This is a genomic window from Pseudomonas sp. NPDC089530, from assembly GCF_050280705.1.
In the GTDB taxonomy this organism is placed as follows: Bacteria; Pseudomonadota; Gammaproteobacteria; order Pseudomonadales; family Pseudomonadaceae; genus Aquipseudomonas.
This window is the reverse complement of record NZ_JBNNVU010000021.1, coordinates 1-56,259: the sequence shown is the minus strand read 5'-3', so window position 1 is coordinate 56,259 and position 56,259 is coordinate 1. Positions and strand designations below refer to the sequence as shown.

General features: G+C 62.4%; 52 protein-coding genes and 1 tRNA gene (1 of these 53 only partly in view). 24 read left to right on the top strand and 29 right to left on the bottom strand.

Features of this window, described 5'->3' with window-relative positions; all coding sequences use genetic code 11:
• The 3 genes from ACQKQA_RS11220 to ACQKQA_RS11210 form a co-directional block, all read left to right on the top strand.
• Positions 1–610 carry the final stretch of a methyltransferase gene (locus ACQKQA_RS11220; protein WP_427556845.1) on the top strand. The gene continues 614 nt to the left of window position 1, outside the view, so 610 of the gene's 1,224 nt are visible here — the last part of the coding sequence; its start codon lies off the left edge, out of view; the stop codon is at positions 608–610.
• A 356-nt stretch (positions 611–966) separates the two neighbouring features.
• Positions 967–1,788 (top strand): FkbM family methyltransferase, encoded by an 822-nt coding sequence (locus ACQKQA_RS11215; RefSeq protein ID WP_427556843.1) that lies wholly within the window; start codon positions 967–969, stop codon positions 1,786–1,788.
• 79 nt (positions 1,789–1,867) lie between these two features.
• Positions 1,868–1,943 (top strand) — tRNA-Thr (locus ACQKQA_RS11210).
• A 1,071-nt stretch (positions 1,944–3,014) separates the two neighbouring features.
• Here ACQKQA_RS11210 and ACQKQA_RS11205 read toward each other — a convergent pair.
• Together ACQKQA_RS11205 and ACQKQA_RS11200 are read right to left on the bottom strand one after the other, a co-directional pair.
• Positions 3,015–4,898 carry an acyltransferase family protein gene (locus ACQKQA_RS11205; protein ID WP_427556841.1) on the bottom strand — a complete coding sequence of 628 codons (1,884 nt, stop codon included), beginning with the start codon at positions 4,896–4,898 and terminating at the stop codon, positions 3,015–3,017.
• Positions 4,899–5,445: 547 nt separating this feature from the next.
• Positions 5,446–5,787, bottom strand: a complete 342-nt coding sequence (locus ACQKQA_RS11200) for a hypothetical protein (RefSeq protein WP_427556839.1) — start codon at positions 5,785–5,787, stop codon at positions 5,446–5,448.
• Between the two features lie 240 nt (positions 5,788–6,027).
• Between ACQKQA_RS11200 and ACQKQA_RS11195 the strand changes: the two genes are divergently transcribed.
• Positions 6,028–6,582 carry a magnesium transporter gene (locus tag ACQKQA_RS11195; RefSeq protein WP_427556836.1) on the top strand — a complete coding sequence of 185 codons (555 nt, stop codon included), beginning with the start codon at positions 6,028–6,030 and terminating at the stop codon, positions 6,580–6,582.
• A 48-nt stretch (positions 6,583–6,630) separates the two neighbouring features.
• On the opposite strand, the gene ACQKQA_RS11190 is transcribed toward ACQKQA_RS11195, so the two are convergent.
• Genes ACQKQA_RS11190 through ACQKQA_RS11170 form a run of 5 tightly spaced genes read right to left on the bottom strand, consistent with a single transcriptional unit; the run spans position 6,631 to position 11,639 of the window.
• Entirely contained in the window at positions 6,631–6,948 is a 318-nt protein-coding gene (locus ACQKQA_RS11190; RefSeq protein ID WP_427556834.1) for a cytochrome C oxidase subunit IV family protein, read from the bottom strand.
• Between the two features lie 21 nt (positions 6,949–6,969).
• A complete protein-coding gene (locus ACQKQA_RS11185) occupies positions 6,970–7,680 on the bottom strand; it encodes a heme-copper oxidase subunit III family protein (protein ID WP_427556831.1) in 711 nt (236 codons plus the stop codon).
• Positions 7,681–7,684: 4 nt separating this feature from the next.
• Entirely contained in the window at positions 7,685–8,359 is a 675-nt protein-coding gene (locus ACQKQA_RS11180; RefSeq protein WP_427556829.1) for a cytochrome c oxidase subunit 3, read from the bottom strand.
• Complete coding sequence (locus tag ACQKQA_RS11175; RefSeq protein ID WP_427556826.1) at positions 8,356–10,131, bottom strand: cytochrome c oxidase subunit I; 1,776 nt, start codon at positions 10,129–10,131, stop codon at positions 8,356–8,358. Before ACQKQA_RS11175 ends, ACQKQA_RS11180 begins: the two co-directional genes overlap by 4 nt.
• A gap of 41 nt (positions 10,132–10,172) precedes the next feature.
• Positions 10,173–11,639: a c-type cytochrome gene (locus tag ACQKQA_RS11170; protein WP_427556823.1), complete on the bottom strand. Its 1,467-nt coding sequence runs from the start codon at positions 11,637–11,639 to the stop codon at positions 10,173–10,175.
• Positions 11,640–11,917: 278 nt separating this feature from the next.
• Between ACQKQA_RS11170 and ACQKQA_RS11165 the strand changes: the two genes are divergently transcribed.
• Positions 11,918–12,319, top strand: coding sequence for a c-type cytochrome (locus ACQKQA_RS11165; protein WP_427556821.1), 402 nt, complete (start codon positions 11,918–11,920; stop codon positions 12,317–12,319).
• A 99-nt stretch (positions 12,320–12,418) separates the two neighbouring features.
• Here the strand turns inward: ACQKQA_RS11165 and ACQKQA_RS11160 are convergent, their stop codons facing one another.
• The 3 genes from ACQKQA_RS11160 to ACQKQA_RS11150 form a co-directional block, all read right to left on the bottom strand.
• The gene (locus tag ACQKQA_RS11160) at positions 12,419–13,708 is read right to left on the bottom strand and encodes an OprD family porin (RefSeq protein ID WP_427556818.1); all 1,290 of its coding nucleotides are present in this window, start codon (positions 13,706–13,708) and stop codon (positions 12,419–12,421) included.
• A 236-nt stretch (positions 13,709–13,944) separates the two neighbouring features.
• Complete coding sequence (locus ACQKQA_RS11155; protein WP_427556816.1) at positions 13,945–14,340, bottom strand: nuclear transport factor 2 family protein; 396 nt, start codon at positions 14,338–14,340, stop codon at positions 13,945–13,947.
• A gap of 27 nt (positions 14,341–14,367) precedes the next feature.
• Positions 14,368–15,063, bottom strand: coding sequence for a DsbA family protein (locus ACQKQA_RS11150; protein WP_427556814.1), 696 nt, complete (start codon positions 15,061–15,063; stop codon positions 14,368–14,370).
• Positions 15,064–15,327: 264 nt separating this feature from the next.
• On the opposite strand from ACQKQA_RS11150, the gene ACQKQA_RS11145 reads away from it, so the two are divergent.
• Positions 15,328–17,412 (top strand): TonB-dependent receptor, encoded by a 2,085-nt coding sequence (locus tag ACQKQA_RS11145; RefSeq protein ID WP_427556811.1) that lies wholly within the window; start codon positions 15,328–15,330, stop codon positions 17,410–17,412.
• A 210-nt stretch (positions 17,413–17,622) separates the two neighbouring features.
• On the opposite strand, the gene ACQKQA_RS11140 is transcribed toward ACQKQA_RS11145, so the two are convergent.
• The 4 genes from ACQKQA_RS11140 to ACQKQA_RS11125 all read right to left on the bottom strand — a co-directional run bounded on the left by ACQKQA_RS11140 (position 17,623) and on the right by ACQKQA_RS11125 (position 23,275).
• The gene (locus ACQKQA_RS11140) at positions 17,623–17,823 is read right to left on the bottom strand and encodes a hypothetical protein (RefSeq protein WP_427556808.1); all 201 of its coding nucleotides are present in this window, start codon (positions 17,821–17,823) and stop codon (positions 17,623–17,625) included.
• 246 nt (positions 17,824–18,069) lie between these two features.
• Positions 18,070–19,176, bottom strand: a complete 1,107-nt coding sequence (gene aguA / locus ACQKQA_RS11135; RefSeq protein WP_427556807.1) for an agmatine deiminase — start codon at positions 19,174–19,176, stop codon at positions 18,070–18,072.
• 5 nt (positions 19,177–19,181) lie between these two features.
• The gene (gene aguB / locus ACQKQA_RS11130; protein WP_427556804.1) at positions 19,182–20,060 is read right to left on the bottom strand and encodes an N-carbamoylputrescine amidase; all 879 of its coding nucleotides are present in this window, start codon (positions 20,058–20,060) and stop codon (positions 19,182–19,184) included.
• Positions 20,061–20,362: 302 nt separating this feature from the next.
• Positions 20,363–23,275 (bottom strand): aminotransferase, encoded by a 2,913-nt coding sequence (locus tag ACQKQA_RS11125; RefSeq protein WP_427556802.1) that lies wholly within the window; start codon positions 23,273–23,275, stop codon positions 20,363–20,365.
• Between the two features lie 212 nt (positions 23,276–23,487).
• Between ACQKQA_RS11125 and rfbB the strand changes: the two genes are divergently transcribed.
• From rfbB to ACQKQA_RS11090, 7 genes are all read left to right on the top strand, one after another.
• Positions 23,488–24,570, top strand: coding sequence for a dTDP-glucose 4,6-dehydratase (gene rfbB, locus ACQKQA_RS11120; protein WP_427556799.1), 1,083 nt, complete (start codon positions 23,488–23,490; stop codon positions 24,568–24,570).
• Positions 24,567–25,442, top strand: coding sequence for a glucose-1-phosphate thymidylyltransferase RfbA (rfbA, locus tag ACQKQA_RS11115; RefSeq protein ID WP_427556797.1), 876 nt, complete (start codon positions 24,567–24,569; stop codon positions 25,440–25,442). Before rfbB ends, rfbA begins: the two co-directional genes overlap by 4 nt.
• Positions 25,439–25,984: a dTDP-4-dehydrorhamnose 3,5-epimerase gene (gene rfbC, locus ACQKQA_RS11110; RefSeq protein WP_427556795.1), complete on the top strand. Its 546-nt coding sequence runs from the start codon at positions 25,439–25,441 to the stop codon at positions 25,982–25,984. Before rfbA ends, rfbC begins: the two co-directional genes overlap by 4 nt.
• Positions 25,981–26,862 (top strand): dTDP-4-dehydrorhamnose reductase, encoded by an 882-nt coding sequence (gene rfbD, locus ACQKQA_RS11105; RefSeq protein ID WP_427556792.1) that lies wholly within the window; start codon positions 25,981–25,983, stop codon positions 26,860–26,862. The genes rfbC and rfbD overlap by 4 nt, the downstream gene beginning before the upstream one ends.
• Positions 26,863–26,948: 86 nt before the next feature.
• Positions 26,949–28,757: a sensor histidine kinase gene (locus tag ACQKQA_RS11100; RefSeq protein WP_427556790.1), complete on the top strand. Its 1,809-nt coding sequence runs from the start codon at positions 26,949–26,951 to the stop codon at positions 28,755–28,757.
• Positions 28,754–30,157: a sigma-54-dependent transcriptional regulator gene (locus ACQKQA_RS11095; RefSeq protein ID WP_427556787.1), complete on the top strand. Its 1,404-nt coding sequence runs from the start codon at positions 28,754–28,756 to the stop codon at positions 30,155–30,157. Before ACQKQA_RS11100 ends, ACQKQA_RS11095 begins: the two co-directional genes overlap by 4 nt.
• A gap of 51 nt (positions 30,158–30,208) precedes the next feature.
• Positions 30,209–30,664, top strand: coding sequence for a YiiD C-terminal domain-containing protein (locus ACQKQA_RS11090; RefSeq protein ID WP_427556784.1), 456 nt, complete (start codon positions 30,209–30,211; stop codon positions 30,662–30,664).
• Positions 30,665–30,695: 31 nt separating this feature from the next.
• On the opposite strand, the gene cysQ is transcribed toward ACQKQA_RS11090, so the two are convergent.
• Together cysQ and nudE are read right to left on the bottom strand one after the other, a co-directional pair.
• The gene (gene cysQ, locus ACQKQA_RS11085) at positions 30,696–31,523 is read right to left on the bottom strand and encodes a 3'(2'),5'-bisphosphate nucleotidase CysQ (protein ID WP_427556781.1); all 828 of its coding nucleotides are present in this window, start codon (positions 31,521–31,523) and stop codon (positions 30,696–30,698) included.
• Between the two features lie 11 nt (positions 31,524–31,534).
• Positions 31,535–32,098: an ADP compounds hydrolase NudE gene (nudE, locus tag ACQKQA_RS11080; RefSeq protein ID WP_427556779.1), complete on the bottom strand. Its 564-nt coding sequence runs from the start codon at positions 32,096–32,098 to the stop codon at positions 31,535–31,537.
• A gap of 89 nt (positions 32,099–32,187) precedes the next feature.
• On the opposite strand from nudE, the gene yrfG reads away from it, so the two are divergent.
• Positions 32,188–32,850 carry a GMP/IMP nucleotidase gene (gene yrfG, locus ACQKQA_RS11075; protein WP_427556777.1) on the top strand — a complete coding sequence of 221 codons (663 nt, stop codon included), beginning with the start codon at positions 32,188–32,190 and terminating at the stop codon, positions 32,848–32,850.
• A 62-nt stretch (positions 32,851–32,912) separates the two neighbouring features.
• On the opposite strand, the gene lysM is transcribed toward yrfG, so the two are convergent.
• Positions 32,913–33,353: a peptidoglycan-binding protein LysM gene (lysM, locus tag ACQKQA_RS11070; RefSeq protein ID WP_427556775.1), complete on the bottom strand. Its 441-nt coding sequence runs from the start codon at positions 33,351–33,353 to the stop codon at positions 32,913–32,915.
• 137 nt (positions 33,354–33,490) lie between these two features.
• Here lysM and ACQKQA_RS11065 point away from each other — a divergent pair, with 137 nt between their 5' ends.
• The 4 genes from ACQKQA_RS11065 to ACQKQA_RS11050 all read left to right on the top strand — a co-directional run bounded on the left by ACQKQA_RS11065 (position 33,491) and on the right by ACQKQA_RS11050 (position 38,483).
• Entirely contained in the window at positions 33,491–34,378 is an 888-nt protein-coding gene (locus ACQKQA_RS11065) for a LysR family transcriptional regulator (RefSeq protein WP_427556772.1), read from the top strand.
• A 94-nt stretch (positions 34,379–34,472) separates the two neighbouring features.
• Complete coding sequence (fdhD, locus tag ACQKQA_RS11060; protein ID WP_427556769.1) at positions 34,473–35,312, top strand: formate dehydrogenase accessory sulfurtransferase FdhD; 840 nt, start codon at positions 34,473–34,475, stop codon at positions 35,310–35,312.
• Positions 35,309–37,657, top strand: coding sequence for an FdhF/YdeP family oxidoreductase (locus ACQKQA_RS11055; protein ID WP_427556766.1), 2,349 nt, complete (start codon positions 35,309–35,311; stop codon positions 37,655–37,657). The genes fdhD and ACQKQA_RS11055 overlap by 4 nt, the downstream gene beginning before the upstream one ends.
• A 334-nt stretch (positions 37,658–37,991) precedes the next feature.
• Positions 37,992–38,483 (top strand): glycine zipper domain-containing protein, encoded by a 492-nt coding sequence (locus ACQKQA_RS11050; protein WP_427556763.1) that lies wholly within the window; start codon positions 37,992–37,994, stop codon positions 38,481–38,483.
• Between the two features lie 131 nt (positions 38,484–38,614).
• On the opposite strand, the gene ACQKQA_RS11045 is transcribed toward ACQKQA_RS11050, so the two are convergent.
• From ACQKQA_RS11045 to ACQKQA_RS11015, 7 genes are all read right to left on the bottom strand, one after another.
• A complete protein-coding gene (locus tag ACQKQA_RS11045) occupies positions 38,615–39,046 on the bottom strand; it encodes an acyl-CoA thioesterase (protein WP_427556760.1) in 432 nt (143 codons plus the stop codon).
• Positions 39,047–39,241: 195 nt separating this feature from the next.
• Positions 39,242–41,176 (bottom strand): RecQ family ATP-dependent DNA helicase, encoded by a 1,935-nt coding sequence (locus tag ACQKQA_RS11040; protein ID WP_427556757.1) that lies wholly within the window; start codon positions 41,174–41,176, stop codon positions 39,242–39,244.
• A 219-nt stretch (positions 41,177–41,395) separates the two neighbouring features.
• On the bottom strand, positions 41,396–42,520 hold the full coding sequence (locus tag ACQKQA_RS11035) for a polysaccharide deacetylase family protein (RefSeq protein ID WP_427556754.1): 1,125 nt from the start codon (positions 42,518–42,520) through the stop codon (positions 41,396–41,398).
• 67 nt (positions 42,521–42,587) lie between these two features.
• Positions 42,588–43,763, bottom strand: coding sequence for a tetratricopeptide repeat protein (locus ACQKQA_RS11030; RefSeq protein WP_427556752.1), 1,176 nt, complete (start codon positions 43,761–43,763; stop codon positions 42,588–42,590).
• 250 nt (positions 43,764–44,013) lie between these two features.
• On the bottom strand, positions 44,014–44,553 hold the full coding sequence (locus ACQKQA_RS11025; protein ID WP_427556749.1) for a CbrC family protein: 540 nt from the start codon (positions 44,551–44,553) through the stop codon (positions 44,014–44,016).
• A 22-nt stretch (positions 44,554–44,575) separates the two neighbouring features.
• Positions 44,576–44,806: a DUF7683 domain-containing protein gene (locus tag ACQKQA_RS11020; RefSeq protein ID WP_427556746.1), complete on the bottom strand. Its 231-nt coding sequence runs from the start codon at positions 44,804–44,806 to the stop codon at positions 44,576–44,578.
• Positions 44,803–46,008 (bottom strand): colicin E3/pyocin S6 family cytotoxin, encoded by a 1,206-nt coding sequence (locus tag ACQKQA_RS11015; protein WP_427556743.1) that lies wholly within the window; start codon positions 46,006–46,008, stop codon positions 44,803–44,805. Before ACQKQA_RS11015 ends, ACQKQA_RS11020 begins: the two co-directional genes overlap by 4 nt.
• 191 nt (positions 46,009–46,199) lie before the next feature.
• Between ACQKQA_RS11015 and ACQKQA_RS11010 the strand changes: the two genes are divergently transcribed.
• The gene (locus ACQKQA_RS11010; protein ID WP_427556740.1) at positions 46,200–46,553 is read left to right on the top strand and encodes a DUF1493 family protein; all 354 of its coding nucleotides are present in this window, start codon (positions 46,200–46,202) and stop codon (positions 46,551–46,553) included.
• Between the two features lie 197 nt (positions 46,554–46,750).
• Positions 46,751–47,032: a hypothetical protein gene (locus tag ACQKQA_RS11005; RefSeq protein ID WP_427556738.1), complete on the top strand. Its 282-nt coding sequence runs from the start codon at positions 46,751–46,753 to the stop codon at positions 47,030–47,032.
• A gap of 194 nt (positions 47,033–47,226) precedes the next feature.
• Here ACQKQA_RS11005 and ACQKQA_RS11000 read toward each other — a convergent pair whose 3' ends face one another.
• Positions 47,227–48,768, bottom strand: a complete 1,542-nt coding sequence (locus tag ACQKQA_RS11000) for a phosphoenolpyruvate carboxykinase (protein WP_427556735.1) — start codon at positions 48,766–48,768, stop codon at positions 47,227–47,229.
• A 179-nt stretch (positions 48,769–48,947) separates the two neighbouring features.
• The gene (hslO, locus tag ACQKQA_RS10995) at positions 48,948–49,850 is read right to left on the bottom strand and encodes an Hsp33 family molecular chaperone HslO (protein WP_427556732.1); all 903 of its coding nucleotides are present in this window, start codon (positions 49,848–49,850) and stop codon (positions 48,948–48,950) included.
• 101 nt (positions 49,851–49,951) lie between these two features.
• On the opposite strand from hslO, the gene ACQKQA_RS10990 reads away from it, so the two are divergent.
• On the top strand, positions 49,952–50,752 hold the full coding sequence (locus ACQKQA_RS10990) for a phosphatase PAP2 family protein (RefSeq protein ID WP_427556730.1): 801 nt from the start codon (positions 49,952–49,954) through the stop codon (positions 50,750–50,752).
• Between the two features lie 88 nt (positions 50,753–50,840).
• Here the strand turns inward: ACQKQA_RS10990 and ACQKQA_RS10985 are convergent, their stop codons facing one another.
• A complete protein-coding gene (locus tag ACQKQA_RS10985; protein ID WP_427556728.1) occupies positions 50,841–51,239 on the bottom strand; it encodes an RNA-binding S4 domain-containing protein in 399 nt (132 codons plus the stop codon).
• A 219-nt stretch (positions 51,240–51,458) separates the two neighbouring features.
• Here ACQKQA_RS10985 and ACQKQA_RS10980 point away from each other — a divergent pair, with 219 nt between their 5' ends.
• Together ACQKQA_RS10980 and rimK are read left to right on the top strand one after the other, a co-directional pair.
• Entirely contained in the window at positions 51,459–51,941 is a 483-nt protein-coding gene (locus ACQKQA_RS10980; RefSeq protein ID WP_427556726.1) for an ATP-dependent zinc protease family protein, read from the top strand.
• A complete protein-coding gene (gene rimK / locus ACQKQA_RS10975; protein ID WP_044460643.1) occupies positions 51,938–52,843 on the top strand; it encodes a 30S ribosomal protein S6--L-glutamate ligase in 906 nt (301 codons plus the stop codon). The genes ACQKQA_RS10980 and rimK overlap by 4 nt, the downstream gene beginning before the upstream one ends.
• Before the next feature lie 108 nt (positions 52,844–52,951).
• Here the strand turns inward: rimK and ACQKQA_RS10970 are convergent, their stop codons facing one another.
• Both ACQKQA_RS10970 and ompR read right to left on the bottom strand, forming a co-directional pair.
• Positions 52,952–54,265, bottom strand: a complete 1,314-nt coding sequence (locus ACQKQA_RS10970) for an ATP-binding protein (protein ID WP_427556722.1) — start codon at positions 54,263–54,265, stop codon at positions 52,952–52,954.
• Positions 54,266–54,372: 107 nt separating this feature from the next.
• Positions 54,373–55,113 carry a two-component system response regulator OmpR gene (gene ompR, locus ACQKQA_RS10965; protein ID WP_427556719.1) on the bottom strand — a complete coding sequence of 247 codons (741 nt, stop codon included), beginning with the start codon at positions 55,111–55,113 and terminating at the stop codon, positions 54,373–54,375.
• Between the two features lie 360 nt (positions 55,114–55,473).
• Between ompR and ACQKQA_RS10960 the strand changes: the two genes are divergently transcribed.
• Positions 55,474–56,259, top strand: a 786-nt coding sequence (locus tag ACQKQA_RS10960; RefSeq protein ID WP_427556717.1) for a Tex-like N-terminal domain-containing protein, incomplete at its 3' end; no start/stop codon positions are given.

Genomic DNA, 56,259 nt, shown 5'->3' with positions numbered 1-56,259 from the left:
CGACCTGCATGTGCGCCTGATGCAACTGGCCAGCGCCGCGAGTTGCCGGCAATTGGCGATTGCGCCCTGCTGCTACAACCGCATCAGTACCCCTGGCTATCAACCGCTTTCGGCCCCCGCCAAGGGCTCGACCCTGCAACTGTCCCTCGACGACCTGGGGCTGCCCCTGAGCGAGACCGTCACCGCCGGCGCCCGGGTCCGCCGCCAGCGCGACCGCTCCATGGCCCGGCGCCTGGCCTTCGACCTGCTGCAACGCCAGCTGCGCGGTGTCGACGAATACCTGCCTACCCCGTCGCTGCCCGCCAGCTGGCTGGACAAACCCTTCGCCGACTACTGCCGCGACCTCGCCGCCCTCAAGGACTTATCCACAGTCGGCTCCACAATCAGCGAGCAGGACTGGCCGGCACTGGAAGCCGCTGGCTGGCAGCGCCTGGCCCAGGTGCGCAACCTGGAACTGCTGCGCGGCCTGTTCCGCCGGCCCCTGGAGCTGTGGCTGGTGCTCGACCGCGCGCTGTTTCTGCAGGAACAGGGTTACCGCGTGCAACTGGGCCTGTTCTGCCCGGCACCGCTGACACCCCGCAATCTGATGTTGCTGGCGGAACGTGGATAAGTTGGATCCATCACCCCATCCAACCTGTGGATAACTCTGTTGATGAATGCTCATCAAAGCCGCTGAAATTGCCCTCTACAGGGCCAAAAGCAGGTTGGTCATTTTTTATTCATAAAAAAGAAAACAACCGAAAAACAGCCAGTTGCGGCAAATTGAGAACGGCTCCACAAAAATTGTCCGTTATCGCAGCGTAACGGCTATCCGTTGTGCATAAGCGTCAACACGAACGGACATAACTGCCGAAATCCGGCCTTCCACAGGCGGTCGATTGCGCGTCTGGCCAAGCTTGTTATAAACACTACTATCCAGGCGGTCGCGGACGCGTCCGGCATCCTTCTGAGCCACAGGAAGAGATCATGACGTTTATTTCTTATGCGCAGAATTTCGAAGACATCCGCCTGTGGCGCGCGCTCAAATACGTCGAAAACGGCTTCTATATCGACGTCGGCGCCAACCACCCCACCAACAACTCCGTGACCCGCGCCTTCTATGACCGCGGTTGGAGCGGGGTCAACGTCGAGCCGGTGCCGGCCTACTACGACGCCCTGTGCCAACAGCGCCCCCGGGACACCAACCTGCAATGCGCGGCCGGCGACAACGCCGAAGCCCTGACCTTCTACGGTATCGCCGACACCGGCCTGTCTACCCTCGACCCGGTCCTGGCCCGGCAGCACAAGGATGCCGGCATGCAGGTGCAGACCCAGACCGTCCGCTCGCGCACCCTCAGCGACATCTGCGAGAACCACGTCGACGGCCCCATTCACTTCCTCAAGATCGACGTCGAAGGCCACGAGGAAACCGTGCTGCGCAGCATGGACTTCAAGCGCTGGCGGCCGTGGATCCTGCTGATCGAAACCCCATGGGAGCGCAACCAGACCTGGGAAAGCCTGGTCACCGACGCCGGTTACCACCCGGTGGTGTTCGACGGCATCAACACCTTCTACCTGGCCGAAGAACACCTGAACCTCAAGGGCGCCTTCGACCTGCCGCCATGCAACCTCGACGAATTCCAGTTCAGCCCCGGCCACCGCTTCGTCGCCCCCGCCACCGAGCTGGAACAGGCCCTGATCGCCGAACGCCAACGCGCCGACCGCGCTGAAGCGCAACTGCACGCCCTGCGCAACAGCCGCTCCTGGCGCGCCATCGAGAAATTCAGGAAAGTGCTGGCCCGCGGCTAACGCCCGGCGCCAAGCAAAAATAGTCAGATTTCAGGGGTTTACAGAAGGCCGCCAGTCGCTATAATCGTCGCCCTGACACGCCGGTATAGCTCAGATGGTAGAGCAACTGACTTGTAATCAGTAGGTCCCGGGTTCGATTCCTGGTGCCGGCACCACATTAGGCTCCATTGCATTCCGCCGAATGTTCTGGAAGCCCCGAAAACCCGCCCTTTGGCGGGTTTTTTCGTTCCAGGACCCTCCGTCGAGATCCACCCCACCCTTCCACGAGGGAATGTTAGGGGTCCTGCGATTTTCCGGTCAGGAGCGCATACCCCTACGCCACGTCTAGCGATCCCCCTCAGCGACCTGCAATGCCGCACGACCAAAACCCTAAACTACGAAACGCCTGCCGAACGATTTAGCCAAACTGTTGCGTCGACCGGTTGAATCCACAGTCGTCTGCAGCCTGTCACCACGGCAGCTTTTGGCGGATTCCTGCCTACTCTCTACGGAAGGGATGATCGACAACGTTCGAGTTCAGGAGGCTTAGCATTCCGTATGTGGCTCTGAATTACTTGCAGATTGACAACGTGCTGACCTCTAAACAAACCCGAGTTCGACTCCACCGAACGCCAGACGCCCGAAAAACCTAGTCTCGCCGAAACATACCGTTCGTCTGGTGCCGGTGCCAGATACGTCAAAGGCCTGCAGCGATGCAGGCCTTTTTTTGGTTCTTCACGGATTACCGCGAAAGACGCTCTTGATCTTCTGGAAAAAGAACTCGCAATCCCGGTAACCGTCTGCCATCTGCTTGATGACCTTTATCGACTCGGAACCGGTCAATCACTTCCCAGCCTTATTTGGCCACCACCTAGGAAAGGTCGTAGCCCCCCCACGCGATTGGACAATGCTAGCGACCCGCCAGGTCAAAAGCGCTGTTCATGTCCATCACCCAGCTTCGATACGAGCACAGCCCCCTGCCCCCCGCCCCAACTCGTCGAAGAACGACCTTCGCTGACCCACAGTACCCGCCGACAATGCTATTCCTGACTGCTCAGCCACAGTGACGGCAGTAATCCGGGTGTAGATGCACTTACTGCACATGAGGCACGACCACCCTCTAGCATGTGGCTAGAGCGCTGGATAAAAGAGAGACGCAAAGCGGGACTTGAATTAACTCTCCCATCCAGCAATTTCATCAAGCGTTTAGTCCCACTCAGGGGAGCATTACCTTCTGAACACTTTGCTCAGTTTGGAGCTGATCGCTGCAAGCGAGCGAGCTTTCTCTCAGATGCCCCCTCCTGAACCTGGCTTAGTTCCCTTGCCAGGAGATCCCTCGCAGCCATGCCATACGCTTTCGCCCCAACCTCGTTCAGATGATGGTTGTCATGATAGATCAATCGACCATCTGCTATTGGTGGCGTGGCAAACAGAGCAAGCGAAGTGGGGTCAAAGAAGGCCACGTTTGGATACCGTGATACAAGCGTTTTGACGCGCAGGTTCGAGGGTGCCCAGGTTTTCTCTATGTGAGCTACCCTTGAGCCGCCTAGTTCGTTAAAGCGATGCATTCTCTGTACGTTCGACGTCAGCATTGGAATTTGCGCCAACACAATTAGAGGCTGGTCGCGTGATGATACTTCGCTGACAAATTTCTCAAGCGCGATCATGAACTGTTCACTTGAAGAGTGATACTGCCACATGCCAGCCAGCAATATGGCATCAGCCGACTCCAGGTATTTACGTACCGCCAAGGTCTGATTGGCACAATCCACTCTGGAATATTCGGGGATACGTTCCTTATCAAACCCCTCTATCGGAACACAGTTACTGGCTGTAATTACTCTTATCCGCGCGTGGAGCGACTCCCCTACAACGTCGGCGAAATAGTTCAGCTGTGCGGCATGACTGTCACCGAGCAATAGAATTTCTTTTGAGGCCTGGTGGTCACCGCGGATACATTCGCCAACGATCTGGCTATGGCAGATCGTTTCGGGCGCAGCATAGCGCGTAAGTTCAACCGCCAACGGGGTTACCATGACAGGGTTCACTGCCTTGGCTGCAAGCACGGTAGTAACAGCCACGGCGAAAAGGGCAACCCGCTTGAGACTTCCCTTTCTGCCTGCCGAGTGGCGCAAAGGGCTCTCGATGCAATAGTAAGAACAGAAAGACATCGCAAGCGTAAGGATGGCAAATATGGCGAGCGCCCCCAAGGGCAATTCGTAGACCTCTAGATAGTAACGAAGCCCTGCCAAAATCGGCCAATGCCATAAATAAAGCGAATATGACATACCGCCTACTAGAATCATTATTCTGCTAGCAAGCCACCGATTGATCATGCTGCCGCGAGCGCTGATTAAAAGTGCTGTGCCAATGCTCGGCGCCAGAGAGAGAACACCGGGAAAGGCTGAAGCCTCCGATATGAAAAGAAAACTGAATGCTATAAGTGCTACACCCACCCATGCTTTCAAACTGTTAAATCCACCAGCCCCTTTATCGACCTTCGTGGCAGCCAGCAAACTTCCCACCAAAAATTCAGGCACACGTGCCAACAGTGAAAAATACACGCTTTGCTTCTCACCTTTGAACAGCAAGAATTCGGAGTAAATGAGTAACGCTGCTGCAATTGCGGCAATCATGAACTTGATGAAGCGGGTAGGCGTCAAAACTATCAAGGCAGGTAGAAAAAGATAAAACTGCATCTCCACAGCAAGTGACCAGGTATGAAGCAAAGGAAGCTCATGCGAGGCCGGGGCAAAATAATCGTTGCTCTTGTTGAAATAGCTATTGCTATTGAAGTAAGCCGCAGACTTAAGAGACTCGTAAAAGGAGTCGAAGTCCCTGGGTATGAGCAGCACAGCCATTATTGCAGCGATCATGGCCAGCAGAAAAATATATGCGGGGGCTATACGGCGCACGCGCGAAGCGTAAAAAGACATGAAACTAAAAGTGCCCTGTGCTTTCTTCTCGAGCACGATACGCGTTATAAGATATCCGGAGATAACAAAAAAAACATCTACACCAATAAATCCGCCTGGTAACCAATTATGGTTGACGTGAAACACTATAACCGCCAGAACAGCCAGTGCTCTTAGCCCTTGTATATCATCTCTCTGCCCGTCTACTGCACTCATCGCCCCTCCGATAACGGCCTAAGCCAGCCATAAGCTGGCGGCTTTCTACAGGAAATCAGCGCGAATCACCAGACACCGTCAGAAAATTTCGTTTCTATAACACCCAACGCTCTTTGTAATACCCGCACCCTTTTCGCGCGTCGCCACAGGCTACTAGATTCCAACGCAGGCACGAGGGTCCAGTAACGAGTGGCTCCCTAATGCCACCACATACTATTCATCCAAATCTGATGGACATTATCCGGAAGCTTGAGCTACTTCCGGGCATGATGTTTGCCATGCCCCTAACACAGCGTATCTGCGAAATATGCGTAACAAGCCTACCGGGCTTAACAACAAACCCGGTAGCCAACATTGCATTTACATAAAAACTGAACACCAATCGTTTGATTTATAAGCAGAAAGCCAACTCTTCTTAATCAGTAGCTCCCAGGTTCGATTCCTGGTGCTGGCACCATGGATTCAACGAAAAAGGCTCACCGCAAGGTGGGCCTCTTTTGTTTGTGCGTGTCCGCACTTGCCTCGCTTTTCCCCTCGGCCGGGGAAATCACCCCAACTGGTCGATCATCACCGCATTGGTGTAGACCAGGCTGCCGTCGCTCTGCCGATGCCCGACCAGGTGGAACTGGCCGCGCTGGTCGCTTTTGCTCAGGTAGACGCGCAATTGGCAGTCGGACAGGGGGCCGCACTCCTCGGGGGTGATCAACTCCATTGTGCTCATATCCACATCGATCATCATTTCTGGCTCTTGGGTCTGTTGCAGCCGCTCTTCGGCCTGTTCCAGACGCAGATGGTCGGCGTTGCTGACGTGGAAATGGATCTCTCCTATCGGGCTCGACCTCAGGGCGTCGCTGGTTTTGCACCAGCCTTTGATGGTTAGGGTATTCATGGTGAGGAACCTCCTGACGTAGTCACTTTGGGAACTGCCAGATCTCCTGTTCAAATATTAGACAACGGGCGGGGAACCGTTACTGCGGGCCGTCAAGGAGCCGTAAAGGGCGGTGCTATACTTTTTTCGTTAGCGACAAGCGTGCCATGTCATCCGCAAAGGCGGGTTGACGTCCTGGTATTTCAGCTAACGGCCGCAGCAAAACGGGGGTCACTGCGAATGTCTGGCAGGAGGTGACTCATGAACCGACACTTTTACATCAGCGACAACCTCGACGAGTTGGAAACCGTTGAAACCGAGCTGGAAGCCAGCGGTATCAGCACCGAGCAGATTCATGTGCTCAGCGATCGGGATGCCGACGTGGAACAGCATCACCTGCATGACGTGAACTCCTTCATGAAGCAGGACGTCGTGCATTCTGGCGAGATCGGCGCGGCCATTGGCATACCGCTCGCCGCCCTGGTCCTGATCGGAGCCTATCTGGCCGGATGGACCGAGACCGTGGCAGGCTGGATGCCATTCATCTTCCTGACGGTGGTGATACTGGGGTTCTGTATCTGGGAAGGCGGCTTCTTTGGCATTCAGGTGCCCAATACCCACTTCCGCAACCTGAAAGCGAAGATAAAGGACGACGAGTACATCTTCTTCGTGGATGTCGAACCCAACCAGGAATCGATACTGGACCGGGTCATCAAAGGCCATCCACAGCTGCAGGTCGCCGGTACCGGCGCGGCGGCTCCCCACTGGATAGTGGCCTGGCTGCAGAGATGGCATCAGTTCAAGCGCACGATCTAGGCCGCAGTTGAAGTCCCCCAGCACCTGGATGCCGGCGGCGGAAGCCTGTCATTGCCCGAGGAAGATCCCTCGGGTGAAGAACACGTAGTCCGCCTCGGCAGCCATCAGGCCGACCAGCACCAGCAGACACAAGGGCGGCACCAGTATGGCGTAGACCAGTGCCAGGCGCTCCCAGGCCATGTGCATGAAGATGGACACGATCAGGCCGGCCTTCAACAACATGAGCACCACGATCAGCGACCACCTGTAGTAGCCGTGGAAGTGAAAATAGTCGACCAGGTAGGACAGGGTGCTGAGTACGAACAACAGCCCCCAGATCTTCAGGTACAGGCCGAGCGGATGTTGTTGGCCTTGTGCATGTGCCATCGCCAGTACTCCTCTACAGGCTCACCATAAATAGAAGAACGCGAAGATAAATACCCACACCAGGTCTACGAAGTGCCAGTACAGCCCGGCTATCTCGACGATCTGATAGTTGCCGGAGCGCTCGTAGTCCCCGCGCAAGACCTTGAAGGCGACGATGCACAGGTAGATGACACCCACCGACACGTGCAGCCCGTGGAACCCGGTAATCATGAAAAAGCTGGCGCCGAACTGCGCCGCGCCCATGGGGTTCGCCCAGGGGCGTACGCCTTCGGCAATCAGCTTGCTCCACTCGAATGCCTGCATGCTGACGAAGGTCGCGCCGAAAGCGGCGGTCGCCAGCATCAGCGCGGCGCATTTGCTGCGCACCCGGCGATAGGCGAAGTTCACCGCCATGGCCATGGTGCCGCTGCTGCTGATCAGCACGAAGGTCATGATGGCGATCAGGATCAGCGGGATCTTTGCGCCACCGATGGTCAAGGCGAACACTTCGCTGGGGTTCGGCCAGGGCACGGTGGAGCTGATGCGTACCGACATGTAGCCAGTCAGGAAGCAGGTGAAGATGAAGGTATCGCTGAGCAGGAAGATCCACATCATCACCTTGCCCCAGGGCACCTGCTTGAAGGCGTCCCGGTCCGACGCCCAGTCGTCGGCGATGCCCTGCCATCCCGGTACCAGCGTGTCGGGTGGGGACGGGACAGGGTCTTCCGGAGGAATTGCCGAGGGCGATGCCATGGCTTCACCTCAGGCCGCAGAAGGCGGCGATCTGTTGGTAGGTTTCCGGGGTGCTGGTCAGCAGGGCGAAGAGGACGATCCACAGCCCCAGCAGGTAGTGCCAGTAGATGGCGCAGAGCTCCACGCTGGGCTCCAGTCGCGACAACGGAACGTGCCGCAGGAACCTGACGCCGGTTCTGCCCCAGGCCACCAGCCCTCCCAACAGGTGCAGCCCATGCACACCGGTCAGCAGGTAGAAAAAGCTGTTGGCCGGGTTGCCGGAGACGAAATAGCCCCAATCGACGAACTGCTTCCAGACCCAGAGTTGCCCCCCCAGAAAGGCGATCGCAAAGACCCCGCCCAGGGCGAAGCCAAGGCTGGCGCCGTGCAAGGCGCCACGCCGGGCCGCCACCCGCGCCCACTGCAGGCCGATGCTGCCCAGGGCCAGCAGGAGTGTGTTCAACCACAGTTGCCGGGTACTGGCCAGGGGCGCCAGGGGCTCGGTCAGCGGCTGCCAGTCCGCCACCTGCGAGCGGGTAATGAAGGCCAGCAGCAAGAGCAGGAACAGCGAGGTCACCACCCCGAGGAATACCCGCAGGCCCACTTTGGCAGTTTGCGCCTTGTCGACGCCTTCCGGCGGCGGGCTCCAACGGCCTCCGGCGCCAGCGCTTTCGGTGTTTTTCAAGAGCTGCCCGTTCATGGTCTGTCGCCCGCGATCCTGACTTGCGCGCTGTGCTGCCTCATCTGCTCCAGTTCCTCGGCGGAGACGGTCTGCGGCACAAAGTCCTGCTCGACCCCGGGCACGCTGTAGTCATAGGCCCAACGGTGCACCACCGGCAGCTTCGCCCCCCAGTTGCCGTGCACCGGCGGGGTGTCCGGGGTCTGCCATTCCAGGCTGGCCGCGCCCCAGGGGTTCGGGCCCGCCGGCTTGCCCTTGAAGGCGCTCCAGAACAGGTTGAACAGGAACAGCAGTTGGAACACGCCGACCGTCAGCGCGGCAACGGTGATGAACGCATTCAGCTCATGGGCCGATTGCGGGATGAACTCGTAGTTCGGATAGTCGTAATACCGGCGAGGCATGCCCAGCAACCCCAGGTAATGCATGGGGAAGTAAATGCAGTAGGTCCCCAGGAAGGTCACCCAGAAATGCAGCTTGCCCAGGGTGTCGTTCAGCAGGCGCCCGGTGATTTTCGGGAACCAGTGATAGATGGAGCCAAAGACCACCAGGATCGGCGCGACCCCCATGACCATATGGAAGTGGGCCACGACGAAGTAGGTGTCCGACAGCGGGATATCCACGATCACGTTGCCGAGAAACAGCCCGGTGAGACCACCGACCAGGAAGGTGACGATAAAGGCCAGGGCGAACAGCATCGGCACCGTCAGGTGGATGTCGCCATGCCATAAGGTGAGCACCCAGTTGTAGACCTTCAGCGCGGTGGGCACCGCGATGATCAGGGTGGTGATGGCGAAGAAAAAGCCGAAGTACGGGTTCATCCCGCTGACGTACATATGGTGCGCCCAGACCACGAAGCTCAGCACGCCGATAGCGATGATGGCCCAGACCATCATGCGGTAACCGAAGATGTTCTTGCGCGCATGGGTGCTGATCAGGTCGGAGACCAGGCCGAACGCCGGGAGGGCGACGATGTAGACCTCCGGATGGCCGAAGAACCAGAACAGGTGCTGGAACAGGATCGGGCTGCCGCCCTGGTGCGCGAGCTGCTGCCCCATCGAGATCACCGCCGGTATGAAGAAGCTCGTGCCCAGGAGCTTGTCGAACAGCATCATCACAGCGCTGACGAACAAGGCGGGGAACGCCAGCAGGGCCATGATCGAGGCCATGAAGATGCCCCAGACGGCGAGCGGCATGCGGAACAGGGTCATGCCGTGGGTCCGGGCCTGCAGCACGGTGGTCACGTAGTTCAGGCCGCCCATGGTGGCGGCGACGATGAAGATCGCCAGCGACACCAGCATCAACACGATGCCCCATTCGGTACCCGGGGTGCCCGGGGTCACCGACTGTGGCGGATAGAGGGTCCAGCCCGCCCCAGTGGGCCCGCCCGGGACGAAAAAGCTGGAAAGCAGCACCAGGACCGAGAGCAGGTAGAACCAGTAGCTGAGCATGTTGACGTAGGGAAAGACCATGTCCCGGGCGCCCACCATCAGCGGAATCAGGTAGTTGCCGAAACCGCCCAGGAACAGGGCCGTCAACAGGTAGATGACCATGATCATGCCGTGCATGGTCACCGCCTGATAATAGGTGCCGGCATCCATGAACCCGAGGCTGCCGGGAAAGCCGATCTGCATGCGCATCAGGCCGGACAGCACCAGGGCGACCAGCCCCACGGAGATGGCCGTCAAGGAATACTGGAGGGCGATGACCTTGTGGTCCTGGCTCCAGATATAGCGCGTGAAGAAGCTCTTCGGCTCGTGCAGGACGTCTGTCTCTGCATGCTCCACATAAGCCATCAGGTCATCCTCCGGATCGGTTCAGGAGTATTCCCGGCTATTCAGGGCGACTTGCCTGGTTTCACCTTGCCGGTATCAGCGTCGGCATCAGCGTTCGACCTGATAAAGGCGACCAGGGCATCCAGTTCCTTGTCACTGGGGGTAAAGACCGGCATCACCGCGGCATAACCCTTGACGATCGCGGCGCCGGGTTTGAGCACGGACTCCCGCACATAAGCCTCGTCGACCTTGACCTGAGTGCCGTCCGCCAGGGTTTCGGTCTTGCCGAACAAACCCTTCCAGCTCGGGCCGATGCCCTGGCTGCCATCGACACTGTGGCAGGCCCGGCAACCCAGCGCCTGGGCCAGTTGCTGTCCCTGCGCTACCCGGTCGTCAGTTGCACTGGCAGGGCCTTGTTCCTTCTGCCCGGCAGCGCTCAGCGACTTGATGAAGCCCACCAAGGCGCCCAGTTCATCCTGAGTGAAAGTATAGGCAACCATCACCGGCGGATAGCCTTGCACCCGCCTGGCATTGGGCTCGAGGATCGACTCCTTGAGGTAGGCCTCGTCGACCTGGACGCTGCTGCCATCGGCAAGCTGTTCCGAGCGGCCGTACAGGTCCTTCCAGGTCGGGCCCAGGCTGGTGCTGCCATCCTGGCTATGGCAGGCGCGGCAGCCGTGGCTTTCCACCAGTTGGCGGCCTTTTTCCAGCAGGCTCTCCTGGCTGGGCGCGGCGGCGCTTGCCAGCGTCTGGACAAACGTCGGCTGGCTGGCGAGCCATCGATCGAAGGCCTCCTGCTCCTCGACCACCAGATGGCCGCGCATATTGAAATGCCCCACGCCGCAGTACTCCGCGCACAGTATTTCAACCTTGCCGAGCTTGGTCGGGGTAAACCAGAAGTGGGACACCATGCCCGGAACGATATCCATCTTGGCGCGGATCTGCGGGACATCGAAATCGTGCAGTACATCCTTCGAGCGCAGCAGGACTTTTACCGGCCGGTCGATGGGCAGGCGCACTTCATTGTTCAGGATGAGTACATCGTCCTGAGCCGCCGGATCGTTGCGGTCCAGACCGAAGGGGTTGGCGGCGTCGATCCATTTGACATCCGACCTGCCCAGTTTTCCGTCACGGCCAGGAAAGCGAAACGCCCACTGCCACTGCTGGGAGAACACTTCGAGCTGAGCCGCATCCTGCGGCACATGGACGAAATCGTTGTAGACCACCAGGCCGGGAGCCAACATGCCGACGATGCCCAGCGAGGTAAGGATGATCAGCCAGCCTTCCAGCTTCTTGCTTTCCGGTTGGTAGTGCGCCCGGGAACCTTCCCGGTGACGGAAGCGAATCACGGCGATGGCCATGAACAGCGTGATGGCGACGAAAAAGATTCCGGTGATGATCAGGGTGATCAACAGCGTGGTATCGATCGACCCCCAGTTGGAGGCGGCCGGCGTCATCTGCCAAGGCGCAAACAGATGGAACAGGACTGAGGCGACAACGACTAGAACTAAGATGATTGCTATCGCCATTTCTCTTCATCCTGTGCCTGTTGTTCTATGGCCATGCCCACGCAACGGCGCCAGGCCGCTGCATGACATCGCTTTATCCACCTCCCAAGCCTGTTGGAAAATTGCCTCTATCCCCGGGGCAAATTTCATAAAAGTATAGTGCGCATCAAGAGGGGGAGATTGCAGCGGTTCCCCCCGTCTATCTCCCCTGATGCCGATCAACCCATCCCCCACACCCGCCTGTCATGCTCAAATAGCCTCCGTTTTTATTACCCGCCACATCCGATCCGGAGCCGAACATGAAAAACCCCGCCGCCCTGACCCTGGTCCTGATGCTCAGCCTGCTGTCGCTCCATGCCCAGGCAGATGCAGCAGGCGATGCCGAAGCCGGCGGCAAGCTGTTCAAGCGCATCTGCAGCGGCTGCCACAATATCGGGCCTTCGGTGCGCAGCTCTTTCGGGCCGCAACTCAATGGCGTTGTCGGGCGCACAGCGGGGAGCGTGGCGGACTATCAGTACTCGGAGGCGATGAAGTCCTCCGGCATCGTCTGGACCCGCGACAAGCTGGTGGCCTACCTCGAAGATCCGAAGGGCGTGGTGCCCGGTACGCGGATGATTTTCTGGGGGCTGAGCGATGTGGAGAAAGTCGACAACCTGTTGGCCTACCTGCAGACCTTTCAGGCAGAGGGTACGCAGCAGTAAGCCCCCTGCCCTCGATACCGTCACCCACAAAAAAGCCCCGAACCAGTCGGGGCTTTTTCTTCGACACCGGCCTGGTCTCAGGCCGCGATCAGGCGTGCATCAGAACACGTTGATCGGGTAGTCGACGAACACCCGCAGCTCGTTGCCGCTGTCGTTGTATTCGCTGGACTTCTGCGACACGCGCAGGATCGAGCTGCGTACTTTCACGCTCAGGTCCTTGGCCGGGCCACTCTGGACCACGTACTTGAACTGGTTGAAGATTTCGCGCTCGGTACCGCCGGTGGAGGTGGAGGTGGTGATGTTGTCGCCACGCACATAGGCCACGTTGTAGGTCAGGCCCGGTACGCCGAAGGCGCCGAAGTCCAGACCGTAGCCCAGCTGCCAGCTGCGCTCGTCTTCGGCGTTGAAGTCGGACCAGTAGGAGTTGGCCAGGTAGATGGTGTTGCCGCCATCGCCCACGCGGCGCTGCTCTTTCTGGTAGCCGCCGTAGGCATAGCCCAGGTTGCTGTCGCCGGTGCTGCGCTGGTGTGCCAGAGTGAACGAGTGCGGGCCGGTGGCGTAGGTCGCCGCCAGGCTCCAGATCTTGTTGTCCTGGCCGCCGGCGTTCTTGAACTCGGCATAGGACTTGTCCAGCTTGGTGCGGTAGCCGTTGAAGTCCAGAGTCAGGGACTGGTCGGAGGCCAGCGGGAACACGTAGTTCAGGTTTACGTACTGCTTCTTCAGCACGTCTTCGACGTCGGAAGCGTACAGCGAGCCCTTGAACTGTTCGGTGAATTGGTAGCTGCCGCCCAGGACGTTGATCGACTTCAGGCCGCCGCTGTCACGACCTTCGGCGCTCTTACGCGACTCGGCGGTGAAACGGCCGGCGTTCAGTTCCAGGCCCTTGATCTCTTTGGAGGTGATCAGGGTACCGGTGTAGCTTTCCGGCAGCAGACGACCGTTGTCGTAGTTCAGCACCGGCAGGGCCGGCATCTGGTCGCCGTAGGTCAGGACGGTGTTGGACAGGCGGAACTTGACCGCCGCGCCGGCCTTGGCCAGGTCGCCAGCCGGCGTCTTGTTACCGCTTTCGCTTGGCTTGAAGAAGTCGATGCCCTGGCCGCCGCTGTGGCTGCCTTTGTCCAGGCGCAGGCCGTACAGGCCGAAGGCGTCGACGCCCACGCCCACGGTGCCTTGGGTGAAGCCCGACGAGAAGGTGCCGATGGCCGCTTGACCCCATTCGCGCTGGTCATCGTTACGGTCTTTCTTGTCGCGATTGATGTAGGCGTTACGCAGCAGGATTTTCAGGCTGCTGTCTTCGACAAACCCCTTCGATTCAGCCTGGTCGTTTGCCATGGCTTGAGTAGCGCTCAGAATCCCCAGTGCGATCAGACCGATCCGCTTGTTCAACATTTTATTTTCCTTATTACGGGTTGATGACGCGCTGTGGTGCTCCTTGGAAACGGCGCTTAAGCGCTCTTTTTTCGGGCCAGAACGAAAAGACCCGCCCACGAAAAATCGCGGCGGGCCTTTATTTATTTTTTTGTTATGGCCGTTGGCCACAGGCGTTGGCGCGAATCCTATCTGCGCCCCGAACAATGTGTCAATTTCAAGAATCGTCTGAAAATAGGCGAAATTCGTCTAAGAACTCAGCAATCCTTGATGGCCAGTTGCACGGTATGGCTGTCGACGAACTGTTCAAAGTGCGTGACCTTGCCATCCTTCAGGGTCCACAAGTGAGCCACACGGGCGTTCAGCGGCTTGCCCGTGGATTTATAGACGCCGCTGTAATTGCCGTAGGCGAACACCTTGTCGCCCTGGGCCACATAGTTCTCGACCGTGAAGGCAAAGCCTTCCCACTCGGTGGCCAGGCGCTTGAAGACATTCTCCACAATCGCATCGAAGCCGACGTAAGTACCGGCATAGGGAAACCCCGCCGCCTCGGTCCAGCGCGCATCGGCGGCCAGGGCGGCGGCCGTGTTGCGCGCGTTTTCCTGGGAGTTGGCGCCTTCGTAGGTGCTTTTGATCAGTGCCAGGTTATCCATGGATGACTCCGCAAATTGAGTGGGGGTTCAAAGGGTGCAACCGTCCAGGCCACAGGCCTGCAGGACGGGCGCGACTTCGGCCGCGGGCGCACCGAAGGCTTCGCGCAGCCAGTCGGCGAACGCCTGCGGCTTGCCCAGCCAGGGGCTGATGTCGATCAGCTTGAACTGGCCGTCCTGCTCCAGCACCAGGGTCGGAAAACCCTGGCCACCGACCCTGGCCAACAAACCGCGGCTGGCCTTGATGTGTTCGTTCAGGCTGTTCGCCGCGGCGTACTCGAAGGCTTCCTCGAACTCGCCGCGCTCGAAACCCAGGCCTTCGGCGAGTTCCAGCAACACCTCGACATCGGCGATGCGCCGCCCTTCGACGTAGTGCGCCGTCTGCAGCCGCCCGAGCAATTCCAGGCCGCGCCCGGCCAGGGCCTGCGCCGCCAGTACCGCGGCAATCGGCGGGGCCGAGTCGAAAATCGCCGTATGGTCGCGCAGCAGCCCTTCGAAGTAGGCCTCGCCGAACGGCTGCCCGGTGTACTCGGCAATGCGCCGGTCATGGGGCATGACGTAGTCGCGCAGTTGCGGCGAAACCGGCTGGCAGTTGCGCCCGGTCATCATGCCGCCGCCATGGGCCACCACCGGCAGCACCGCCTGGGCCGCCTGCACCAGCGGCTTGGCGCCGTAGCACCAGCCGCACAACGGATCGTAGATGTAATGAAGAGTGGCTGCCGACATGCAAAGCTCCGGGAAAAGGCCGATGGATTCGATGGCGGCAGACTATGCCGGCGGCCCGCGGCGAAAAACGCTGGAATGGCTTTTAGTCTGTTGCGCGAATCGGTCGAATCGGCGTGTAAGCGCTTCATGACCCTTTCATGTCAGCCATGAAATAAATTGAAACAATCCATCCGGGGAACTTTTCACGAATAATTAACGAGAGCAAATAACAAGCATTATCATTCGCGCCGATTGTCTTCCCCACCCTTCTGGATGCGTTTGTTCATGCCTGCCCCCTTCCGCCTGACTCCCCTCACCCTTGGTTTCTGCGCCTCGCTGACCGCCGGCTTCGCCCTGGCGGCCCCAACCACGCTGCCGGCCACCTCCATCAACGCGGAAACCGACGCCGAAGATCCGCGGGTCAAGGCAGTCAGCACCGCGACCCGTACCGCCACGCCAGTGCGCTACGTGCCGCAGGCCATCGACTCGGTGAAGACCAGCAACGTGATGGACTACGGCACCAACGACCTGGGCACCGCCTTGAGCGGCGTTCCCAACGTCAGCAGCGGCGCCGACACCCGCTTCGACAGCGTGCGCATCCGCGGCTTCGACGCCAGCAACGACTTCTACCTCGACGGCGTCCGCGACGACAGCCAGTACGTGCGCGACCTGCACAACATCGAGCGCATCGAGGTGCTCAAGGGCCCGGCGGCGGTGCTCTACGGCCGTGGCAGCCAGGGCGGGATCGTCAACCGGGTGAGCAAGCTGCCCGAAGCCGGCCGGCGCTCCAGCGTCGAGGTCCAGGGCGGCAGCGAAGACCTGCGCAGCCTGTATGCCGACCTCAGCGCCGACCCGACGGACACCATCAGCCTGCGCCTGAACCTGGGCAACGAGGACAAGAACAGCTTCCGCGACGGCATCGACGGCAATCACCGCCAACTGTTCGCCCCGTCCATGAGCTGGCAGCTGACCCCCGAACTCAATTGGCTGGTGCAGTACGAGTACAGCCGCTACGACCGCACCCCCGACCGCGGCATCCCGGGCAACCCGTTGACCGGGCGCCCGGCCGACGTCAGCCGCAAGACCACCTACGGCGACACCCAGCGCGACTACATCGACGACCGCGCCCAGTCGCTGCGCTCGCGCCTGAACTATGACCTGAACGAACAGTGGCAACTGCGCCATACCTTCAGCCTGTTCGAGCTGGAGAGCGATTTCGATAACACCTACCTGACCGCCTATAAACCGGCTACGGGCCTGGTAGACCGCCAGCGCTGGCAGCAGGACCTGAGCACCCGCAACCTGTACAACACCGTCGAGCTCGAAGGCCATGTGCAGACCTACGACATCGAGCACACGCTGCTGGCGGGCCTGGAGGTCGGCGAGCAGCGCCGCCACTCGCTGCTCAATCAGGGCGTCGGCGTGCCCCCGGCGCCGCTGAGCGGCTCCACCCCAGGCAACCAGCACAACGGTACGCTGAAGGCGTTCAGCAACAACCTGACCTATGTCGACAGCGCCGGTCTGTACCTGCAGGACCAGATCCGCCTGAACGATCAGTGGCAACTGCTGGCCGGCGTACGCTTCGACCGTTTCGAGGTGGAAACCACCAGCAAGCTTTCGGGCCTGCGGGAAAAACAGGACAGCACCAGTACCAGCCCACGTGTGGGCGTGGTCTACACACCGTGGAAAGATCACTCGTTCTACGCTTCCTGGAGCAAATCCTTCTCCCCGGTCGGAGGCGGCCTTATCGGCATCACTCCGGGAGCCAAAGGCAACACCAACCAGACCGATCCCGAGTTGACTCGCCAGAAAGAGGTCGGGGTCAAAAGCGAGTGGCTCGACGAGCGCCTGAGCACCACCCTCGCCCTTTACGAAATCGAGCTGTACAACCGTCGCACCGAGGATCCGCTGAACAAGGGGACCTACCTGATGACGGGGCTGCAGCGTTCGCGCGGTATCGAACTCACCGCCACCGGCAATGTGGTCGGCAACTGGTATGTGCGTGGCGGCATCGGCCTGCAAGACGCCACTATCGTCAAGGACGACAACGGCAATGAAGGCAAGCGCGTCAACGATGTGGCCAAGCGCAACGCCAGCCTGTTCGTGACCTGGAAACCGGAACTGGGCTGGTACGCCGAAACCGGCCTGACCCTGGTGGGCGACCGCTATGCCGACAATGCCAACACCGTGGTGCTGCCGGGCTACGGCCGCTGGGACGCCCTGGCGGGCTTCCGCCAGAAGGACTGGGACCTGCGCGCGGCCCTGACCAACCTCACCGACCGCGAGTACTACGGGTCTGCCACCAGCGCCGCGCAGATCCAGCCGGGCGAACCCCGCAGCCTGGTGGTGACCGGGACCTACAGCTTCTAAAACGCAGACCATCGCGGGCAAGCCTCGCTCCTACAGAATTGTGGCTTCTGTAGGAGCGAGGCTTGCCCGCGATAAACGATGACGCGGTGCCTCAGACAAACCGCGATGTTCCCCTCACGGCAAGCCCGTATCGACCACCCGTTTGCAACAAACTCCGCGCAAAAAAAAGCGCCGCCATCCAGGCAGCGCTTTGACCAATCCGTTGTTTGTTTATCTTTCCAACACATCCCACAGCGCTTCGAGCTCTGCTTCGCTGAACAAACCAGCAGGGTAACGATCGAGAATCATCCGGCGCGGATCGGTTTCCCTCACCTGTCGCGTTCCGTTGGACTTCAACCATTGCGCCAGAGCCTGAAGCGATTCGCCATTCAATGCCAAGGGATGTGAAGCCCGCTCGCTGACCATATTCATATCCAGCGCTCTCTCCCGGTTTGTGAGCGGCTAACTTATCCAAGGTTTATGACAGAACATCGCAGTTCCACATGTCTCAGAGTGACCTCACAACAGATACAAGAGCTATGCCAAAGGCCCGTAATTAGCTGCTTTCGGCTATAAAAAAACCCGCAGTCCATCAGGGCTGCGGGCTTGCCGGGGGATCGCCGATTGGATCCAAGTAACAGCCCGTCAATTAGGCGTCACAGGCTGTTACAACAACACTCAACCCAGGTGCGGCGCCGGTTGCTGTTGGGTAAGGCAATGGATATTTCCGCCCCCCAGTAACAACTCGCGACCCGGCACCATCACCACCTCGTGCTGCGGGAACAGCTCCTGCAGGATCGCCTTGGCCTGGGCATCCAGCGGGTCGTCGAAACTCGGGGCGATAATGCCGCCGTTGACGATCAGGAAGTTCACATAGGAACCGGCCAGACGCACCGACGGATTGCGCTCCTGGCTACCCTCCACCGCGTCGACCCCGGCGCACTCTTCCTCGGTGGCGTACAGCGGCCCCGGGATCGGCATCTTGTGCACCGTGAACGGGCGACCCTTGGCGTCGGTGCTGTCCTGCAGCACTTTCAGTGCCGCGTGGCAGCGCGCGTAGTTCGGGTCCTGCGGATCGTCGGTCCAGGCCAGCAGCACTTCGCCCGGGCGCATGTAGCAGCAGAAGTTATCCACATGGCCGTCGGTTTCGTCGTTGTACAGGCCGTCCGGCAGCCAGATGACCTTGTCCACCGCCAGGTTGGCGCCAAGTACCGCTTCGATCTCGGCACGGTTCAGGTGCGGGTTGCGATTGCGGTTGAGCAGGCATTCTTCGGTGGTGATCACCGTGCCTTCGCCATCGACATGGATCGAGCCGCCTTCGAGCACGAAACCCTCGGTGCGGTAACGCGGGCTACGCTCGATCTCGAGGATCTTGCCGCCCACCTGCGAGTCACGGTTCCACGGCGAATACAGGCCGCCGTCGAAACCGCCCCAGGCGTTGAAATCCCAGTTCACGCCACGGACTTCGCCGTTGTCGTTGATGACGAAGGTCGGGCCGGTATCGCGGACCCAGGCGTCGTCGCTGGACATTTCCACCAGGCGGATATTCGGTACATCCAAACGCGCCCGGGCGTTTTCATACTGGGCCGCGGACACCGCCACGGTCACCGGTTCGAAGCGAGCGATGGCCTTGGCCACCGCGACGTGTGCGGCTTGCGCCGGCTTGCCGCCCAGGCGCCAGTTGTCCGGACGCTCGGGCCAGATCATCCAGGTCTGGGTCTGCGTCGCCCACTCGGCAGGCATGTAGAAGCCGTCGGCGCGAGGGGTGCTTTTCAATGTGGTCATGTCGATCAGGACTCCAGGGAACCGTCGAGGGTTTTCAACGCGCCGTACAGGTTCGGACGACGGTCACGGAACGAGCCCCACGCGCTGCGAATGTGCTCCAGCTCGTCGAGGTCGAAAGAATGCACAAGGATACCTTCTTCGGTTTTGTTCAGCTCCTGCACTTTTTCGCCGAACTGGTTGGCGATGAACGACGAGCCGTAGAAGGTGATGTCATAGCCGTCCTGCTCTTCGTTGCCGATGCGGTTGCTGGCGATCAGCGGCATCAGGTTGGCGCCGGCATGGCCTTGCTGCACGCGCTGCCAGTGGTCGCGGGACGAGATGCTCGCATCGTGCGGCTCGCTGCCGATGGCGGTCGGGTAGAACAGGATTTCAGCACCCAGCAGCGCCATGCTGCGGGCGCACTCGGGGAACCACTGGTCCCAGCAGATGCCCACGCCGATTTTCGCATAGCGGGTGTTCCACACCTTGAAGCCGGTATCGCCCGGGTTGAAGTAGTACTTCTCGTGGTAGCCCGGGCCGTCCGGGATGTGGCTTTTACGATAAATCCCGAGGTTGCTGCCGTCGGCGTCGATGATCGCGATGCTGTTGAAACGCGCCCGCCCTGCCAGCTCATAGAAGCTGATCGGCAGCACCACCTGCAGCTCCCGGGCGACTTTCTGGAAGTGCGCGATGGCCGCGTTGGTCTCCACCGGCGTCGCCAACTGCAGGTAGTCCGGGTTCGGCTTCTGGCAGAAGTACGGGGCCTCGAACAGTTCCTGGATCAGGATGATCTGCGCGCCCTTGGCGGCGGCGTCGCGGACCAGCTTCTCGGCGGTCTCGATATTGGCTTCGAGGTCCCAGGAACAGGCCATCTGGGTTGCAGCGACGGTAACGATACGACTCATGAATCATCTCCTGGGCAGCAGCAGAGGACCGATGGTGGCATCGGTCGATGACAGAAAAGGACAAGGCCGGACGCGCTCGGGCGTGTCCTGACAGGGATGACTTTATATCCGATAAAAATCGGCTTTAGAAGCCATAAAAATATAAATTCAAAAATAAAACCCGATAAATACCGATTGTTATCGGTATTTATCGGGTCATCTTGGAGGGTGAGGTTGTCTGTTCCGGCGCTATCGCGAGCAAGCATCGCTCCTACGCAAGCTTGAGGCTGGCTCGCGATCCGCAGGCGAGGAAATCGAGGGGCTTAGAGCCCCTCGTCCAGCACGTTGGACAGCATGTCGACGAAGAAGTCGACGCTCTGGCGCGTGGTGACCATCGGCGGCTTGATCTTGAGGATGTTCAGGTAGTCGCCGGTGGGTTGCATGAAAACCCCCAGCTCCCGCAGGCGATCGCACAGCAGCGCGGTCTCCTCGGTGGCCGGCTCCAGGGTCTGGCGATCGCGGACCAGCTCCAGGCCCAGGTAGAAGCCCGAGCCATGCACCGCGCCCACCAGCGGATGGCGGTCGATCAGGGCCTCGAGGCGCTGCTTGAAATGAGCGCCGACCACCTGGGCGTTCTCCCAGAGTTTTTCGTCGCGCATGACATCCAGCACCGCCATGCCGATCCGGCAACTCACCGGGCTGCCGCCGGCCGAGGAGAAGAAATAACCCTCGGCCTCCAGCGCCTCGGCGATCTCCCGGCGGGTGATCACCGCCCCCAGCGGCTGGCCGTTGCCCATGCCCTTGGCCATGGTGATGATGTCCGGCACCACGCCCTGCTCTTCGAAGCCCCAGAAGAACTCACCCATGCGCCCGTAGCCAACCTGCACCTCGTCGGCGATGCACACCCCGCCCCGGGCGCGGACCAGCGCGTAGACCTGTTCCAGGTAGCCCGGCGGCAGGGCGATGCCGCCAGCGTTGCCATACACCGGTTCACAGATGAAACCGGCCAGTTGGCGCTGCTGCGCCGCCAGTTCGGCCAGGTGCTGTTCGACGCTGCGCACGTAGTCCGGGGTGCTGTGCTGGCCGCGGAACTCGCCGCGGTAAGTATTGGGCGCGGTCACCGGATGCACCCAGTCCGGACGGCTGCTCAGGGCCTGGGGATTGTCGGCGATCGAGGTGGAAACCGCGTCCGCGCCCACCGTCCAGCCGTGATAGGCCTCCAGCACGCTGAGCATGTCGCGCCCGCCGCTGTAGGCCCAGGCCAGGCGGATCGCCAGGTCGTTGGCCTCGCTGCCGCTGTTGACCAGGAATACCCGGTCGAAGCCTTCCGGCGCCAGTTCCAGCAAACGCTCGGAAAACTCGGCGATCGCCGCGTAGTGGAAGCGCGAGTTGGTGTTGAGCAGCGACCACTGGCGGCTGGCCTCCGCCGCCATGCGCGGGTGGCCGTGGCCGAGCACCGCGACGTTGTTGAGCATGTCCAGGTAGGAGCGGCCCTGCATGTCGATCAGGTGGTTGCGCCAGCCGCGCTCGATGCGCGGCGGGTCGACGTAATAGTGCTTCTGCATGCGGGCGAAGCTGGCGTCGCGCCGAGCCAGCAGGGCCTGCGGGTCCAGCTCCGGCTCGGCGTCGCAGGCCAGGCCCAGCAGCGCCGCCGGCGACGGACACAGCATCTGCCAGGCGATCGCCCGCGAAGGGGTGCAGAACAACGGCGGATCGAGCTGCGCGCCACGGCACAGCTGCACCTTGAGCCCACCGTCCACCGCCCCCAGCACCTGGCCTTTGACCAGGGCCGCGCCGACATGCAGCGAAGGCGTGACGCCCCACAAGCGCACGCTCAGCTGCGGGCCGTCGAGGCGCAACGAGCCGTCGGCGGCGTGGTGCAGCACCCCGGCAAAAGGCGCCTCGACCGCGGTGCCCGACGGCACCTGCAAGTGCACGTGCAACGGGAAGGTGTCCGGCTCGACGGCACTGTCCGGACGGGTCCGGGACAGGCGGTATTGCCCGTAACGGCTGGCCGCCAGCCCATGGGCCGCCGCGGCCTGGTGCAACAGCTGCGCGTCGATATCGGGCTGCTCCCAGTTGCCGGCCTCGAAGTGCGGGCTGAGCACGCCCAGGTCGATCAGGGCGAACTCGCGCCCCACCAGGCCCGGCAACAAGGGCGCGAAACCTTCGCTGGCGATAGCCGGCAGCGCCTGTCCCACCGCGCCGAGGATGGCCGCCTCCATCAATTCGAACGACACCGAGGTGGCGACGCGGAAGATCTCCCATTCGTGGTTCAGGTTGTCGCGGCTGTACTGGTTGCCCGGGTCGATGCTCACCTGCTGTTCGCCGCTGAGCACCAGCACCGCGGCACGGGCCACGATCAGCGGCCACAGCGCCAGCAGCTCGGCCTGCTGCAACGGATTGACCCCGTGGTAGGCGCGGACCGCCGGCAGGATGCAGAACGGATCGCCCTCGGCATGGTGCAGCAGCGCCGCGCAGGTCACCGACAGGTCGGTGATGCGCCAGGTGCGGACCAGGTCGCCGAAATCGATCACCCCCTGCACTTGCCAGTGGCGCTGGGCATCCCGCTGCCAGACCACGTTGTCGTCGGTGATGTCCAGGTGGATCGCCTGCACCGGCAACTGCCCGGCCAGGCGCTGCACCCGACGCTCGGCCTGGGCGGCCACCTCGGCGATCAGCTGGCGCTGCTGTTCGTCGGCGATCACCGGCAACAGATGGTCGATCAGGGCCTGGGCGTGGCGCGCATCCCACTGCAGGGTGCGTTCCAGGCCCGGGTGCTGGAAGTCCGCCAGGGCCAGGTCCATCTGCCCGCACAACCGGCCGAACCCGGCCGCCAGCTCGGGGCCCAGGTGCGCAAGGTGGGTCAGGGGCTGGCCCTCGATATAGTCGAGCAGGCGCACATGCACCGCCTGGCCGCCGACCTCCAGGGACAGCAGGTCCGCGCCGTTCTTCGCCGGGATGACCCGGGGCACGTGCAGCTCAGGGTGTTCGCCAAGATGCTTGAGCGCCCCATGCTGGGCCTGCAGTTCCAGGGCGGCGTAGTCGCCACGGCAGATCTTCAGGACAAAACGCCCCTGGGCACTGTCGAGCCGGTAGTTGAGATCCTGCTGGCTGCCCAACGACTGCAGCGTGCCGCTCAGGCCGTAGTGCACCTCGAGCAACTCCAGCGCCTGCTGCGGGGAGACTTGCGGGCCGGGCAGACTGGCGCGGTGAATCAACGTGGCGAGCAACATGGAACGACCCCTGGAATTATTGTCAGACGCTTATATCGCCACTGCCACAGGCGTTACGCAACCCCCAAGCCCGGGCAGCCGACCAGGGCTCTCTCGCCACAAGGAAGAGAAAGACCCGGACCAGACGTCGGCGGCCCTTGCAGCGACCGCTGGCTGCCGACAAGCTATGCACCATTTGCGACTCCACGTCTTAGGGAAAAAGGCCTAGCACTATGCGCATTCTCGTTACCGGCGGCGCCGGCTTCATCGGATCGGCGCTGATTCGCCACCTGATCCACGACACCGGGCACGAAGTGCTCAACCTCGACAAGCTGACCTACGCCGGCAACCTGGAGTCGCTCGCGAGCATCGCCACCGACACCCGCTACGAGTTCGTCCAGGCCGATATCGTCGACCAGGCCACCGTCAGCGCACTGCTCGAACGCTTCCAGCCCCAGGCGATCATGCACCTGGCCGCCGAGTCCCATGTCGACCGCTCCATCGACGGTCCGTCGACCTTCATCCAGACCAACATCGTCGGCACCTACAGCCTGCTGGAAGCCACGCGCGCCTACTGGCAGAACCTGCCGCCAGAAGAAAAGAGCGCCTTCCGCTTCCACCATATTTCCACCGACGAGGTGTACGGCGACCTGCATGGCGTCGACGACCTGTTCACCGAAACCACACCCTACGCCCCCAGCTCGCCCTACTCCGCCAGCAAGGCTGCGTCCGACCATCTGGTCCGCGCCTGGCAGCGCACCTACGGCCTGCCGGTGCTGATCACCAACTGCTCGAACAACTACGGGCCGTTCCACTTCCCGGAAAAACTCATCCCGCTGGTGATCCTCAACGCCCTGGCCGGGAAACCGCTGCCGGTGTACGGCAACGGCCTGCAAGTACGCGACTGGTTGTTCGTCGAAGACCACGCCCGTGCCCTGCTCAAGGTGGCGACCGAAGGCGTGGTCGGCGAGACCTACAACATCGGCGGCCACAACGAACAGAAGAACATCGACGTGGTGCGCGGCATCTGCCAATTGCTGGAAGAACTGGCCCCGCAGAAACCCGCAGGCGTGCAGCACTATGCCGACCTGATCACCTTCGTCCAGGACCGCCCCGGCCACGACCTGCGCTACGCCATCGACGCCGGCAAGATCGAACGGGAACTGGGCTGGGTGCCGCAAGAAACCTTCGCCAGCGGCCTGCGCAAGACCGTGCAGTGGTACCTGGACAACCTGGAGTGGTGCCAGCACGTGCAGGACGGCAGTTATCAAGGGCAACGCCTGGGCTTCACTGACTTCAAGGATCTGATCGCATGATGAAAGGTATCGTTCTGGCGGGCGGCTCGGGCACTCGCCTGCACCCGATTACCCTGGGGGTTTCCAAGCAACTGCTGCCGGTCTACGACAAACCGATGATCTATTACCCGATCTCGGTACTGATGCTGGCCGGCATCAAGGACATCCTGCTGATTTCCACCCCCCAGGATCTGCCGCAGTATCGCAACCTGCTGGGCGACGGCAGTCAGTTCGGGGTGCGCTTCAGCTATGCCGAACAACCGTCGCCGGACGGCCTGGCGCAGGCGTTCCTGATCGGCGAGGAATTCATTGGCGAGGACCCGGTGTGCCTGATCCTCGGCGACAACATCTTCCACGGCCAGCACTTCACCGAGAAGCTGCAAAACGCCGCCAGGAAGGCCTCGGGAGCGACCGTCTTCGGCTACTGGGTCAAGGACCCGCAGCGCTTTGGCGTGATCGACTTCGACGAACAGGGCAACGCCCTGTCGATCGAAGAAAAACCCCAGCACCCCAAGTCCAGCTATGCCGTCACCGGGCTGTATTTCTACGACAACTCGGTGGTCAGCATCGCCAAGGCGGTCAAGCCCTCGGCACGGGGTGAACTGGAAATCACCGACGTCAACAATGCCTACCTGCAACGCGGCGACCTCAGCGTCGAACGCTTCGGCCGTGGTTTCGCCTGGCTCGATACCGGCACCCACGACAGCCTGCTGGAAGCCTCGCAGTATGTGCAGACCATCGAGCACCGCCAGGGCCTGAAAGTCGCCTGCCTCGAGGAGATCGCCTACAACCAGGGCTGGATAGATCGCGAGCACCTGCTGGCCCACGCCAAATACTTCGGCAAGACCGGTTACGGGCAATACCTCTACAGCCTGGCGGGAGAAAAGCCATGAAGGTGCTGGCCACCGAACTGCCCGGCGTGCTGATCATCGAACCCAAGGTCTTTGGCGATGAGCGCGGTTTTTTCTACGAGAGCTTCAACGCCCAGGCGTTCGAAGCCGCCACCGGCGTGCGCACCCAGTTCGTCCAGGACAACCACTCGCGCTCGCAGAAAGGCGTGCTGCGCGGCCTGCACTACCAGATCGACAACACCCAGGGAAAACTGGTGCGGGTGGTGGCCGGCGAAGTGCTCGACATCACGGTGGATATCCGCCGCAGCTCGCCGCACTTCGGCCAATGGACCGGGGTGCGCCTGTCCGCGGACAACCATCGCCAGCTGTGGGTGCCGGAAGGTTTCGCCCACGGTTTCGTGGTGCTGAGCGAGTACGCCGAATTCCTCTACAAGACCACCGACTACTACACGCCGGCGTCCGAACGCTGCATCCGCTGGGACGACCCGACCCTGGCCATCGACTGGCAGCTCGACGGCCCCGTGCAGCTCTCGGCCAAGGACCAGGCCGGCAAGTGGCTGGGCGAAGCCGAGCTGTTCCCATGAGCGGCCAGTTGAGGATCCTTATCAGCGGCCAGCACGGCCAGGTGTCCCAGGCCCTACAGCAGCGCCTGGGCAACCAGTACGAGTTGATCGTGCCGGGGCGCGAGCGGCTCGACCTGACGCGTCCGGATGCCATCCGCCAGCAGGTGCGCAACCTGCGCCCGCAACTGATCATCAATGCGGCGGCCCACACCGCTGTCGACCAGGCGCAAAGCGAGCCGGAGCTGGCCTTCGCGATCAACGCCAGCGCCCCCGGGGTGTTTGCCGAGGAAGCCCGGGCGCTGGGCATTCCGCTGATCCACTACTCCACCGACTACGTCTTCGACGGCAGTAAGCCCGCGCCCTACACCGAAGACGATGAACCCAACCCGCTGAGCGTCTACGGCCAGAGCAAACTGGCCGGCGAACGGGCCATCGCCACCATTGGCGGCGCGCACCTGATCCTGCGTACCAGTTGGGTCTACTCGAACACCGGGAAGAATTTCCTGCTGACCATGCAACGCCTGCTGCAGGAAAAGCCGCACCTGCGCGTGGTGGCCGACCAGATCGGCGCGCCGACCTGGGCCAGCACCATCGCCACCAGCACCGCCGCCCTGATCGAACGCTGGCAGGCGGGCGAGCCCGGCGAATGGGGGACCTACCACCTGACCGCCGGCGGTGAAACCTCCTGGTTCGGCTTCGCCCAGGCCATCGGCGAGCATCTGCTGGCCCAGGGCAAGGCCTGCGCCACCCTGGAAGCGATTCCCTCCCGCGACTACCCGACCCCCGCGCCGCGCCCCTTGAACTCCCGCCTCGATTGCAGCCGCCTGGCGCGGGAGTGGGGCGTGGTCCAGCCGGAGTGGCGCAGCGCATTGCGCGAGTGTATGGCTGCCCAGGCCTAGGAGGTCTGTGCGAAAAGTCGGCGAACGTGGCCACTTTTCGTACAGAGCCTAGGCATAATGCGTCTGTACCCACAGGCGCATCCCCCATGACTCCACCTCTTCCCCGACGCCCCCGCTGGCGTAGCCTGGCGTTGCTGGCCCTGTGCCTGGCGCCGCTGTTGTGGCCGCTGGAGCATCTGGCCGAACGTTACTACCGCAGCGAGCTGGCGGGGCAGAATCGCCAGACCCTGGACCTCTACGTCGCCAACCTGCTGGGCACCCTGCACCGCTACGAAGTGCTGCCGCAGCTCCTCGGCGAGCTGCCGGCGCTGCGCGCCGTCCTCGGCGCGCCGGACGACGGCGTGACCCAGGGCAATGCCAACCGCCTGCTCAAGCACATCAGCACCCAGACCGGGGCCGAAGTCATGTACCTGATGGACACCACCGGCAAGACCCTGGCGGCCTCCAACTGGGACAAGCACGACAGTTTCGTCGGCCGCAATTTTTCCTTTCGCCCGTATTTCAGCGAAGCCATGGCCGGGCGCCTGGGACGCTTCTTCGGCCTGGGCACCACCTCGGCCAAGCGCGGTTATTTCTTCGCCGCCGCAGTGCACGACCGGGAGAAGATCATCGGCGTGCTGGTGGTCAAGGTCGACCTGGACCACACCGAAAGCCTCTGGGGCAAAACCCCCGAACAGCTGGTGGTCACCGACCACAACGGCGTGGTGATCCTCACCTCGCGGGCGGAGTGGCGCTTTCGCTCGACCCGCCCGCTGAGCGAAGACGAAAGCAAGGCCATCGTCGCCATCCAGCCCTACCCGACCCGCGATCCACGGCCGTTGAATCTCGACTCCAGCGCCTGGCTGACCCAGACCCAGCAGATCGACGAAACCGGCTGGAGCGTGAGCATCCTCGCCCCGCGCACCCTGATCGACCGCCCGGTGCGCACGGTGATGGCGGTGGGTGGCGCCACGTTGGCGGTGCTGATGCTGCTGCTCGGGCTGATGATGCAACGGCGCCGCCATTACCTGGAACGCATCGCCTTCGAAGCCAAGGCCCGGCGCGAGCTGGAAATGCGCGTGGCCGAACGCACCAGCGACCTGGAAGGCCTCAACCGCCGCCTCAAGCAGGAAGTGCTGGAGCGCGAGCACGCCCAGCAGGAGCTGGTGCGCGCCCAGGACGACCTGGTGCAGGCCGGCAAGCTCTCGGCCCTGGGCACCATGTCGGCGAGCATCAGCCATGAACTCAACCAGCCCCTGGCGGCGATCCGCAGCTACGCGGAAAACGCTGGCGTGCTGCTGGACCATCAGCGCACCGAGGACGCCCGCGGCAACCTCAAGCTGATCAGCGAACTGACCGGACGCATGGCCTCGATCATCGCCCACCTGCGCGCCTTTGCCCGCCGCGACCGCCACGCGCCGGAAAGCGTCGCCCTGCAACCGGCGCTGGACGATGCCCTGGCGCTGCTGGCCAAGCGCCGACGGGCGATGGAGGTGGAACTGATCCGCGACCTGCCGGCGGCCACCCTGTGGGTCGAGGCCGGGGAAACGCGCCTGCGCCAGGTGCTCGGCAACCTGCTGGCCAACGCCCTGGACGCCCTGACCGAAAAGGGCCCGCCGCGCAGGCTCTGGCTGAGTGCCGAATCCACCGCCAGCGGCGTCAACCTGTACATTCGCGACAATGGTCCGGGCTTCTGCATGGAAGCTTTGGGCCGCGCCGGCGAGCCTTTCTACACCACCAAGACCCGCACCCAGGGGCTTGGCCTGGGCCTGGCGATCTGCGACACCCTGATGCGCGCCTTTGGCGGTGAACTGTCGTTCTCCAACCACCGCGAAGGCGGCGCCCTGATTACCCTGCGGCTGCGCGCCGGCGCGCCGGGAGTGAGCCTGCAACCGTCCGAGGACCGCAGCGTATGAGTACACCGATCACCAGCGACGTGCAGGTAGTGTTGATCGACGACGATCCGCACCTGCGCCAGGCCCTGAGCCAGACCCTGGACCTGGCCGGGCTGAAGATCCTGCCGCTGGGCGAAGCCCAGGGCCTGGCCGCGCGCCTGGAACGCGACTGGCCGGGGGTGGTGGTCAGCGACATCCGCATGCCCGGCATGGACGGCCTCGAACTGCTCGGCGAATTGCACGGCCAGGACCCGGAACTGCCGGTACTGCTGATCACCGGCCACGGCGACGTACCGCTGGCGGTGCAGGCGATGCGCGCCGGCGCCTATGACTTCCTGGAGAAACCCTTCGCCAGCGACGCCCTGCTCGACAGCGTGCGCCGGGCCCTGGCCCTGCGCCGCCTGGTACTGGACAACCGCAGCCTGCGCCTGGCCCTGAGCGACCGCCAGGAACTCAGCGCGCGGCTGGTGGGGCTGTCGGCGCCGATGCTGCGTTTGCGCGAGCAGATCGGCGCCCTGGCGGCGACCCGGGCCGACGTGCTGATCCTCGGCGAGACCGGGGCTGGCAAGGAAGTGGTGGCGCGGGCGCTGCACGATCTGTCGAGCCGGCGCAACGGCCCGTTCGTGGCGATCAACGCCGGCGCCCTGGCCGAGTCGGTGGTCGAGAGCGAGCTGTTCGGCCACGAGCCGGGAGCCTTTACCGGCGCGCAGAAACGCCGCATCGGCAAGTTCGAGTTCGCCAACGGCGGCACGCTGTTCCTCGACGAAATCGAAAGCATGAGCCTGGATGTCCAGGTCAAGCTGCTGCGCATGCTGCAGGAACGGGTGGTGGAGCGCCTGGGGGGCAATCAGCTGATCCCGCTGGACATCCGCATCATCGCTGCCACCAAGGAAGACCTGCGCCAGGCGGCCGACCAGGGGCGCTTCCGCGCCGACCTGTATTACCGCCTGAATGTCGCGCCGCTGCGGATCCCGCCGCTGCGCGAGCGTGGCGAAGACGCCCTGCTGTTGTTCCAGCATTTCGCCGACGAGGCCAGCGCCCGCCACGGCCTGCCGCCCCACGAGCTGCAACCGGGACAACGCGCCCTGCTGCTGCGCCACAACTGGCCGGGCAATGTGCGCGAACTGCAGAACGCCGCCGAACGCTTCGCCCTCGGCCTGGAACTGGCCCTGGACAACAACCCGCCGGAGGGCGGTGCCTCGCAGCCGGCCCCGGCCGTGATCGAGGGCGGCCTGAGCGAACAGGTGGAAAACTTCGAAAAGAGCCTGATCGCCGCCGAGCTGGCACGCTCCCACAATTCGCTGCGCAGCCTGGCCGAAGCCCTGGGCATTCCCCGCAAGACCCTGCACGACAAACTGCGCAAACACGGCCTGAGCTTCGGCGACAGCAGCGCCAGTTCCGGCAGCGACGATATCGATTGAGCGACGCCGACTAATCTTGTTTAAGTACCACCTTTATCAGCGAGGCCCTGCATGAACCGCGACAGTCGTTACCTGGAATCCATTCTCCATCACGACATTCCCCTGACGCGGGACATGGGCCTGAAGGTGCTCGACTGGCAGGCCCAGGAACTGCGCCTGCATTTGCCGCTGGACGCCAACGTCAACCACAAGAGCACCATGTTCGGCGGCAGCCTGTATTGCGGCGCGGTACTGGCCGGCTGGGGCTGGCTGCACCTGCGGCTGAAAGAAGCCGGGATCGACGACGGGCATATCGTGATCCAGGAAGGGCAGATCAATTACCCGCTGCCGGTGACCGGCGACGCCACGGCCATTTGCCCGGCGCCGAGCGAAGAGGTGTGGCACAGGTTCGTGGCCATGTACCAGCGCTACGGCCGGGCCCGGCTGATCCTGCACACCCGGGTGGTGAACGCGGGCAGCGATGAGGACGCGGTGCGCTTTACCGGGCAGTACGTGTTGCACCGCTGAATGCTTGTAGCCGCAGCGGCTACAAGAAGCATCACCCTCGGGCCAGCTCCAGCAGGCGCCCACGCCATGCTGCCTTGGCCGGCAGCGCCAGGAAGAAGTCATTGAGCAGCGACTCCCGCGCCGGGTAGCGAAACGGTGCGCCGCCCAGGTCCAGCACCTCGCCTCCGGCCCCTTCCAACACCCCTTGCGCCGCCGCGGTGTCCCACTGCGAAGTCGGCGCCAGCCGCGGATAACAATCCGCCGCGCCTTCGGCCAGCAGGCAGAACTTCAGCGAGCTGCCGATGTTCGCCAACTGCAACTCGCCCAGGGCCGCGCTCAGCCCGGCCAGCAGGCGCTCCTGCTCGGGGCTGCTGTGCCGGCGACTGGCGACCACGGTGAAGGCTTCGCCAGCCGACAGGCTGTCCCGCACCCGGATCGCCACTGGCGCCTGGCCCTGATCGGCGCGCCAGGCACCCAGGCCGGCACCGCCGAAGTAGCAGCGACCGCTGGTCGGCATCGACACCACGCCGAACACCACCCGGCCCTGTTCGATCAGGGCGATATTGACGGTGAACTCTTCGCTGCCGGAGATGAATTCCTTGGTGCCGTCCAGCGGGTCCACCAGCCACCAGCGCTGCCAGCCGGCCCGCACCTCGCGAGGGATATCGGCGTCTTCTTCGGAGAGCACCGGGATGCTCGGATCCAACGCGGTCAGGCCCTGCACGATCAGATGGTGGGCCGCCAGGTCGGCGGCGGTGACCGGCGATTCATCGGCCTTGCTGGTAACGGCGACATCGGCCCGCCAGAACGGCAGGATGACCTCGCCAGCCTTCAGGGCCAGGTCGATCACCGGGGCCAGCAACGGGTGGGGAACGTTCATGGAGGGTTCGCTCATGCTTGAAAGGCGCCGCGCTGGGTCAGCAGGTCACGGGCCAGATACAGCGCGGCCAGGGCGCGGCCTTCGGTGAATTGCGGGTTCTGCGCCAGGCCCGACAGCTCGCGCAGGTTGATCTTGTCCACCCGCATCGGCTCGGGCTCGTCGCCTTCCAGCCGCTCTTCGTAGAGGTCGGTGGCCAGCACCACCTGGATCTTCTGGCTCATGTAGCCGGGGGACAACGACAGCTCGGTCAGGTGCTCCAGCTGCCGCGCGCCGAAACCGGCCTCTTCCTTGAGTTCGCGCTCGGCCGCCGCCAGCACATCCTCGCCGGGCTCGATCAGGCCCTTGGGCAGGGACAGTTCGTAGGCGTCGGTGCCGCCGCAATACTCTTCGACCAGCACCGCATGTTCGGCATCGAGCATCGCCACGATCATCACCGCGCCGTAGCCCGCCTTGCCCACCAGGCGCTCGTAGGTGCGTTCCACACCGTTGGCAAAGCGCAACTGCACCGCCTCGACGCAAAACAGACGGCTGGTGGCGACGACCTCGCGGGTGAGTACGGTGGGTTTCTGGCGCATAAAGGGCTCCTTGGCGTGAACGCGCTACTATAGCGCGGCTTTCCCGATTGTTTGTGTCGGATATCTTTCTACTGTGCGAGACGTTTTCCATGCCTTCACTGCCCTGGCGCGACATCGACACCGTTCTGCTGGACATGGACGGTACCCTGCTGGACCTGCACTACGACAACCATTTCTGGCTGGAGCACCTGCCGCAGCGTTACGCCGAACTGCATGGCGTCAGCCGCGCCATGGCTGAAATGGAATTGCGGCCGCTGTTCGAGCGTAACGCCGGACAATTGCAGTGGTATTGCCTGGACTTCTGGAGCGCCGAGCTGAAGCTGCCGGTGCGCGAACTGAAGCTGGAAACCGCCCACCTGATCGCCCTGCGCCCGGACGCCGACACCTTCCTCGCGGCCATCAGACAAGCCGGCAAACGCGTGGTGCTGATCACCAACGCGCACCGCGATTCGCTGTCATTGAAGCTGGAAAAGGTCGAACTGGCGCCCTACTTCGAACGCTTGATCAGTTCCCACGATTACGGCTTCGCCAAGGAGAACCCGCAGTTCTGGGACGCGCTGCAGGCGGATATCGGTTTCGATCCGGCGCGCAGCCTGTTTATCGACGACACCTTGCCGATCCTGCGCAGCGCGCGGAATTTCGGGGTGGCCCATCTGTTGGCGGTGAGTGAGCCGGACAGCCGCAAGGGGCCGAAAGACACGGCGGAATTTGCCGCGGTGGGGGATTATCGAGACTTGATCGAGGGGCTATGACTGTATCGCGGGCAAGCTCCCTCTCGTAGGAGCGAGGTTTGCCCGCGAAGGTCGTTACGCAATCATTCCGGAATACGCAGAACCTGGCCCGGATAGATCTTGTCCGGGTGCGACAGCAGCGGCTTGTTGGCCTCGAAGATCTTGTTGTACTTGTTGGCGTCGCCGTACTCGGCCTTGGAAATGGCGCTGAGGGTGTCGCCTTTTTTCACGGTGACGAAACGCGCGGCGGCAGCCACGGGACCGGTCACGGTGATCCGGTCGTCCACGCTGCCGACACCGGCAATGTTGCCCACGGCCAGGAGGATCTTTTCCTTCTCTTCCTGACTGGCGACTTCACCGGTCACGATGACCTTGTCGCCTTCCACGGTAGCCTGGACGTTGGGGTTGCCCAGGCCGACCTTGGCGATGTGGTCCTTCAGCTGTTCGCTCGCATTGGCGTTACCCGGCGTCAACAGATCAATAAGCTTTTCGCCCGCTTCTTTCACAAAGCTAAAAATACTCATGGTGCACACTCCTTGGGTTTATGGGTCCAGACGCGAAAGACTAGACCAGCCCGCAAAGGCGAGGTTCAAAATCGATCCATGACGCTCTGCGCGGCAAGCAGGCTAGAATCGCCTCCCCCTAGCGCCCAGGAGCGAAGATGGACATCAAGCAGCTGAAATTCCTCATCGCCCTCGACGAAACCCGACACTTCGGCCAGGCCGCCGCCCGCTGCCACATCACCCAGCCGACCCTGTCCATGCGCCTGCGCAGCCTTGAGGAAGAACTCGACCTGCCGCTGGTCAACCGCGGCCAGCGCTTCGAAGGTTTCACCGCCCCGGGGGAACGGGTGCTGGCCTGGGCCCGCAGCGTGCTGGCTGCCTACGATGGGCTGCAGGCCGAGGCGGCGGCCTGTCGCGGCAATCTGGTCGGGACCCTGCGCCTGGGGGTGGTGCCGCTGTCGAGCTTCGACCCACTGCCGCTGATGCAACAGTTGCACGAGGCGCACCCGAACCTGCGCTTCGAGCTGTCGGCCTTAAGTTCCGAGCAGATCCTCGAACAGCTGGCGAGCAATCGCCTGGATCTGGGGGTGTCCTACCTGGAGCGTCTGGACAGCGAGCGCTTCGAGTCCCTGGCCCTCGGCGAAACCCGCATGGGCCTGCTCTACGACCAGCGCTTCTTCAACTTCGGCGACCAGCCCCTGAGCTGGGAAGCCCTGATCGAACTGCCCCTGGGCATGCTCACCAGCGGCATGCATTTCCGCCAGTCCATCGACCACAACTTCCACAGTCGCGGCCTCAGCCCGCAACCGCTGCTGCAAACCGATGCCGTGCACCAACTGGTGCAAATGGTCCACGGTGGCCTGTGTTGCGCCGTGATGCCCCTGGGCGGCGGCCTGGAAGCCCTCACCGACGACCTGCGCCTGCAGCCCATCGGCGACGCCCAGACCCTGGCGCAGCTGGGGTTGATCATGCGTCGCAGCGCTCCGCGTTCGGCCCTGGCGGAAGCCTGCTTCGCGCTGTATCGACAATCGCCAAGCGGGGCTTGATCGACGTCATCTATCGGAACATCAGTACTAGCAATTAGACGCGACACTTTGACGCGCTTAGTCTTAGATCTGGATATTCCGCCGGTGATGCCCCATGAAAACCCAGCGCCCGGCTTGCGCGACGCCCGCCCCGAAAACGCCCGCGCCCGCTGCCAGTCAGAGCTACCACTACAGCAATCTCGACCAGACAGAATCGGCCAGCACCGCGCTCGCCGAGGAAGTCGCGCTGGCGATCGCCTATAACGGCATCAGCCAGGCGGTGATGCTGGTCACCCCCAGCGACCTGGAAGACTTCATCGTCGGCTTCAGCCTCGGCAGCGGCATCATCGGCGACGCTTCGGACATCTACGACCTGCAATTGAGCGGCAGCGGCTCGGCCCAGTACGCCCAGGTGCAGATCTCCAGCCGCGCCTTCTGGAACCTCAAGCAGCAGCGCCGGCAGTTGGCCGGCACCAGCGGTTGTGGCCTGTGCGGCGTGGAAGCCGTGGAACAGGCCCTGCCGGACCTCAAGGTGCTGCCTGGTGCGCCTTTGCCGCCGGCCCAATGGCTCGACGGCCTGCGCCAGCGCATCAGCGCCTTCCAACCCCTGGGCCAGCACTCCGGGGCGGTGCATGCGGCGGTGTTCATGAACGACCGCGGCGAACTGCTGCTGGGCCGTGAAGACATCGGCCGGCACAACGCACTCGACAAGCTGATCGGCGCGCTGATCCGCCAGAACATCGCCACCGCCGGCGGTGTGGCCATCGTCACCAGCCGCTGCAGCCTGGAGCTGATCCAGAAAGTTTTGCGCGCCGGCATCCAGACCCTGGTCAGCCTGTCGGCGCCCACCGGCCTGGCCCTGCAATGGGCGCGCCGGCACAACCTCAATCTCATTCACCTGCCGCAGAAAAGTGCGCCGCGGGTCTACAGCCCAGCCATGGAAAATCAAGCGTGACCACTCATCATCAAGCCGAACAGACACCTACCCCGCGCTACAAACCCTACAAGGGCCCAGCAGGTGGCTGGGGCGCGCTCATCAGCGTCGCCCAGGCCTGGCTGACCAGCGACAACGCGCTGAAGAACATCCGCATGATGCTCAAGACCAACCAGAACGGTGGTTTCGACTGCCCGGGCTGCGCCTGGGGCGACTCGCCGGAAAGCGGCATGGTCAAATTCTGCGAGAACGGCGCCAAGGCGGTGAACTGGGAAGCCACCAAACGCCGGGTGGACGGCAAGTTCTTCGCCAAGCACAGCGTCAGCTCGCTGCTGGAGCAGAGCGACTACTGGCTCGAGTACCAGGGTCGCCTGACCGAACCCATGAGCTACGACGCCGAGACCGATCGCTATAAACCCATCAGTTGGGACGCGGCCTTCGCCCTGATCGGCAAGCACCTGCGGGCGCTGCCGAGCCCGGACATGACCGAGTTCTACACCTCGGGCCGCGCCAGCAACGAAGCCGCCTACCTGTACCAGCTGTTCGTGCGCGCCTACGGCACCAACAACTTCCCCGACTGCTCGAACATGTGCCACGAGGCCAGCGGCGTGGCCATGGCGCAAAGCATCGGTGTCGGCAAGGGCACCGTGACCTTCGATGACTTCGAGCATGCGGATGCGATTTTCGTCTGGGGCCAGAACCCCGGCACCAACCATCCGCGGATGCTCGAGCCATTGCGCGAAGCGGTGAAGCGCGGCGCCCAGGTGGTGTGCATCAACCCCTTGAAAGAGCGCGGCCTGGAACGCTTCCAGCATCCGCAAAACCCGATCGAGATGCTCACCAACGGCAACAAGCCGACCAACACCGCCTACTTCCGCCCGGCCCTGGGCGGCGACATGGCGGTGGTGCGCGGCATGGCCAAGTTCCTGCTGCAATGGGAGCGCGATGCGCAGAAGAGCGGCGCACCGGCGGTGTTCGACCACGACTTCCTCAACGAACACACCGCCGCCGTTCTCGACTACCTGGGCGTCATCGACGACACCCCATGGGAGGCGATCGTCGAGCAGTCCGGCCTGACCCTGGTGGAAATCGAGCAAGCGGCACGCATGTACGCCAAAGGCAAGAACGTGATCATGTGCTGGGCCATGGGCATCACCCAGCATCGCCACTCGGTGCCGACCATCCAGGAAATCGCCAACCTGATGCTGCTGCGCGGCAACATCGGCCGCCCAGGCGCCGGCCTGTGCCCGGTACGCGGCCACAGTAACGTGCAGGGCGACCGCACCATGGGCATCAACGAACGCCCGCCCGTGGCCTTTCTCGATACCCTGGAACGGCGCTTCCAGTTCAAGGTGCCACGCGCCAACGGCCACAACGTGGTCGAGGCGATCCACGCCATGCTCGAAGGCCGTTCGAAAGTCTTCATCGGCCTGGGCGGCAACTTCGCCCAGGCCACCCCGGACAGCCCACGGACCTTCCAGGCCCTGCGCAACTGCGACCTGACCGTGCAGATCAGCACCAAGCTCAACCGCAGCCACCTGGCCCATGGCAAGGAGGCGTTGATCCTGCCATGCCTGGGGCGCACCGACATCGACCTGCAAAGTGGCGGCGCACAAGCGGTGACCGTGGAGGACTCCTTCAGCATGGTCCACGCCTCCAACGGCCAGTTGCAGCCGCTGTCGCAGCAGATGCGCTCGGAGCCGTCGATTCTCGCCGGCATCGCCGCCGCCACCCTGGGCAGCCACCCGGTGGACTGGAACTGGCTGGTGGCCGACTACGGCCGCATCCGCGACCTGATCGCCGACACCATTCCAGGCTTCAAGGACTTCAACGAGCGGCTGCAGAACCCCGGTGGCTTCTATCTCGGCAACGCGGCTGGCGCCCGGCGCTGGAACACCCCGTCGGGGCGCGCCAATTTCCGCCCGAACCTGTTGCCCAAGGATCTGCTGCACGAACGCACCCGCGCCACCGGGCAGCTGCCGGACCTGATCCTGCAATCGATGCGCTCGCACGACCAGTACAACACCACCGTCTACGGTCTGGACGACCGCTATCGCGGCGTGAAGGGCCAGCGCGACGTGCTGTTCGTCAACGAAGCCGACATCATCCGCCTGGGCTTCAAGCCGGGGCAGAAAGCCGACATCGTTTCGTTGTGGGACGACGGCCGCGAACGCCGGGTCAAGGGCTTCACCCTACTGGCATTCGATATTCCGGCGGGGCAGGCGGCAGCCTACTACCCGGAAGTGAACCCGCTGGTGCCGCTGGAGAGCATCGGCGACGGCAGCCATACCCCGACCTCGAAGTTCATTGCGATCCGCCTGGAGGCGGCCAGCAACAACGGCTTGATCATGGCCAGGTCGGCCTGAGGGCTCGACAGGAGTGGGGCTTGCCCGCAATAGCGACGACGCGGAACATCTGAAACACCGCGTTATCGTTTATTGCGCGCAAGCTGCGTCCTACAGATGAGGCAAAGCGTTCTCAACGCCATGCCATCCCCATAAATCCCGCCCACAAAAAAGGCCGCTTTCCTACGAAAGCGGCCTTTTCCAAGTAGCTACAGACCCGCGAAAATCGCGTAAGTTCCCAGCCAAAAACAATAAGTTACGAGGTTGTGTACAACTCGTGTTATTCGTCGGATTTCGATTGTAAGCCCCTCGCCACAGCCTCAGGATCGCGCCGTCATCCCTTTGAGGCTCCTTTATGAAGTTCTCCTCGATTCTCTTGTTGTCCCTTGGCCTCGTCAGCGGCATCGCCTCCGCCGGCGGCACCACTGAAGCGGGTGTAGGCGGCGCATTGGGCGGGGTTCTAGGCTCGGTCGTCGGTCAGTCGATTGGTGGCAGCACCGGTTCGACCATCGGCGCGGCTCTGGGCGGCGCTGGCGGCAGCGCCGTGGGAGCCGACAGACACAGCCGTGGCGAAGCCGCTATCGGCGGTGCGCTGGGCGCAGCGGGCGGTAACGTGGTCGGCCGCAGCATGGGCGGCACCACCGGCAGCCTGATCGGTGCGGCGGCGGGCGGTGGCGTCGGCGGTGCGCTGGGTAACCATATGGGCAACTCCAGCTATCGCGATGATCGCGACGATCGAGACGGTCGCCGCTACCGCGACTATGACGACCGTCGCTACTACCGTGACCACCCAGGTCGGGGCCATGCCTACGGGCACTACAAGCACCGACGTCACTGGCGCGACTAAGACCTGAAACGGTCGCAGCCCGCTGACACCAACGACCGCAGCCTGACGGCAGCTCCTCGAGCACAGGGTTCATCATCACCCCCGGGATGAACCCCAAGGAGCCGACCGCAGGCTGCGGTCTTTTTCATGCCTCACATCAGCAAGCGTTCCAGCGCTGCACGCAGCCCGGCCGGAATCCCCACCGGCTGATTCGACGCCCGGTCGACGAACACATGCACGAAGCGCCCCGCCGCGCAGGCATCCGCCTCCCCCGCCTTGAACACCGCCAACTCGTACTGCACCGAACTGTTACCCAACTTGCCGACCCGCAAGCCGATCTCGATACGTTCGGGAAAAGCGACCGAGGCAAAGTAATCGCAGGCCGAACTCACCACAAACCCCACCACTTCGCCATCGTGGATATCCAGGCCACCCTCTTCGATCAGGTAAGTGTTCACCGCCGTGTCGAAGAAGCTGTAGTAAGTGACGTTATTCACATGGCCGTAGACATCGTTGTCGTGCCAACGGGTGATGATCGGCTGGAAATGGCGGTAGTCGGTGCGTTGTGGCAGGCGGTCGGTCATGGGGTGGGTCTCGGGGTAAGGGGCAGAGAAGTGACCACGCGATAGTGATCGATCTGGCAACGCTCATTTCACCTCATGCCGTTAACACGCGGCAAACCCTTTGCCCTGCCACCCGCCTCCAGACATACCGCAGTGCCTGGATTTGCAGCTGCTACGCAGCCGATCGCAGGCTGCGCCAGCGGCTACAGGTACCTGTCAGTCCTTGAGGTGATGTTCGGCCCATTCGCGCACTTCGGCATAGGGGTAATCCTCGAGCACCGCAAACCCCGGGATCGACCGGGCCTTGAGCTTGGTGAACAACGGTACGCTGATTCCACACAGGAAACGCGTCAGCCGTTCCGCCCCCGGGACGGCGCCGTTGTGCTGCTGATGCCTGTGGATAAATTCACCGCACAGCGCTTCGAAGTTTTTATCCACAAGCGCCGGCAAGGTTGGCGGCTCCGGCAAACGGGCCACCTGACCGTGACACACCGAACAATGTCCGCAGCGCTGCGGCGCCTGACCATCGCCGAAATACTGGGCCAGGCGATACCCCAGGCACTGCTCGGTGGCGAACAATTCGAGCATGGCGTGGATCCGCGCGATTTCGCTGCTTTCGTGCTGCTTGAAGTAGGCATGCAGTTGCCGGCTCAGGGCCTCGACCTCGAACCCCGTCTCCAGCAGGGTATAGACCTCGGTCATCTGCTTGCTTTCGAGCTCCACCCAACCCTTTTCCTGGAAGAAGTCCAGGGCCTTCACCACCCGGCTGCGCTCGGCCTGGTGCTGTTGATAAAGCGCGTCGAAATTCACCGTGGCCCAGGTCCGGGCACGGCTGGACGTCTCGATGATCGCCGCCACGAACGCCCGGCGTTCGCCCTCGAAACGCGCCAGCAACACCTCCGGTTCCTCGAGGAACTTGAACCGGTATTCGGCGAAATAGGCGTAGCGCGGCGCAATCAGGCCACGCAGCTCCAACTGCACCAGCAAGGTCTTGAGCGGCAGCTGGCGGATATTGCTCTGGTCCGCCAGCGGCCCCAGCAGGAACTCCCATTGCCCGTCGGGCGCCGCGCCCTGCAACTCGTCCAGCACGTAGCGAATGCCTTCCAATTCCGGCGTGTCGCCGTAGACGAAGTTTTCCAGCACGTTGAGGCTGTCGCGGTTGGCCAGCACCAGGCAGTCGGAAGGCTGTCCATCGCGCCCGGCGCGGCCGATTTCCTGGCTGTAGTTCTCGATGGATTTGGGCAGGTCGAAATGCACCACATTGCGGATATCGCTTTTGTCGATGCCCATGCCGAAAGCAATGGTGGCGACGATGCAATTGGCCTGGCCGGCCATGAACCGGCGCTGGATGGCCTCGCGCTGCTCATGGGGCAAGCCGGCGTGATAGGCCTCGGCCTGGATGCCATGGCGACTCAGGTGTTCGGCGACGTGCTCGGCGGTTTTCTGCAAGGTGACGTAGACGATGCTCGGCTGCCCGGGCCGCGCGCCCAGCCACTCCACCAGGCGCCGACGCTTGTCGGGCCCGCGCACCGGCTCCACCAGCAGGTTGAGGTTGGGCCGGTAGAAACCGGTGGTCACCACATCCTGCGCGGCGATGGCGAACTTCGCCTGCATGTCGGCGATCACCTTGGGCGTGGCGGTAGCGGTCAGCAGCAGCGCCTGGGGTATGTCGAACTGGCGCTGATAGTCCGGCAGCTTGAGGTAGTCGGGGCGAAAGTTGTGGCCCCACTCGGAGATGCAATGCGCCTCGTCCACCACCAGCAGGGAGATCCGCACCTGCTGCAGGAAGTTGCGAAAGCGTTCGTTCTTCAGGCGCTCCACCGAGATCATCAGGATCTTCAGTTCCCCGGAGCGGGCCCGCGCCATCACCTCATTGGCCTCGTCACGGCTCTGCGCCGAATCGATGCTTGCCGCGGCGATACCGTGTCGCTGCAGGAACGCCAGTTGATCCTGCATCAGCGCCAGCAACGGCGAGACCACCAGGGTCAGGTGCGGCAGCAACAAGGCCGGCAGCTGGTAGCACAGGGACTTGCCGGAACCCGTGGGAAAGATCGCCGCTGCCGAGCGCCCGGCGAGCACCGCGCTGACCGCCGCCTCCTGGCCAGGACGAAATTGTGGATAACCGAAGACCTGTTCGAGGGTGTCGTGCATGAGCTGTCACTCCTTTGACCGCTGACGTGCCTTGCAGCCTGGCACAGGGTCGGGAAAAGGTCGGGGAAGAAAGGATACGGGATGATACAGGCAGGATGGAGAGCTGCGGGTGGCGGGGGATACGCGGTGTTTTTCAGGGTGTATCGCGAGCCATCGAGCGCCGGTCGGCGCTCGTGCCGTACCTGTAGGAACGAGCGGGCTCGCAATAAAAATCGGGGCTCACCGCGTCGCGCGGCAATCCACCCATTTCACGCCATTGCCCTTGTTCGCGGCGATCAGCGTCGGCACTGCGGCAGGCGCCTTGTTGTGAATGTCGTGAAACAAAATGATCCCCCGGCGCCACAGTAGCATCAGCGTCTGTACCCGCTGGCTCGCCGCGCTGGCGTTGAGGGTCTTGCTCCAGTCCTGGGAGTCGATGCCCCAGAGCATCACCTTGATTCCCTGGGCCTTGAAGAACGCCGCGCTGTCACTGGAACGCTGGCCATAGGGCGGGCGGAACAGCGGCTGGTAGTCGTCCGGCAACGTGCCGCGCACCAGGGTCGCGGAACGGGTGACGGACTGCTGCCATTCGCTCCAGGCGCTATGGGATTTGTGCGTCCAGCCATGCAGGGCGACGCACTGGCCGTTGTACAACTCGCGCATCTTCTCCGGCGATGACTTGCGCAGACGGGCCTGGAACGGCTCGCCCAGGACGAAGAACAGGCCATGCAGATCGTTGGCCCGCAGTACGTTGGCCAGCGTATCGGTGTGGCCACCGGCGGCGCTCGGACCGTCGTCGAAGGTCAACAGGAACTGCCGGTCCGCCAACTCGTCGCCCATCAGTTCGGCGTTGTCGAAACGCTCGATCTCACTGCTGATCTTCGGGAACAAGGCCGCCAGGCGCAGCTGTTCGTTCAGGTACTGCTCATGAAACTGCCGGCTCGCCTGGGCCCAGGCGTCATAGGCCGGGCTGACCGTTCCGGTGAAGCCCTGGGCCAGCTGCCGCAGGTCATCCAGGTTGCGCACCGGAGGACAGAACGCAGCGCCTTCACAGTCCTGGCTGGCACTGTGGTAACTGCTGAGCAAGCGTATCCAGAAACGCTCGCGCACTTGTTCGACCGAGTCGCGGTCCAGGGTTTTGACCCCCAGGCGCTGCTGCAGGCTGGCATCGTCCAGCGCCTCGCTGGCCAGCAGGGCCTTGCCGAACATCAGGATTTCCGCGCGTGAGGCGGTATCGAAACCCGCTTCAGTGGCCAACGAACCCGGCCAGGTACTGCGGTCGATGGTGGCGAACACCATCGGGCCGGCCGCCTGGGCAACGGCGGTCCACAGGGACAACATCAGGGCAACAACCAGAACCCGCATAACAACCTCCATAAATGCATAACGCGCCGGGGACGGCGCGTTATGGGGTCAACCTTGCCGCCGCGGATCAGCGGTTCTGCACCCGCTCGATGGCTTTGTCGTACACCGGGTTGGCCTTCTGCTGCTTGGCCAACTGGTAGTGACGCAGGGCATCGGCGAACTGGCCGGCCGCTTCGTAGATCCGCGCAATGTTGTAGTAGGAACTGGCGCGCACGGTGGCCGCCGAACTGCCGCTGGCCAGGGCGATGGCCTTGCGGTTGGCCCAGATCGACTCGGCGGTGTTGCCGGCTTTCTGATAGGCCAGGCCGAGGTTGCTGTAAGCCTGGCCGTAGCTGTTGTTCAGCTCGATGGCCTGACGGTAGAAGTCGATGGCTTGCTGCAGGTTACCGGCGTGGTAAGCCTCTTCGCCCTTGCGGTTCAGGGTTTTCGCATCGGCTTGGGCGCTGCTGCTGACAGCGACGGCGGCTACTTCCACTTTGTCGTCGAGCAGCGGCGACACTTCGTTCAACACGTCCTGCGCGTCGACGGTTACGCCGCTGAGGGTGTTGATGTCCTGGAAGTCGCCGTTGCCGGTCATGCGGAACACGGTCCACAGGTTGCCGCTGCGGTTCTGCGGCACGTAGTAGGTGCGCACCAGCGACTGGCCCATGTACACGAACACCTTGGCCTGGCTGGCGGAGAGCTGGCTGGAATTCGGGCGGGTCTGGTTGCTGTAGTCATGCACCGCGTACACGTAGCTTTCGCCGTAGTGTTTCTTTTCCAGGGTGATGGTTTCCGGGCCGTAGCCGTCGATATCGTCGACGTCCAGGTGGGCGTCATCGCCTTGCTGGTTGCGGAAATAGATGTTGTTGCCCGGGAAGATCATGTGCGAATCGAGGTCGCTGGGGTTGGCGCCCCAGGTCAGTACCACACGCAGACCGTCGAGGTTCTGCATCACCGGGCTGATGGCGTAGGTCATGCCGCTGCACGGGCACTTGACCACCAGGTTGGAATAGCCGGGCTTCTTGATGATCAGCAGATTGCTGGGGTCATCGGCGAAATCGGTGGTCAGGGTCACCTGACCTTGGGCATTGGTACGACCGACCACGCTCTGCGCGCCATTGCGCTGCACCAGCACTTCGGCGTCGGCGATCTTCTGGTCCTTGACCACCGCACTCAGCACCTCGACCGGCAGCTGCTGCGCCGTCGCCGAAAACGCCAATGCCCACAGCGAAAAAATCGAAGTCACGCGAAACAAGCGCATACCTAATTCCCTTTAAGTGTATGAAGTCGGCACCCAAAGGTACCCGGCAGATTTGGCGGGCACGATACACAGTTTTTTCAGGGTTGGCTCGCTAATCCATCGTAAAAACGGGCGCCTGCGGGAATTCCTGAAGGTTGCTTAGGGGTGGAACTGGAGGGTGGCTTGTTTAGAGAGGAGAAAGCCCTACCCAGCATCACTGAGTTCCTGTTCTGGCAGAGTGGTCAGCCGTAACGAGACAGAATAATTGGCATCAGGTGAAATCCAGATCGTAATGGGTCCGCTTGCAATGCAGGCAGTCAAACCGATAAATCGCAGGATTGCCTCCTGGCTCATAGCCATCAATCAGGTTCTGCCAGTTTCCCCTCGACCAGCCAAAATCGGCAAAGCGCTCAGCCAAGCCATCGGCACCGACCTTCTCGATCTCATCGCGACTGGCATCGCCATGAAAGGCGCATGCGTCATCGCAGCAAGATAACCAACGCTCCTGCTGCCAGGAGGCATAACCGGGCGTACGTTCGCAGACTTCGGCAATAATCGCCTCATCGATGCCGTGATGGAGCAGTGGATAGTCGTCGGAAAAACTCAACTCATATCGCTTAGCCGCACTGCCATCGGCAATACACCAAGGACACAGACTGTCATCCGGAAGATCCTGGCGGGTATAAGTCGATGCGGTGTAAATGTAACCACGCGCCTGACCACAACACACACAAGAAGTGGTCGAAGCCTCAATGCTTCGGGTTGCCAGCGGGTCTGGGTGATAACGAAAAAAAGGAAGGTTACTGCTCATATGTGCTCCTGATTATTGACCGTCAGCCATTCACTGTCAGTTGGAAGTCATATACCGAGCGATCAAATTTTTTCTCAGTAATCTTTTCAAACTCAGTCAACTGCACTGCACTCAGGTCATAGCCCTCCCAACCTTGCGGATCCACTGCCCACCCCATGATCTCTTTCACACGCTCGTCGCAACCGACCGGTAGCTCTACGTCAAAAACTAACAGCTCGGTTTTCTTATCAAAGGCCTCAACGAGATACTTCATGGTTCTATGCTCCTTGTTCTGTCAGCAACTTTAGTTTGCTCACCAGTAAGCGGGTCAAACTCACCAAGATGACGGCCGCGCTTGTCATACATTTCAACTGCACCATGCCGAGAGTCCCATTCTAAAATCAGTCCTTTTGCCGTTTTCCAACGCTTACGCTGTCCACCCCCTCCTTGGACATAGGTTTTCCGCTTTGCCCTAATAGCATCAGGAAAACCAGGCAAAGCGCTCGGTGCGGGAACATATCCTGATGCTGGTGCATTCAGCACAATGTAGAGCGGCTGAACACCCGCCCCCCCCGGAAACACCAGAATAAAATCCCGATATTCCGGCGGATAAATCGGGCTCACAATGATCCGCTCCACCGCTTCGGTCGGCGGAAAAATCCAGATCGGTGGAGTCTGTGGCGCGGCCTCCAGCGGCGGTATCCCTGTAGTACTCGCAAGGTCCGCAGCTGGGGTCCAGGTGAGGGTGACGCCATCCCCCAGGTCGGCTACTTGTAGCTCGCCATGAGCCTTGAACTGAGCGACCGGGATCATCTCCCACTCGCGGCGCCCCTGGGTGTTGAAACCGTAGCCCTTGAGGCTGCCGTCGGCCTGCTGTTCGACCCGCAGGCGCAAGCGGGTGCGGGCCTGCTTGAGCTGACGCAGTTGCTCTTCGCTATACAGCGCGCCATCCCCCAGGCTAGACGGGGCGAGCAAGGCCACCAAGCCCAGCAACGCACCGGCCGCCACCCCCGAGGAGATAATCCCCGCCCCACTGCCCGTCGTGCTCACACCCGCCGTCGATAGGCCGCCCAGGCTCAAGGCACCAAGATTGGCCGGTAGCGTACCGCTGATGCGCTTGAGAGGCAGGCCGCCACCGGCCTCGACCTCGCGACCGCCCAGCAGCGTCAGCGCGCCGTAGTTCGCCACCGCATCCGTCGGTATAAAGCCGGTCGGGGTGACGTAGTCGATGATTGCGTCCGGCAGCTTGCAAGACTTGGCGAACACACAACCGGCAGGCTCAGGTTGCGATTCCGTCCGTGTACTCGTTAACCGGTCTTCATAGGCCTGCTGACGGGCAAGCATCTGCTCATGACGCCTCTGTGCCTCGTCACGCTCGGCCAGTTCGCTTACCGTCATATCGCGCAGGCGGCGATAACCGCCACCGTCAGCGTCGTAGTGCTGCCATACCTGGGGCACATCCTTGTTGCGGGCCATAGTCCTTTGCTCGGTCGCCAGGGAAATCCCCGGCCTTCCACCGGGGCTCTCACGTTACCCAGCGCGAGGGGGGACTGGCTGTCAGGCAAATCCGAGCTGCTTGAGGGACTTTTCTTTTTCGTTCAACTCCGGCGCTTGGCCCTACACTAGAGCCCGATCAGCACCACCGACAGCCCCTGCGGACACCCACCATGCACCTCGCCCCCGGCTTCCCCGACGACCCGACCATGCGCCAGCTCATGCAGTTGCTGCACGAAGAGATCGGCCTGCCCGAACGCAAAGGCATCAGCCTGAAGACCGCCATCAACCGCGACCTGGGCTGCGACGGCGCGGACGCCGAACAACTGATGCAGGCGCTGGAAGAGCTGTTCGTCATCGACTTTATCGACTACGACGCCTACCGCTACTTCCAGCCCGAAGGCTACGACGTCTTCCTCAAGCGCCGGGCCAAGGGGCGTGGCGACAAGATCCCGCTGACCATCGGCATGCTGTATCGGGCGATCAAGTCCCAGCGCTGGGACACGCGGGAACTGGAGGGGATTTAACGTGATCACTCGTGGTGCCTGCGAAAAGGAATCGTCTTACAAGCCGCGTCGAATTCAGCTCATTGAGCGGTCCAGGCAGGCTATCTAGAGTTCGGACTGTCGCTGAAAAATCAGCGAGCGGGTTTGGTCACCCGACAACAGTGAACCTACGCCACCACTGTTGGCGCACTTGTTTGAGCTCGAACGGGACTGACCCCATGAACACATTGAATCCACACCTACATAGCTATCGACCACTGCGCAGCAACTTCAGCGATACGCCGGTGCTGTTTATCGATACCCAGGCCAACACAGCAGACCTGTACAGCTGCGCCCGACAACGCTTGCGCGCCGCATCCGATCTACTCGAAACCCTGAGCTGCCTGAGCTTCCGACAAGCCGATGGCAAAGACTCCGGTCATATCGTCAACGCACTGTATCTATTGGTACAGGACGGCTGCGACTTGCTGGAAACCGCACAACATTCACCGGCGCCGTAGCCGCTGCCCTATGCGATCGAGCGCGAAGCATCATAGAAGCCGCTGTGGCACGGCCTTTCGGGCAGGTCGGGTCGTATGGATTTACCACTGCTGCGCAGTCGATTGCAGCCCGCAGCAGCGGCTACGTGACCTGCTGAACAACGCCCACAAAAAAGCCGCCCCGAAGGGCGGCTTCTTAACCACTGACCCGACGCTTACAGCTTCGGACCAGCAGCCTTGATGGCGTCGCTCACGTCGAACTTCTTGAAGTTCTCGATGAACAGGCCGGCCAGGGCCTTGGCGGCTTCGTCGTAGGCGGCTTTGTCGGCCCAGGTGTTGCGTGGGTTGAGCAGGCCGGTTTCGACGCCTGGTACGGCCAGCGGCACGTCCAGGTTGATGGTGTCCAGGTGCTCGGTCGCTGCGCCGACCAGAGCGCCGCTCTGGATGGCCGCGATCACGCCACGGGTGGTCGGGATGTTGAAGCGCTTGCCGACGCCGTAGCCACCGCCGGTCCAGCCGGTGTTGACCAGGTAGACCTTGGAGCCGAAGCCGCGGATGCGCTTGATCAGCAGCTCTGCGTATTCGCCGGCCGGACGCGGGAAGAACGGTGCGCCGAAGCAGGTGGAGAAGGTCGACTTGATGCCGCTGCCCGAGCCCATTTCGGTCGAACCCACCAGAGCGGTGTAGCCGGACAGGAAGTGGTAGGCGGCTTGTTCTTCGCTGAGGATCGACACCGGTGGCAGTACGCCGGTCAGGTCGCAGGTCAGGAAGATCACGGCGTTCGGCTCGCCACCGAGGTTTTTCGCGGAGCGCTTTTCAACGTGCTCCAGCGGGTAGGCGGCGCGGCTGTTCTGGGTCAGGCTGCCGTCGGCGTAGTCGGCCTTCTTGGCGTCGTCCAGCACCACGTTTTCCAGCACGGCGCCGTGCTTGATGGCTTTCCAGATGACCGGCTCGTTCTTTTCGGACAGGTCGATGCACTTGGCATAGCAACCGCCTTCGATGTTGAACACCACGCCCTCGCCCCAGCCGTGCTCGTCGTCACCGATCAGGTAACGGCTTTCGTCGGCGGACAGGGTGGTCTTGCCGGTGCCGGACAGGCCGAAGAACAGGGTCACATCGCCTTCTTCACCGATGTTGGCAGCGCAGTGCATCGGCAGCACGTCGGCGGCCGGCAGCAGGAAGTTCTGCACCGAGAACATGGCTTTCTTCATTTCACCGGCGTAGCGCATGCCGGCGATCAGCACTTTCTTCTGTGCGAAGTTGAGGATCACGCAACCGTCGGAGTTGGTGCCGTCACGCTCTGGAACGCATTCGAAGTTGGCGACGTTGAGCACCTGCCACTCTTCACGACCCGCCGGGTTGTACTGGGCCGGGTTGATGAACAGGCAACGACCGAACAGGTTCTGCCAGGCAGTCTGGGTGGTCATCTTCACAGCCAGGTAGTGCTCTTCGGCCGCACCTACATGCACATGGGAAACAAAATGCTCTTGCGCGTTGTTGAACGCCTCGACGCGAGCCCACAGAGCGTCGAACTTGTCGGCCGGGAACTTGCGGTTGATCGGGCCCCAGGCGATGGCGTCCTGGGTGCTCGGCTCTTCAACGATGAAACGATCGACTGGCGAACGGCCGGTACGGTGACCGGTACGAACAACCAGCGCGCCGGTATCGGCAAGCTCGCCTTCACCGCGGTTCAGGGCTTCTTTAACCAGATCGTCAACACTCAGATCGGTGTACACGGCGTTATTGGCTTGCGTCATGAGGTTCCCCGTCGGCCAGTGGCCGAGTGCTCCAAACGTTTTGTAGTAGAAAGTCGCGCACTACTACCGTGAAAAAAGTGCGCCGGATTATGCCAGAAAAGCCCAAAAAGAGTAGGGTCCTCCCGTCAGAACGGCGTTAATCCGGCGCTTGCCAGGTGATTTACCTGCGCTGAAACGTTTTAGTGACGAGTATCTGACGGTGACTCAACACCCGCTCCGGCGAACAACTGGCCGATATCAGCCGCATCGAACAGGTAACGCTGGTTGCAGAACTGGCAATCGATCTCGATGCTGCCACCGTGTTCGACCACCAACTTCTGTGCGTCTTCCAGGCCCAGGCTGACCAGCGCATTGCCCGAGCGCTCCCGCGAGCAGCTGCAACGGAAGCGTAGCGACTGCACATCGAACAGGCGCACGGCTTCTTCATGGTAGAGGCGATGAAGCACAGTTTCGTTGTCCAGGCTCAGCAGCTCGTCGGCGGTCAGGGTGCTGGCCAGCGCGGTGATGTGCTGCCAGCTGGCGGCGCGTTCTTCTTCATCCTTGAGGCGATCGGCCGGCAGTTGCTGCAGCAACAGGCCACGGGCGCGACGGCCGTCGGCATGCAGCCAGAAACGGGTGCCGGTCTGCTGGGACATGACGAAATAGTTGGTGAAGCATTCCGAAAGCGTAGCGCCGTCCAGGTCGACGATGCCCTGGTAACGCTGGCCGTGGGTCGGGTCGACGGTCAGGGCGAGCACGCCATTGGGCATCATGTCGGCCAGGGTCGCGTCCGGGGCGATCTGCTGTGCGTCGTAACGGGCCAGGCCACGGATCTCACGCTCGCTGGAGCACTCGATCATCAGCAGCGGCACCGGGCCTTCGGAACGTGCCTGGAGAATCAGCAAGCCATCGAACTTCAGGGTGCCGACCAGCAATGCGGCCGCCGCCATCAGCTCGCCGAGCAGTTGCGCGACCGGCTCCGGATAGGCGTGTTTGGCAAGGACTTCGGCATAGCTGCGCTCCAGCGCCACGAGCTCGCCGCGGGTGTCGCTCTCATCGAAGATGAAGCGTTGGGTGAAGTCGGTATCCGGCAAATGAGTCATAGGTCTGGGTATCTGAAATGATGACAAAATGATTACAAGGCATGAAAATTGCGTTTTTTGCACCATAACGGTGCGCGATTTTCTGCCATTGGAGGCATTTTATGAACAATCCGAGCTTGTTCCAAGCAAGGTGGAACCTCGGCAAGCTGGCCCTGTGCAATTTACTCCCTCTGGCCCTGCTGGGTTTCTGGTTGTGGCCAAGCGGACAGATGCTCTGCGTGATGTTCGACGAATGGCTGTTCCACCTGCTGAACGCTCCCCTTGCAAGCAACTCCACCTGGCTGAATATCTGGGCCGTGGCCAGCCTGCGACCTTTCGACGCGGTGGTCGGGCTGATTCTGCTGATCCTGCTGATTCGTGGCGACTGGGTGTTCAAGGCGGTGGACGTGCGCCGGGCCTTTTTCGGCTTCCTGTCGATCCTGGTGCTGATGCTGGTGATCCGCCTGCTGTTTTCCAAACTCGCCGATGCCATGGGCTGGCAGCACAGCAGCCCGTCGATGATGCTCGAGGGCGCCGTGCGCATGAGCGACTACTTCCCGCACCTGGAAAAAGCCTGGGAGCTCAAGGATCGCTCCGGCCAGAGCTTCCCCGGCGACCACGCCTCGGTGCTACTGATCTGGGCGCTGTTCATGGGGATATTCAGCCGCACCATCGGCCAGTTCCTGGTGATCTGGGGCCTGACCCTGCTGTTCATGCTGCCGCGCCTGGTGGCCGGCGCGCACTGGGGCCAGGATGACTATATCGGCGGCGTGCTGCTGGCGGTCTGGGCCCTGGGTTGGGGCTACTACACCCCGTACGCGGCCAAGGCATCGAACCTGTTGCTGCGGCTGACCGACCCGCTGTTCAACCTGCTGGGCAAGTTGCCGTTGCTGTCGCGCCTGAGTGTGATGCAGGCGGCCTAAGCCTGGCGGTGCGTACCGCTAAATAACAACAGCTGCTACGCAGCTGATCGCGGGCAAGCCTCGCTCCTACAAGGGAGGCGGGGCTTGTTTATTCGTGGCTGTGGAATTTGAACAGGTCGCGACGCTGTTTCTTGGTCGGCTTGCCATCGGTGCTCACGCCCAGGGCGCCGGCCTTGCGCAGGGCCGCGGCGTTTTCCCGCTTGGCGATGCTGGCTGCGGTTTCCTCATAGAGGGTCTGCGCTTGCGGCGCCCCGCGCCGCACGATCGACAAGGCGCGGACCACCACGGTGCGCTCGTCGAACCCCGTGCGTATCTCGTACTCGTCGCCGATCCTCGGCTCCTTGCCCGGTTTGCAGCGGTCGCCACGGTGATGCACCTTGCCGCTTTCGATCGCGGCCTTGGCCAGGGCCCGGGTCTTGTAGAAGCGCGCCGCCCACAACCATTTATCCAGACGGACCTTGTCGTCGTCTTCGGCTTTTTGTGCCATGGCATTTCCTCATTCTGAAATATTTTCGAACTGTACTACCGTTTCTCTCGTGCCATGAATTGCGATGGCTCGGTTTAGAATGCGAGGCTCCGCGACAGCCCGTCCGGGCGTCGTGGAGCCGGGCATGGACAGCTGTCGCCTTTTACCCATTTTTCTGCGTGAATACCGCGAGTTCGGCCGCTTGGCGGTACGAGCGGATTCCCCAGCGGTTGAGCACATTTGAAGACATTTGACCATTTGACCGTCGTGGGTCTGCGCGAGTGGGTGGCGCTTCCGGATCTGGGAGTCGCCGGCCTGCGCGCCAAGATCGATACCGGCGCCAGTACCTCCAGCCTGCATGCCACCGAAATCGAGCCGTTCGAGCGCGACGGTGAGCCGTGGGTGCGCTTCAACGCGCACCTGGGCAGCGTGGTGCAGTTGCGCCACCGGCGTTGCGAAGCGCCGCTGGTGACGATGAAAACCATCAAGAGCTCCAACGGCCAGGCGCAGGTGCGCTACGTGATCAGCACCACCCTGGCGCTCGGCGATCGGGTGTGGCGGGTGGAGTTCACCCTCGCCTGCCGCAAGGCCATGCGCTATCGCCTGCTGCTCGGTTCCAAAGCCCTGATCGATGGCCAGTTGGTGGTCAATCCAGGGATCAAATACGTTCAAGACAAACCGGTGTTCCCGGTATCCACTACCTCTGCCACAGGTGTTGCATGAAGATCGCTGTGCTGTCGCGTAACCCGCGTCTGTATTCCACTCGTCGCCTGGTCGAAGCCGGCACCGAGCGTGGCCATGAAATGGTGGTGGTCGATACCCTGCGCGCCTACATGAACATCGCCAGTCACAAGCCGCAGATCCACTACCGCGGCAAGCCGCTGGAAGGTTTCGACGCGGTGATTCCACGGATCGGCGCCTCGGTGACGTTCTATGGCTGCGCAGTGTTGCGCCAGTTCGAAATGATGGGGGTATTCCCGCTCAACGAGTCGGTGGCCATCGCCCGCTCGCGGGACAAGCTGCGCTCGCTGCAGCTGCTGTCCCGGCGCGGCATCGGCCTGCCGGTGACCGGCTTCGCCCACTCGCCGGACGACATTCCCGACCTGATCGAGATGGTCAACGGCGCGCCGCTGGTGATCAAGGTCCTGGAAGGCACCCAGGGCATCGGCGTGGTGCTGTGCGAAACCGCCACGGCGGCCGAGTCGGTGATCGAGGCCTTCATGGGCCTGAAGCAGAACATCATGGTCCAGGAGTACATCAAGGAAGCCGGCGGCGCCGACATTCGCTGCTTCGTGGTCGGCGACAAGGTGATTGCCGCGATGAAGCGCCAGGCCAGGCCCGGCGAGTTCCGCTCCAACCTGCACCGTGGCGGCAGCGCCAGCCTGATCAAGATCACCCCGGAAGAACGCATGACCGCCCTGCGCGCGGCCAAGGTCATGGGCCTGAGCGTGGCGGGCGTGGACATCCTGCGCTCGAACCACGGGCCGCTGGTGATGGAGGTGAACTCCTCGCCGGGCCTGGAAGGCATCGAGACCACCACCGGCAAGAACGTGGCAGGGATCATCATCGAGCACATCGAGAAGAACGGTGGCCCGAACATGACCCGGACCAAAGGAAAAGGCTGAGTTGTAGCCGCTGCCGCAGGCTGCGATCGGCTGCGTAGCAGACGCAGCATTCGCAAATCGAGCGAAGGTCCTTCGGCCCTTATCGCAGCCTGCGGCAGCGGCTACGGGTCAAACCGCATCCCTGGGCAGCAGCAGCCCCAACGGTAGGCGTACCCGCGCTTCCAGGCCGCCCTCGGCGCGGTTGCGCAACTCGACGTTGCCACCGTGCATCGAGGCGATCCGCTTGACGATGGCCAGGCCCAGGCCGGTGCCCTTGCCGCCCCGGGCCCGGTCGCCGCGGGTAAAGGGGTTGAAGATCGCTTCCAGCTCCGACGGATCGATGCCCGCGCCACGGTCCAGCACGCTCAGCACCACATAAGGCGCGCTGGTGTCGCCCGACACATAGGCCGCCACTTCGACCTCGGTACCGGCGTGGTTCAAGGCGTTGCCGATCAGGTTGTTCAACAGGCGCTTCATCGATACCCGACGCAACGGGAACGGCGGGATCGGCTCCAGGCGCAGGCGCACCTTTTCATCGTTCTGGTTGTAGGGCGCCGCCACTTCGCGCACCAGGTCGCTGAGATCGACCTCTTCCACCGACTCGTCGCGACCATCGCGGATAAAGGCCAGGAACTGATCGAGGATCGCGTCCATGTCTTCGATGTCGCGGACCATGTCGTCGGTCAGGTCGGTGTGGTCGCCCATCAATTCCAGCGACAGCCGCAAGCGCGTCAGCGGCGTGCGCAGGTCGTGGGACACCCCCGCCAGCATCAGCTCGCGTTCGCGTCCGGCCTGTTCCACATCCTCGGCCATCTGGTTGAAGGCGCGGTACACCTCGGTCATCTCGCTCGGTGTGTCGCTGATCGGCAGGCGCACGCTGCGCCCCTGGCCCAGTTGCCGGGCGGCATAGACCAGGCGCTTGAGGGGCTGGTTGAGCTGGCTGACGAAGATCCACGCCGACGCTGTGGACAACAGGCCGATCGCCAGGAACCAGCCAAGCACGCTCCAGATCTTCTGCCCCCGCAACGGGTGCGGATACAGCGGCACTTTCAGCCAGCCGTCGCCCAGGCTCGGCGCGCGCACCCAGAGCGCCGGCGGCGCGTGCATGCGCAGGCGCACTTCGGTGTCGGCGCCCAGCTCGGCCTGCATCTGTCGCTGATAGATCTCGCTATAGGGCCAATGCTGCTCCCCCGCCGGCACCCCGCTGCCGACCACCTTGATCAGCCCGGCGGCCTCGGCGATCTGGTCGCGATTGGATTCATCGGCGGCCCAATAGGCGCGCAGGGTCAGGGCCACACCGTGGCTGTACTGGCGGTCCACCAGCACGTCCTCGTTCATCAGCAGATAAACCAGGGTCAGCGCCTTGGAAAACAGCACCACGATCAGCACCAGCCACAGGGTGCGGGAGAAGAAGCTTTGCGGGAACCACAGCGGGGTTTTCATAAACAGCCATTACACGCTTTGCAGGAGCGAGTCGCGCTCGCAGAGTTGCGGAATGCGAGCGCCCGGGTCGGTTGCCGGCCCGGGCGCTCGCTCCTACAAATCATCGGTCACTTGGTGGGCGTGCCATCCGGCACGAACACATAACCCACGCCCCAGACCGTCTGGATATAACGCGGCTTGGACGGATCGGGCTCGATCATCCGGCGCAGACGGGAGATCTGCACGTCGATGGAACGCTCCAGGGCATCCCACTCGCGGCCACGGGCCAGGTTCATCAGCTTGTCGCGGGTCAACGGCTGGCGGGCGTTCATCACCAGTGCCTTGAGCACCGCGAACTCACCGGTGGTGAGCATGTGCACTTCGGCGCCGCGCTTGAGCTCGCGGGTGGCCAGGGACAGCTCGTAGTCGCCGAAGGTGACATTCTCGTCTTCGCTGCCCGGAGCGCCCGGCACCGAGGGCGACTGGCGACGCAGCACGGCCTTGACCCGCGCCATCAGCTCGTCGGGGTTGAACGGCTTGGCCAGGTAATCGTCAGCGCCCAGCTCCAGGCCCTTGATCCGGCTCAGTTCGTCGCCCTTGGCGGTGAGCATGATGATCGGGATCTGGTTGTTGGCGCTGCGCAGGCGGCGGCACGCGGTCAGGCCGTCTTCGCCAGGCAGCATCAGGTCGAGGACGACCAGGTTGAATACTTCGCGACCCAGCAGACGGTCCATCTGCTCGGTGTTGGGAACCGCGCGGGCACGGTAGCCCTTGCTGACGAAGAAGCGCTCCAGCAGGCTGCTCAGCCCCGGGTCGTCGTCAACGATAAGAATTTTTTCGCCTTCGGCAGTTTGTGCAGTGCTGCTCATCAGATGCTCCTTTTATCTCGGTGCGCATTATGGCGTAGCTGCCGTTATACGCACCGTGTGCATTGTTAGCAGATTTTTCCTCAACCGCCAGAAAACCCGCCGTCGGCCGCCGGCGGGCCGCTACCCCCGAAGACGGGAACGCTGGTTATAATGCGCCGCCTTTTGTGTCAGGCAACCTCTGATGGTTATTGCCCGCGGCCGTGTTTTATTTTTACCGGCCCGGCAGTAATCGTTCGATTTAACGGGTCAACAGGCAGCCTGTTGATACAGGCAGCGGCGCACGCCAGGCCGCTCAACCAGACTCGCCGGGCCTGACTTCCCCGCCCGGGAGCCTGCTTTCACAATTTGTCAGGTGGTTTTATGGACAGCATCAACAGCCGCATTGCCGAGGAGCTCGGCGTACGCCCACAACAGGTCGAAGCGGCCGTCGCTCTATTGGATGAAGGCTCCACCGTGCCCTTCATCGCCCGCTACCGGAAGGAAGTGACAGGCAGCCTCGATGACACCCAGTTGCGTCATCTGGAAGAGCGCCTGCGCTACCTGCGCGAACTCGACGATCGGCGCGTCAGCATCCTCGCCAGCATCGAGGAGCAAGGCAAGCTGACCCCGGAACTGGCCCGCGAGATCAAGCTGGCCGACACCAAGACCCGCCTCGAAGACCTGTACCTGCCGTACAAGCAGAAGCGCCGCACCAAGGGCCAGATCGCCCTGGAAGCCGGCCTCGGCGAACTGGCGGACGGGCTGTTCAACGACCCGAACCTGGCCCCGGAAAGCGAAGCCGCGCGTTTCGTCGACGCGGAAAAAGGCGTGGCCGATGTGAAGGCCGCCCTCGAAGGCGCCAAGTACATCCTCATGGAGCGCTTCGCCGAAGACGCGAGCCTGCTGGACAAACTGCGCAACTTCCTCAAGCAGGAAGCCATCCTCAGTGCCCGCGTTGTCGCCGGCAAGGAAGAGGAAGGCGCCAAGTTCCGCGACTACTTCGAACACGACGAACCGCTGAAAAGCATGCCGTCGCACCGTGCCCTGGCGATTTTCCGCGGCCGCAACGAAGCATACGGATTCAGCGCACCAGCGTCCACTCGGCCAGTGGCCGATAACGGCCCTTATGCGACTCGAACAGGGCGAAATGCCGGGTATTCAGGTGAA

Bases quoted from the DNA above. Each gene is read 5' to 3' on its own strand.
- ACQKQA_RS11215 (WP_427556843.1), top strand. From the start codon at position 967: ATGACGTTTATTTCTTATGCGCAGAATTTCGAAGACATCCGCCTGTGG.
- ACQKQA_RS11205 (WP_427556841.1), bottom strand. From the start codon at position 4,898: ATGAGTGCAGTAGACGGGCAGAGAGATGATATACAAGGGCTAAGAGCA.
- ACQKQA_RS11200 (WP_427556839.1), bottom strand. From the start codon at position 5,787: ATGAATACCCTAACCATCAAAGGCTGGTGCAAAACCAGCGACGCCCTG.
- ACQKQA_RS11195 (WP_427556836.1), top strand. From the start codon at position 6,028: ATGAACCGACACTTTTACATCAGCGACAACCTCGACGAGTTGGAAACC.
- ACQKQA_RS11190 (WP_427556834.1), bottom strand. From the start codon at position 6,948: ATGGCACATGCACAAGGCCAACAACATCCGCTCGGCCTGTACCTGAAG.
- ACQKQA_RS11185 (WP_427556831.1), bottom strand. From the start codon at position 7,680: ATGGCATCGCCCTCGGCAATTCCTCCGGAAGACCCTGTCCCGTCCCCA.
- ACQKQA_RS11180 (WP_427556829.1), bottom strand. From the start codon at position 8,359: ATGAACGGGCAGCTCTTGAAAAACACCGAAAGCGCTGGCGCCGGAGGC.
- ACQKQA_RS11175 (WP_427556826.1), bottom strand. From the start codon at position 10,131: ATGGCTTATGTGGAGCATGCAGAGACAGACGTCCTGCACGAGCCGAAG.
- ACQKQA_RS11170 (WP_427556823.1), bottom strand. From the start codon at position 11,639: ATGGCGATAGCAATCATCTTAGTTCTAGTCGTTGTCGCCTCAGTCCTG.
- ACQKQA_RS11165 (WP_427556821.1), top strand. From the start codon at position 11,918: ATGAAAAACCCCGCCGCCCTGACCCTGGTCCTGATGCTCAGCCTGCTG.
- ACQKQA_RS11160 (WP_427556818.1), bottom strand. From the start codon at position 13,708: ATGTTGAACAAGCGGATCGGTCTGATCGCACTGGGGATTCTGAGCGCT.
- ACQKQA_RS11155 (WP_427556816.1), bottom strand. From the start codon at position 14,340: ATGGATAACCTGGCACTGATCAAAAGCACCTACGAAGGCGCCAACTCC.
- ACQKQA_RS11150 (WP_427556814.1), bottom strand. From the start codon at position 15,063: ATGTCGGCAGCCACTCTTCATTACATCTACGATCCGTTGTGCGGCTGG.
- ACQKQA_RS11145 (WP_427556811.1), top strand. From the start codon at position 15,328: ATGCCTGCCCCCTTCCGCCTGACTCCCCTCACCCTTGGTTTCTGCGCC.
- ACQKQA_RS11140 (WP_427556808.1), bottom strand. From the start codon at position 17,823: ATGAATATGGTCAGCGAGCGGGCTTCACATCCCTTGGCATTGAATGGC.
- aguA (WP_427556807.1), bottom strand. From the start codon at position 19,176: ATGACCACATTGAAAAGCACCCCTCGCGCCGACGGCTTCTACATGCCT.
- aguB (WP_427556804.1), bottom strand. From the start codon at position 20,060: ATGAGTCGTATCGTTACCGTCGCTGCAACCCAGATGGCCTGTTCCTGG.
- ACQKQA_RS11125 (WP_427556802.1), bottom strand. From the start codon at position 23,275: ATGTTGCTCGCCACGTTGATTCACCGCGCCAGTCTGCCCGGCCCGCAA.
- rfbB (WP_427556799.1), top strand. From the start codon at position 23,488: ATGCGCATTCTCGTTACCGGCGGCGCCGGCTTCATCGGATCGGCGCTG.
- rfbA (WP_427556797.1), top strand. From the start codon at position 24,567: ATGATGAAAGGTATCGTTCTGGCGGGCGGCTCGGGCACTCGCCTGCAC.
- rfbC (WP_427556795.1), top strand. From the start codon at position 25,439: ATGAAGGTGCTGGCCACCGAACTGCCCGGCGTGCTGATCATCGAACCC.
- rfbD (WP_427556792.1), top strand. From the start codon at position 25,981: ATGAGCGGCCAGTTGAGGATCCTTATCAGCGGCCAGCACGGCCAGGTG.
- ACQKQA_RS11100 (WP_427556790.1), top strand. From the start codon at position 26,949: ATGACTCCACCTCTTCCCCGACGCCCCCGCTGGCGTAGCCTGGCGTTG.
- ACQKQA_RS11095 (WP_427556787.1), top strand. From the start codon at position 28,754: ATGAGTACACCGATCACCAGCGACGTGCAGGTAGTGTTGATCGACGAC.
- ACQKQA_RS11090 (WP_427556784.1), top strand. From the start codon at position 30,209: ATGAACCGCGACAGTCGTTACCTGGAATCCATTCTCCATCACGACATT.
- cysQ (WP_427556781.1), bottom strand. From the start codon at position 31,523: ATGAACGTTCCCCACCCGTTGCTGGCCCCGGTGATCGACCTGGCCCTG.
- nudE (WP_427556779.1), bottom strand. From the start codon at position 32,098: ATGCGCCAGAAACCCACCGTACTCACCCGCGAGGTCGTCGCCACCAGC.
- yrfG (WP_427556777.1), top strand. From the start codon at position 32,188: ATGCCTTCACTGCCCTGGCGCGACATCGACACCGTTCTGCTGGACATG.
- lysM (WP_427556775.1), bottom strand. From the start codon at position 33,353: ATGAGTATTTTTAGCTTTGTGAAAGAAGCGGGCGAAAAGCTTATTGAT.
- ACQKQA_RS11065 (WP_427556772.1), top strand. From the start codon at position 33,491: ATGGACATCAAGCAGCTGAAATTCCTCATCGCCCTCGACGAAACCCGA.
- fdhD (WP_427556769.1), top strand. From the start codon at position 34,473: ATGAAAACCCAGCGCCCGGCTTGCGCGACGCCCGCCCCGAAAACGCCC.
- ACQKQA_RS11050 (WP_427556763.1), top strand. From the start codon at position 37,992: ATGAAGTTCTCCTCGATTCTCTTGTTGTCCCTTGGCCTCGTCAGCGGC.
- ACQKQA_RS11045 (WP_427556760.1), bottom strand. From the start codon at position 39,046: ATGACCGACCGCCTGCCACAACGCACCGACTACCGCCATTTCCAGCCG.
- ACQKQA_RS11040 (WP_427556757.1), bottom strand. From the start codon at position 41,176: ATGCACGACACCCTCGAACAGGTCTTCGGTTATCCACAATTTCGTCCT.
- ACQKQA_RS11035 (WP_427556754.1), bottom strand. From the start codon at position 42,520: ATGCGGGTTCTGGTTGTTGCCCTGATGTTGTCCCTGTGGACCGCCGTT.
- ACQKQA_RS11030 (WP_427556752.1), bottom strand. From the start codon at position 43,763: ATGCGCTTGTTTCGCGTGACTTCGATTTTTTCGCTGTGGGCATTGGCG.
- ACQKQA_RS11025 (WP_427556749.1), bottom strand. From the start codon at position 44,553: ATGAGCAGTAACCTTCCTTTTTTTCGTTATCACCCAGACCCGCTGGCA.
- ACQKQA_RS11020 (WP_427556746.1), bottom strand. From the start codon at position 44,806: ATGAAGTATCTCGTTGAGGCCTTTGATAAGAAAACCGAGCTGTTAGTT.
- ACQKQA_RS11015 (WP_427556743.1), bottom strand. From the start codon at position 46,008: ATGGCCCGCAACAAGGATGTGCCCCAGGTATGGCAGCACTACGACGCT.
- ACQKQA_RS11010 (WP_427556740.1), top strand. From the start codon at position 46,200: ATGCACCTCGCCCCCGGCTTCCCCGACGACCCGACCATGCGCCAGCTC.
- ACQKQA_RS11005 (WP_427556738.1), top strand. From the start codon at position 46,751: ATGAACACATTGAATCCACACCTACATAGCTATCGACCACTGCGCAGC.
- ACQKQA_RS11000 (WP_427556735.1), bottom strand. From the start codon at position 48,768: ATGACGCAAGCCAATAACGCCGTGTACACCGATCTGAGTGTTGACGAT.
- hslO (WP_427556732.1), bottom strand. From the start codon at position 49,850: ATGACTCATTTGCCGGATACCGACTTCACCCAACGCTTCATCTTCGAT.
- ACQKQA_RS10990 (WP_427556730.1), top strand. From the start codon at position 49,952: ATGAACAATCCGAGCTTGTTCCAAGCAAGGTGGAACCTCGGCAAGCTG.
- ACQKQA_RS10985 (WP_427556728.1), bottom strand. From the start codon at position 51,239: ATGGCACAAAAAGCCGAAGACGACGACAAGGTCCGTCTGGATAAATGG.
- rimK (WP_044460643.1), top strand. From the start codon at position 51,938: ATGAAGATCGCTGTGCTGTCGCGTAACCCGCGTCTGTATTCCACTCGT.
- ACQKQA_RS10970 (WP_427556722.1), bottom strand. From the start codon at position 54,265: ATGAAAACCCCGCTGTGGTTCCCGCAAAGCTTCTTCTCCCGCACCCTG.
- ompR (WP_427556719.1), bottom strand. From the start codon at position 55,113: ATGAGCAGCACTGCACAAACTGCCGAAGGCGAAAAAATTCTTATCGTT.